Source organism: Streptomyces sp. NPDC046335, assembly GCF_055587985.1.
Genome location: NZ_JBVJFF010000004.1, coordinates 165,837 through 218,977, shown reverse-complemented (window position 1 = coordinate 218,977; position 53,141 = coordinate 165,837). Strand labels below are relative to the sequence as shown.

General features: G+C 73.0%; 61 protein-coding genes and 1 riboswitch (1 of these 62 only partly in view). Of the genes, 31 read left to right on the top strand and 30 right to left on the bottom strand.

Annotation, left to right across the window (positions count from 1 at the left end; translation table 11 throughout):
* The 8 genes from ACZ6JY_RS10500 to ACZ6JY_RS10465 all read right to left on the bottom strand — a co-directional run.
* Positions 1-373, bottom strand: the beginning of a protein-coding gene (locus ACZ6JY_RS10500; RefSeq protein WP_469194313.1) for a heavy metal translocating P-type ATPase. 1,874 nt of this gene lie to the left of the window's left edge; 373 of the gene's 2,247 nt are visible here — the first part of the coding sequence; its start codon is at positions 371-373; its stop codon lies off the left edge, out of view.
* Positions 370-633, bottom strand: a complete 264-nt coding sequence (locus ACZ6JY_RS10495) for a hypothetical protein (protein ID WP_469194311.1) — start codon at positions 631-633, stop codon at positions 370-372. Before ACZ6JY_RS10495 ends, ACZ6JY_RS10500 begins: the two co-directional genes overlap by 4 nt.
* Before the next feature lie 142 nt (positions 634-775).
* Positions 776-1,609 carry an energy-coupling factor ABC transporter ATP-binding protein gene (locus ACZ6JY_RS10490; RefSeq protein ID WP_469194309.1) on the bottom strand — a complete coding sequence of 278 codons (834 nt, stop codon included), beginning with the start codon at positions 1,607-1,609 and terminating at the stop codon, positions 776-778.
* Positions 1,606-2,355, bottom strand: a complete 750-nt coding sequence (cbiQ, locus tag ACZ6JY_RS10485; protein ID WP_469194307.1) for a cobalt ECF transporter T component CbiQ — start codon at positions 2,353-2,355, stop codon at positions 1,606-1,608. Before cbiQ ends, ACZ6JY_RS10490 begins: the two co-directional genes overlap by 4 nt.
* Positions 2,356-2,361: 6 nt before the next feature.
* Entirely contained in the window at positions 2,362-2,736 is a 375-nt protein-coding gene (locus tag ACZ6JY_RS10480) for an energy-coupling factor ABC transporter substrate-binding protein (protein ID WP_469194305.1), read from the bottom strand.
* Complete coding sequence (locus tag ACZ6JY_RS10475; protein ID WP_469194303.1) at positions 2,736-3,461, bottom strand: energy-coupling factor ABC transporter permease; 726 nt, start codon at positions 3,459-3,461, stop codon at positions 2,736-2,738. Before ACZ6JY_RS10475 ends, ACZ6JY_RS10480 begins: the two co-directional genes overlap by 1 nt.
* Positions 3,462-3,491: 30 nt before the next feature.
* A riboswitch (cobalamin riboswitch) is annotated at positions 3,492-3,675 on the bottom strand.
* Between the two features lie 57 nt (positions 3,676-3,732).
* Positions 3,733-4,659 carry an SDR family oxidoreductase gene (locus ACZ6JY_RS10470; protein ID WP_469194301.1) on the bottom strand — a complete coding sequence of 309 codons (927 nt, stop codon included), beginning with the start codon at positions 4,657-4,659 and terminating at the stop codon, positions 3,733-3,735.
* 147 nt (positions 4,660-4,806) lie between these two features.
* Complete coding sequence (locus ACZ6JY_RS10465) at positions 4,807-6,009, bottom strand: FUSC family protein (protein ID WP_469194299.1); 1,203 nt, start codon at positions 6,007-6,009, stop codon at positions 4,807-4,809.
* A 173-nt stretch (positions 6,010-6,182) separates the two neighbouring features.
* Here ACZ6JY_RS10465 and ACZ6JY_RS10460 point away from each other — a divergent pair, with 173 nt between their 5' ends.
* The 3 genes from ACZ6JY_RS10460 to ACZ6JY_RS10450 all read left to right on the top strand — a co-directional run bounded on the left by ACZ6JY_RS10460 (position 6,183) and on the right by ACZ6JY_RS10450 (position 8,238).
* Positions 6,183-6,356, top strand: coding sequence for a CsbD family protein (locus ACZ6JY_RS10460; RefSeq protein WP_469194297.1), 174 nt, complete (start codon positions 6,183-6,185; stop codon positions 6,354-6,356).
* 167 nt (positions 6,357-6,523) lie between these two features.
* On the top strand, positions 6,524-7,126 hold the full coding sequence (locus ACZ6JY_RS10455) for a GNAT family N-acetyltransferase (protein WP_469194295.1): 603 nt from the start codon (positions 6,524-6,526) through the stop codon (positions 7,124-7,126).
* Positions 7,127-7,257: 131 nt separating this feature from the next.
* Positions 7,258-8,238 carry a TIGR03557 family F420-dependent LLM class oxidoreductase gene (locus ACZ6JY_RS10450; protein ID WP_469194293.1) on the top strand — a complete coding sequence of 327 codons (981 nt, stop codon included), beginning with the start codon at positions 7,258-7,260 and terminating at the stop codon, positions 8,236-8,238.
* Between the two features lie 46 nt (positions 8,239-8,284).
* Here ACZ6JY_RS10450 and ACZ6JY_RS10445 read toward each other — a convergent pair whose 3' ends face one another.
* The 3 genes from ACZ6JY_RS10445 to ACZ6JY_RS10435 all read right to left on the bottom strand — a co-directional run bounded on the left by ACZ6JY_RS10445 (position 8,285) and on the right by ACZ6JY_RS10435 (position 11,015).
* Positions 8,285-8,698, bottom strand: a complete 414-nt coding sequence (locus ACZ6JY_RS10445) for an SRPBCC family protein (RefSeq protein WP_469194291.1) — start codon at positions 8,696-8,698, stop codon at positions 8,285-8,287.
* A 127-nt stretch (positions 8,699-8,825) separates the two neighbouring features.
* Positions 8,826-10,040, bottom strand: coding sequence for an MFS transporter (locus tag ACZ6JY_RS10440; protein ID WP_469194289.1), 1,215 nt, complete (start codon positions 10,038-10,040; stop codon positions 8,826-8,828).
* 237 nt (positions 10,041-10,277) lie between these two features.
* Positions 10,278-11,015, bottom strand: coding sequence for a S1 family peptidase (locus ACZ6JY_RS10435; protein WP_469194287.1), 738 nt, complete (start codon positions 11,013-11,015; stop codon positions 10,278-10,280).
* Positions 11,016-11,481: 466 nt separating this feature from the next.
* On the opposite strand from ACZ6JY_RS10435, the gene ACZ6JY_RS10430 reads away from it, so the two are divergent.
* From ACZ6JY_RS10430 to ACZ6JY_RS10410, 5 genes are all read left to right on the top strand, one after another.
* Complete coding sequence (locus tag ACZ6JY_RS10430) at positions 11,482-12,045, top strand: hypothetical protein (RefSeq protein ID WP_469194285.1); 564 nt, start codon at positions 11,482-11,484, stop codon at positions 12,043-12,045.
* Between the two features lie 125 nt (positions 12,046-12,170).
* Positions 12,171-13,421: a polyprenyl synthetase family protein gene (locus ACZ6JY_RS10425; protein ID WP_469194283.1), complete on the top strand. Its 1,251-nt coding sequence runs from the start codon at positions 12,171-12,173 to the stop codon at positions 13,419-13,421.
* Complete coding sequence (gene crtI, locus ACZ6JY_RS10420; protein WP_469194281.1) at positions 13,418-14,929, top strand: phytoene desaturase family protein; 1,512 nt, start codon at positions 13,418-13,420, stop codon at positions 14,927-14,929. The genes ACZ6JY_RS10425 and crtI overlap by 4 nt, the downstream gene beginning before the upstream one ends.
* Positions 14,926-15,912 carry a phytoene/squalene synthase family protein gene (locus ACZ6JY_RS10415; protein WP_469194279.1) on the top strand — a complete coding sequence of 329 codons (987 nt, stop codon included), beginning with the start codon at positions 14,926-14,928 and terminating at the stop codon, positions 15,910-15,912. The genes crtI and ACZ6JY_RS10415 overlap by 4 nt, the downstream gene beginning before the upstream one ends.
* Entirely contained in the window at positions 15,909-16,919 is a 1,011-nt protein-coding gene (locus tag ACZ6JY_RS10410; protein ID WP_469194277.1) for a DUF5914 domain-containing protein, read from the top strand. Before ACZ6JY_RS10415 ends, ACZ6JY_RS10410 begins: the two co-directional genes overlap by 4 nt.
* Before the next feature lie 203 nt (positions 16,920-17,122).
* Here ACZ6JY_RS10410 and ACZ6JY_RS10405 read toward each other — a convergent pair whose 3' ends face one another.
* The 5 genes from ACZ6JY_RS10405 to ACZ6JY_RS10385 all read right to left on the bottom strand — a co-directional run bounded on the left by ACZ6JY_RS10405 (position 17,123) and on the right by ACZ6JY_RS10385 (position 22,688).
* Complete coding sequence (locus ACZ6JY_RS10405) at positions 17,123-18,670, bottom strand: FAD-dependent oxidoreductase (protein WP_469194275.1); 1,548 nt, start codon at positions 18,668-18,670, stop codon at positions 17,123-17,125.
* The gene (locus tag ACZ6JY_RS10400; protein WP_469194273.1) at positions 18,667-19,413 is read right to left on the bottom strand and encodes a class I SAM-dependent methyltransferase; all 747 of its coding nucleotides are present in this window, start codon (positions 19,411-19,413) and stop codon (positions 18,667-18,669) included. Before ACZ6JY_RS10400 ends, ACZ6JY_RS10405 begins: the two co-directional genes overlap by 4 nt.
* On the bottom strand, positions 19,410-20,657 hold the full coding sequence (locus ACZ6JY_RS10395) for a lycopene cyclase family protein (RefSeq protein ID WP_469194271.1): 1,248 nt from the start codon (positions 20,655-20,657) through the stop codon (positions 19,410-19,412). The genes ACZ6JY_RS10400 and ACZ6JY_RS10395 overlap by 4 nt, the downstream gene beginning before the upstream one ends.
* A gap of 247 nt (positions 20,658-20,904) precedes the next feature.
* A complete protein-coding gene (locus ACZ6JY_RS10390) occupies positions 20,905-21,783 on the bottom strand; it encodes an AraC family transcriptional regulator (protein WP_469194269.1) in 879 nt (292 codons plus the stop codon).
* Between the two features lie 98 nt (positions 21,784-21,881).
* Entirely contained in the window at positions 21,882-22,688 is an 807-nt protein-coding gene (locus tag ACZ6JY_RS10385) for an alpha/beta fold hydrolase (protein ID WP_469194267.1), read from the bottom strand.
* Between the two features lie 329 nt (positions 22,689-23,017).
* On the opposite strand from ACZ6JY_RS10385, the gene ACZ6JY_RS10380 reads away from it, so the two are divergent.
* From ACZ6JY_RS10380 to ACZ6JY_RS10370, 3 genes are all read left to right on the top strand, one after another.
* Positions 23,018-23,677, top strand: coding sequence for a hypothetical protein (locus ACZ6JY_RS10380; RefSeq protein WP_469194266.1), 660 nt, complete (start codon positions 23,018-23,020; stop codon positions 23,675-23,677).
* A 172-nt stretch (positions 23,678-23,849) separates the two neighbouring features.
* Positions 23,850-24,344: a cytidine/deoxycytidylate deaminase family protein gene (locus ACZ6JY_RS10375; protein WP_469194264.1), complete on the top strand. Its 495-nt coding sequence runs from the start codon at positions 23,850-23,852 to the stop codon at positions 24,342-24,344.
* Between the two features lie 72 nt (positions 24,345-24,416).
* Positions 24,417-24,830, top strand: coding sequence for a RidA family protein (locus ACZ6JY_RS10370; protein ID WP_469194262.1), 414 nt, complete (start codon positions 24,417-24,419; stop codon positions 24,828-24,830).
* A 219-nt stretch (positions 24,831-25,049) separates the two neighbouring features.
* Here the strand turns inward: ACZ6JY_RS10370 and ACZ6JY_RS10365 are convergent, their stop codons facing one another.
* Complete coding sequence (locus ACZ6JY_RS10365) at positions 25,050-25,661, bottom strand: DinB family protein (protein WP_469194260.1); 612 nt, start codon at positions 25,659-25,661, stop codon at positions 25,050-25,052.
* Positions 25,662-25,828: 167 nt separating this feature from the next.
* Between ACZ6JY_RS10365 and ACZ6JY_RS10360 the strand changes: the two genes are divergently transcribed.
* From ACZ6JY_RS10360 to ACZ6JY_RS10345, 4 genes are read left to right on the top strand one after another with little or no spacing between them, the layout of a single operon-like run.
* Entirely contained in the window at positions 25,829-26,260 is a 432-nt protein-coding gene (locus ACZ6JY_RS10360; protein WP_469194258.1) for a hypothetical protein, read from the top strand.
* A gap of 29 nt (positions 26,261-26,289) precedes the next feature.
* A complete protein-coding gene (locus tag ACZ6JY_RS10355; RefSeq protein ID WP_469194256.1) occupies positions 26,290-26,757 on the top strand; it encodes a hypothetical protein in 468 nt (155 codons plus the stop codon).
* 8 nt (positions 26,758-26,765) lie between these two features.
* Entirely contained in the window at positions 26,766-27,272 is a 507-nt protein-coding gene (locus tag ACZ6JY_RS10350) for a hypothetical protein (protein ID WP_469194254.1), read from the top strand.
* Positions 27,273-27,313: 41 nt separating this feature from the next.
* Complete coding sequence (locus ACZ6JY_RS10345; RefSeq protein ID WP_469194252.1) at positions 27,314-27,934, top strand: L-threonylcarbamoyladenylate synthase; 621 nt, start codon at positions 27,314-27,316, stop codon at positions 27,932-27,934.
* A gap of 26 nt (positions 27,935-27,960) precedes the next feature.
* On the opposite strand, the gene ACZ6JY_RS10340 is transcribed toward ACZ6JY_RS10345, so the two are convergent.
* Positions 27,961-28,140 (bottom strand): hypothetical protein, encoded by a 180-nt coding sequence (locus ACZ6JY_RS10340; RefSeq protein ID WP_469194250.1) that lies wholly within the window; start codon positions 28,138-28,140, stop codon positions 27,961-27,963.
* A 274-nt stretch (positions 28,141-28,414) separates the two neighbouring features.
* Between ACZ6JY_RS10340 and ACZ6JY_RS10335 the strand changes: the two genes are divergently transcribed.
* The 5 genes from ACZ6JY_RS10335 to ACZ6JY_RS10315 all read left to right on the top strand — a co-directional run bounded on the left by ACZ6JY_RS10335 (position 28,415) and on the right by ACZ6JY_RS10315 (position 33,487).
* Entirely contained in the window at positions 28,415-30,028 is a 1,614-nt protein-coding gene (locus ACZ6JY_RS10335; RefSeq protein ID WP_469194248.1) for a molybdopterin-dependent oxidoreductase, read from the top strand.
* A 108-nt stretch (positions 30,029-30,136) separates the two neighbouring features.
* The gene (locus ACZ6JY_RS10330; RefSeq protein WP_469194246.1) at positions 30,137-30,799 is read left to right on the top strand and encodes a fasciclin domain-containing protein; all 663 of its coding nucleotides are present in this window, start codon (positions 30,137-30,139) and stop codon (positions 30,797-30,799) included.
* Between the two features lie 208 nt (positions 30,800-31,007).
* Entirely contained in the window at positions 31,008-31,880 is an 873-nt protein-coding gene (locus ACZ6JY_RS10325) for an ANTAR domain-containing protein (RefSeq protein ID WP_469194244.1), read from the top strand.
* Positions 31,881-32,303: 423 nt separating this feature from the next.
* Complete coding sequence (locus ACZ6JY_RS10320) at positions 32,304-32,558, top strand: hypothetical protein (protein WP_447035182.1); 255 nt, start codon at positions 32,304-32,306, stop codon at positions 32,556-32,558.
* Between the two features lie 50 nt (positions 32,559-32,608).
* Positions 32,609-33,487 carry a YihY/virulence factor BrkB family protein gene (locus ACZ6JY_RS10315; RefSeq protein ID WP_469194242.1) on the top strand — a complete coding sequence of 293 codons (879 nt, stop codon included), beginning with the start codon at positions 32,609-32,611 and terminating at the stop codon, positions 33,485-33,487.
* Positions 33,488-33,502: 15 nt separating this feature from the next.
* Here ACZ6JY_RS10315 and ACZ6JY_RS10310 read toward each other — a convergent pair whose 3' ends face one another.
* Both ACZ6JY_RS10310 and ACZ6JY_RS10305 read right to left on the bottom strand, forming a co-directional pair.
* Positions 33,503-33,943, bottom strand: coding sequence for a hypothetical protein (locus ACZ6JY_RS10310; RefSeq protein WP_469194240.1), 441 nt, complete (start codon positions 33,941-33,943; stop codon positions 33,503-33,505).
* A gap of 196 nt (positions 33,944-34,139) precedes the next feature.
* Positions 34,140-34,565, bottom strand: coding sequence for a DUF6003 family protein (locus tag ACZ6JY_RS10305; protein WP_469194238.1), 426 nt, complete (start codon positions 34,563-34,565; stop codon positions 34,140-34,142).
* A 198-nt stretch (positions 34,566-34,763) separates the two neighbouring features.
* On the opposite strand from ACZ6JY_RS10305, the gene ACZ6JY_RS10300 reads away from it, so the two are divergent.
* The 4 genes from ACZ6JY_RS10300 (at position 34,764) to ACZ6JY_RS10285 (ending at position 37,349) form a co-directional block, all read left to right on the top strand.
* Complete coding sequence (locus ACZ6JY_RS10300; protein ID WP_469194236.1) at positions 34,764-35,258, top strand: hemerythrin domain-containing protein; 495 nt, start codon at positions 34,764-34,766, stop codon at positions 35,256-35,258.
* An 82-nt stretch (positions 35,259-35,340) separates the two neighbouring features.
* Positions 35,341-35,922, top strand: a complete 582-nt coding sequence (locus ACZ6JY_RS10295) for a VanZ family protein (RefSeq protein WP_469194234.1) — start codon at positions 35,341-35,343, stop codon at positions 35,920-35,922.
* Between the two features lie 112 nt (positions 35,923-36,034).
* Positions 36,035-36,667 (top strand): hypothetical protein, encoded by a 633-nt coding sequence (locus ACZ6JY_RS10290; RefSeq protein ID WP_469194232.1) that lies wholly within the window; start codon positions 36,035-36,037, stop codon positions 36,665-36,667.
* Between the two features lie 202 nt (positions 36,668-36,869).
* The gene (locus tag ACZ6JY_RS10285) at positions 36,870-37,349 is read left to right on the top strand and encodes a hypothetical protein (protein WP_469194230.1); all 480 of its coding nucleotides are present in this window, start codon (positions 36,870-36,872) and stop codon (positions 37,347-37,349) included.
* Positions 37,350-37,398: 49 nt separating this feature from the next.
* Here ACZ6JY_RS10285 and ACZ6JY_RS10280 read toward each other — a convergent pair whose 3' ends face one another.
* Positions 37,399-37,965, bottom strand: coding sequence for a type 1 glutamine amidotransferase domain-containing protein (locus tag ACZ6JY_RS10280; RefSeq protein ID WP_469194228.1), 567 nt, complete (start codon positions 37,963-37,965; stop codon positions 37,399-37,401).
* A gap of 160 nt (positions 37,966-38,125) precedes the next feature.
* Positions 38,126-38,725: a hypothetical protein gene (locus tag ACZ6JY_RS10275; protein WP_469194226.1), complete on the bottom strand. Its 600-nt coding sequence runs from the start codon at positions 38,723-38,725 to the stop codon at positions 38,126-38,128.
* Positions 38,726-39,059: 334 nt separating this feature from the next.
* Between ACZ6JY_RS10275 and ACZ6JY_RS10270 the strand changes: the two genes are divergently transcribed.
* Together ACZ6JY_RS10270 and ACZ6JY_RS10265 are read left to right on the top strand one after the other, a co-directional pair.
* Positions 39,060-39,644 (top strand): sigma-70 family RNA polymerase sigma factor, encoded by a 585-nt coding sequence (locus ACZ6JY_RS10270; protein WP_469194224.1) that lies wholly within the window; start codon positions 39,060-39,062, stop codon positions 39,642-39,644.
* Positions 39,641-40,396 (top strand): anti-sigma factor, encoded by a 756-nt coding sequence (locus ACZ6JY_RS10265; RefSeq protein ID WP_469194222.1) that lies wholly within the window; start codon positions 39,641-39,643, stop codon positions 40,394-40,396. Before ACZ6JY_RS10270 ends, ACZ6JY_RS10265 begins: the two co-directional genes overlap by 4 nt.
* Positions 40,397-40,415: 19 nt before the next feature.
* On the opposite strand, the gene ACZ6JY_RS10260 is transcribed toward ACZ6JY_RS10265, so the two are convergent.
* From ACZ6JY_RS10260 to ACZ6JY_RS10250, 3 genes are read right to left on the bottom strand one after another with little or no spacing between them, the layout of a single operon-like run.
* A complete protein-coding gene (locus ACZ6JY_RS10260; RefSeq protein WP_469194220.1) occupies positions 40,416-40,772 on the bottom strand; it encodes an Asp23/Gls24 family envelope stress response protein in 357 nt (118 codons plus the stop codon).
* Positions 40,769-41,473, bottom strand: a complete 705-nt coding sequence (locus ACZ6JY_RS10255; protein WP_469194218.1) for a hypothetical protein — start codon at positions 41,471-41,473, stop codon at positions 40,769-40,771. Before ACZ6JY_RS10255 ends, ACZ6JY_RS10260 begins: the two co-directional genes overlap by 4 nt.
* On the bottom strand, positions 41,464-42,033 hold the full coding sequence (locus ACZ6JY_RS10250; protein ID WP_469195012.1) for an RNA polymerase sigma factor: 570 nt from the start codon (positions 42,031-42,033) through the stop codon (positions 41,464-41,466). The genes ACZ6JY_RS10255 and ACZ6JY_RS10250 overlap by 10 nt, the downstream gene beginning before the upstream one ends.
* 257 nt (positions 42,034-42,290) lie before the next feature.
* Here ACZ6JY_RS10250 and ACZ6JY_RS10245 point away from each other — a divergent pair, with 257 nt between their 5' ends.
* From ACZ6JY_RS10245 to ACZ6JY_RS10230, 4 genes are read left to right on the top strand one after another with little or no spacing between them, the layout of a single operon-like run.
* The gene (locus tag ACZ6JY_RS10245; RefSeq protein WP_469194216.1) at positions 42,291-42,824 is read left to right on the top strand and encodes an Asp23/Gls24 family envelope stress response protein; all 534 of its coding nucleotides are present in this window, start codon (positions 42,291-42,293) and stop codon (positions 42,822-42,824) included.
* Between the two features lie 57 nt (positions 42,825-42,881).
* The gene (locus ACZ6JY_RS10240) at positions 42,882-43,067 is read left to right on the top strand and encodes a hypothetical protein (RefSeq protein WP_447035197.1); all 186 of its coding nucleotides are present in this window, start codon (positions 42,882-42,884) and stop codon (positions 43,065-43,067) included.
* Entirely contained in the window at positions 43,064-44,041 is a 978-nt protein-coding gene (locus tag ACZ6JY_RS10235) for a DUF6286 domain-containing Asp23/Gls24 family envelope stress response protein (protein ID WP_469194214.1), read from the top strand. Before ACZ6JY_RS10240 ends, ACZ6JY_RS10235 begins: the two co-directional genes overlap by 4 nt.
* Complete coding sequence (locus ACZ6JY_RS10230) at positions 44,025-44,624, top strand: alkaline shock response membrane anchor protein AmaP (protein ID WP_469194212.1); 600 nt, start codon at positions 44,025-44,027, stop codon at positions 44,622-44,624. Before ACZ6JY_RS10235 ends, ACZ6JY_RS10230 begins: the two co-directional genes overlap by 17 nt.
* 70 nt (positions 44,625-44,694) lie before the next feature.
* On the opposite strand, the gene ACZ6JY_RS10225 is transcribed toward ACZ6JY_RS10230, so the two are convergent.
* The 5 genes from ACZ6JY_RS10225 to ACZ6JY_RS10205 form a co-directional block, all read right to left on the bottom strand.
* Complete coding sequence (locus tag ACZ6JY_RS10225; protein ID WP_469194210.1) at positions 44,695-47,871, bottom strand: amidohydrolase family protein; 3,177 nt, start codon at positions 47,869-47,871, stop codon at positions 44,695-44,697.
* An 88-nt stretch (positions 47,872-47,959) separates the two neighbouring features.
* Positions 47,960-48,508, bottom strand: a complete 549-nt coding sequence (locus tag ACZ6JY_RS10220; RefSeq protein WP_469194208.1) for an SRPBCC family protein — start codon at positions 48,506-48,508, stop codon at positions 47,960-47,962.
* A gap of 28 nt (positions 48,509-48,536) precedes the next feature.
* Positions 48,537-49,754: a DegT/DnrJ/EryC1/StrS family aminotransferase gene (locus tag ACZ6JY_RS10215; RefSeq protein ID WP_469194206.1), complete on the bottom strand. Its 1,218-nt coding sequence runs from the start codon at positions 49,752-49,754 to the stop codon at positions 48,537-48,539.
* Positions 49,755-49,870: 116 nt separating this feature from the next.
* The gene (locus ACZ6JY_RS10210) at positions 49,871-50,986 is read right to left on the bottom strand and encodes a GNAT family N-acetyltransferase (protein WP_469194204.1); all 1,116 of its coding nucleotides are present in this window, start codon (positions 50,984-50,986) and stop codon (positions 49,871-49,873) included.
* A gap of 264 nt (positions 50,987-51,250) precedes the next feature.
* On the bottom strand, positions 51,251-52,270 hold the full coding sequence (locus ACZ6JY_RS10205) for a MerR family transcriptional regulator (RefSeq protein ID WP_469194202.1): 1,020 nt from the start codon (positions 52,268-52,270) through the stop codon (positions 51,251-51,253).
* Between the two features lie 155 nt (positions 52,271-52,425).
* On the opposite strand from ACZ6JY_RS10205, the gene ACZ6JY_RS10200 reads away from it, so the two are divergent.
* Positions 52,426-53,004, top strand: coding sequence for a sigma-70 family RNA polymerase sigma factor (locus tag ACZ6JY_RS10200; protein ID WP_469194200.1), 579 nt, complete (start codon positions 52,426-52,428; stop codon positions 53,002-53,004).
* Positions 53,005-53,141: the final 137 nt, after the last annotated feature.

Genomic DNA, 53,141 nt, shown 5'->3' with positions numbered 1-53,141 from the left:
AGTTGCGGAACTGGAGTACGGGCGCCATGGACAGGACGAGCACCGGCAGCGAGAGCAGCGCCACGACGAGCAGCCGGTCCCGCTCCTCGTTCCTGGCCGGTTCCGGCTCGGGCTCCGCCCGCGGCGGCTCGGGGGGTCGCGCCGTGTATCCGGCGCTCTCGATGGCCGCGGCCAGGTCAGCGGGCGTGACGTGGGGCGGGTGACTGACCCGGGCGCGCCCGGTGGCCAGGTTGACCGTGGCACTCACGCCCTCCAGCCGGGCCAGCTTCTTCTCGACCCGCCGCACACAGGCCGCGCAGGTCATGCCGTCCACGGCCAGATCGGTGACGGCCGCCGCCTCGGGCGCGGTCAGCCGGGTGCCGGCGGCCGTCATCCGTGCATCCCGCCCATGCCGGGCATCTCCTCGGCGTCGTCGCCGGCCGGCCGCGTACCGCCGTCGCCGGTGCTCGTCCCGGGTCCGTGCATGCCGGGGGCGACGGGCCCCGCCCAGGAGCCGACGGCGTACGACACGGTGAACACCAGGGCGAGCAGCAGCAGGAAGGCGGGGAGGGTGAAGCGGCGGGGGTCGGACCGGAGCGGGTTGAATCGGCGGGTAACGAAAGGGCGGGGGGTGAAGCGGCGGGGGTGGTCCATCAGCGGTCTCCTGCGCGCGTCGTGCATCACGGGTGTGGCTCGCGCCTGCGGCGCCGGCCGGTCGCGGCCGTGCCGGTACAGGAGTCGGGGCGGCGGAGTACCGAGTTCCCGCACCCGGGAGTGATCCAGCCCACACGCCCCGCTACGCCGCCCCCGGGAGCACCTCGCACTCCTCCGGCGTGCGCGGCCCGCGGTCCGCCTCCGTCAGGAGGCCGTGCGCGCGCAGCAGTTCGGCGACGGCGACACCCCACGGCAGGTTCAGGCCCGCCCGGGCCAGGAGGTCCCGGTCGGCCAGGGTGGCCGCGGCCGGGCCCGTGCGGACCCCGGAGGGGGTGAGCAGCGCCGCGTCGTCGGCCCAGCGCAGGGCCAGGTCCACGTCGTGGGTCGCCATCACCACGGTCGTCCCCGTGTCCCGCAGGCCCCGCAGGGTGGCGAGGAGGCGCTCCTGCCCTTCGGGGTCCAGGCCCGCGGTCGGCTCGTCGAGGATCAGCACGCGCGGGCGCATCGCCACGGCGCCCGCGATGGCCGTGCGCTTGCGCTGACCGTAGGAGAGCAGGTGGGTGGGCCGGTCGGCCAGCGCCCCGATGTCGAGGGCGGCCAGCGACTCGGCCACCCGCGCCCGCACCTCGGCGTCGGGCAGCCCGAGGTTCAGCGGACCGAAGGACACGTCCTGCTCGACGGAGGCGGCGAACAACTGGTCGTCGGGGTCCTGCACGACGAGCTGGACGGTGGTACGCAGCCGGGTCAGCCCCTTGCGGTCGTACGTCACCGGGACTCCGCCGAGCGTCAACTCGCCCTCGCTGGGGCGGAGTCCGCCGCTGAGCAGCCGCATGAGGGTGGTCTTGCCGCTGCCGTTGCGCCCGAGCAGGGCGAGGGCGCGTCCCTCGGCGACGTCGAAGTCCAGGCCGCTGAGCACGGCGGGCCCCTCTTCGTACGCGTAGGACGCCGCGCGCAGCGCCACCAGGGGCTCGCTCATGGAAGGAACCTTTCCAGTACGAGGGTGAGGGCGATCAGGCCCAGGAGAAGGACCGCGACGGCGGCCACGAAGGGCCGGGAGACCTTCGCCTCGGGCACGAGCACCCGCAGCGTGCCGTCGTAGCCGCGCCCGGCGAGCCCTGCCTGAAGCCGCCCCGCCCGGTCGAAGGCGCGCACGAACGCGGTGGCGCCGAGCCCCGCGAGCGACCGCCAGGCGGCGGCTCTGGTGGTGTGGCCGAGCCGCGCCGCCTGCGCCTGGCGGACGCGCCCCATGGAGTCCATGAGCAGGAAGCTCATCCGGTACGTCACGAGGGCGACGTCCACCACGGGCGCCGGCACCCCCGCCCCGACCAGGCGGGGCAGCAGGTCCGACAGGGGCGTGGTGAAGGCGAACAGGAGCACCCCGAGCGAGGCCGCCGAGGTCCGGAGCAGCAGCCCCCCGGCGCGCGCGGGGCCGCCTTCGGCGAGCGTGACGAACCCGTCGGGGCCGCCGAGCTGGACGAGCAGGGTCAGGGCTCCGGTGACGCAGAAGCCGAGCGGCACGCGGTAGGCGCGCCACAGCTTGCGGGGCGGCACGCCCGCGGGGCCGAGCAGCACCACGAGCGCGGTGACGAGGACGAGGGCCGCGCCCGGCCAGGGCGGCAGCGAGATGGCGAGGACGGTGAGGCCGAGGCCGAGCACGGCCTTGTCCACGGGGTGACGGCGGCGCCAGCGGCTGCTGTGCGCCGCCGCGTCGATGGGCAGCACCGCGGATCAGGCCTGCCCGGCCCCGTTGCGGCTGTCCGCCGCGTCGCCGGGCGGCTCGGCGTGGCCGTCCCGCACCCGCTCGCGCTCCGCGCCCTGGCGGCGCCCCCTGCGCAGCCCGAAGTAGTACGCGAGGACGCCTGCGCCGAGCGCCGCCTGAAGGGCGAAGAGCGCCGACTCGACCTCGCCGGACGGCGGTTCGTACAGCGGGGAGAACCAGGGCTCGTAGTCGGGGTCGATCTCGGTGATCGCCGTCTCGGCCTGGGCGTCGGCGCCCGCGAACGGCTCCTTCTTGTGGTCGCCGAGTCCCAGCACGAGCGGCAGGACCGCGAGGGCGGCGACGATGACGATCAGCAGGGTGTTTATCTTCGCGTTCCGGCTCATCAGGCGCTGGCCCCCGTCTCGGTCCTGGTGTTGTCCGTGTCGGTGGCCTTGGCCGTCCGCTTGCGCTGGAGCAGTACGCCGAGCCGTGTGAGCTCTCCCTTGCTGGACTGCACGAGGAGCCGCATCACGAGGACGGTGAGCAGTCCCTCGCTGACCGCCAGCGGGATCTGGGTGACGGCGAAGATGCCGCCGAACTTGCCCAGGGCGCCGATGAATCCGCTGCCGGGGTCGGGGAAAGCGAGGGCGAGCTGGACGCTGGTGACGCAGTACGTGGACAGGTCGGCGACGAACGCGCCGAAGAACACCGCCACCATGAGCGGCACGTCGTACCGCTTCAGGAGCCGGTAGACGGCGTATCCGGCCCAGGGCCCGACGATCGCCATGGAGAAGACGTTGGCGCCGAGCGTGGTGAGCCCGCCGTGGGCGAGCAGCAGCGCCTGGAACAGCAGCGTGATCGTGCCGAGCACCGCCATGATCGGCGGGCGGAACAGGATCGCGCCGAGGCCGGTGCCCGTCGGGTGCGAGCAACTTCCGGTGACCGACGGGATCTTCAGTGCGGACAGGACGAAGGTGAAGGCTCCGGACGCACCCAGGAGCAGGGTGCTCTCGGGGTGCTCCTTGACCTCACGCGTAAGGGAGCGGACTCCGTGGACGACGAACGGCGCGGACGCTACGCCCCAGGCGATGGCGTGCGCCGGCGGGAGGAAACCCTCGGCAATGTGCATGGCTCAGCAGACCCTCTCCAGCACCTCGTGGATGGACGACGTGCCTTGGCCGGTCTCCTGGCTGACGGGTAGTACCGCCCGAACTCCGCCTTCCCGGGCGCGTGTGCGCCCAGTGGCTGCCGCGAGGGCTGGAGCCGGACATCCCGATCACAGTGGCGAGGGCCGCACCGGCATCACACCGGATTTCCCGAGCACCAAGGCGTGGTGACAGTAGTGCGAGAGCCGGAGGCATGACAACTCGCCCGCAGGTCATCGCGGTGTCGGGCCGCGGTCAGCGCGTGTCGGTCTCACCGCCCGTCACGGCGAGGACCTCGCCCACGGTGAAGCTGGAGTCCGCGTCGGAGGCCAGGTAGACGTAGGCGGGCGCCAGCTCCTCCGGCTGGGCGGGACGGCCGAGCGGGGTCTCGCTGCCGACCTGGGAGAGGCCGTCCTTGGGCATGTGCGGGTCGGCCGTGTTGAGGACCGTCCACACGGGTCCGGGGGCGACGACGTTGGCGCGGACGCCCCGCTTGGCGAGGTGGGGCGCGATCGACTTGGTGAAGGTGATCAGGGCCGCCTTCGAAGCCGCGTAGTCGATCATCGTGGTGCTGCCCTTCAGGGCTTCCTCCGTGGCCGTGGCGATGATCGCGTCGCCCGCGTCCAGGTGCGGCAGGCTCGCCATGACCAGGTGGAAGTAGGCGTACACGTTCGTCTTGAACGTGCGGTCCCAGTCCTCGGCGTTGAGCTGCTCGAGCTCCAGCTTGCTGTTCAGGTAGGCGGCGTTGTTCACCAGGATGTTCAGCGTGCCGAACTCCGCCACGGTGCGTGCCACGGCGTCGCGGCAGAAGTCGGCGTCGCTCACGTCGCCGGGCAGCAGCAGACAGGTGCGTCCGGCCTTCTCGACGAGCCGCCGGGTCTCTTCGGCGTCCTGCTGCTCCTCGGGCAGGTGGACGATGGCGACGTCGGCCCCTTCGCGCGCGTAGAGCCAGGAGACGGCCCGGCCGATCCCGGAGTCGCCGCCGGTGATCAGCGCGACCTTGCCGAGCAGCTTGTCGGCGGCCTTGTACCGCGGTGCCTCGTAGCGGGGCCGCGGGGACATGTCGGCCTCGACGCCGGGCGGCGGGCCGTGCTTGTCCCCCGGGAACGGAGGCGTCGGCTCGGACGTGACCTGCGGCGTGCCGTGGTCGCTCGTGCGGGCGTCGTGCTGGCCCTCTTGCATGGGGAGGCCTCCTGCGGAAGTCGGGCATGGGCGGCCGGTGCCGCGTGCCGCCCAAGATCGGTGACCCGGGTCGGGTGCCCGTGTCCCCCGGGGCACAAACGGTGCGAACGGCTCTCGGAGGGTCCTGGGGCCACCACGGGCCGGAGGTCAGCACGTGTCCTTGAGCACGTCGCAGGTGTGCTGGAACTCCTCCATGAGGCGGTTCGCCTCGACGACGAGGACTCCGTACGGGCGGGCCGGGTCGGCCAGCGGCAGGCCGGAGCGGGCCGCCTGCTCGGTCACCGCGCGGGCGCGGCCCTGGGCGTCGTCGGCCAGTTCGCCGAGGTGCCGGGCCTGCTCGGCCAGGGAGTTCTCGTCGAGTTCGGCGAGCACGTCGGTGATCTTCGAGATGCTTTCGAGGAAGTCGGCGTAGCTGCCGAAGAACGCGCCGTCGTCGAGCCTGCCCTCCTCCTGCTCGGTCCACTGGTCGAGGCTGCGGGTCAGCGACGAGACCTGGTAGAGCGCGCGCACCAGGGCTTCGAGGACCGCGCCGTAGCCCTCGAACGAGACATGGCCGCCCCGCTTCCTGCGCAACAGCAGCCGGGGGTTGTAGTAGAGGCTCTCCTCGGCCGTACGGAAACCGTCGCGCGCCTGTGTGATCATGCCGCCGGTCTGCTCCGCCCTGCTGTGCCAATGGGCACAGTGGTCGGCGTCGATCTCGTTCTCGCGCAGTACGGGATACATGTCGCTCACCAGGTCGCCGAGGGCGGCGGAGAGCGTGCGGAGGCCGGATTCCGCGCTGCTGTGCCGCATCGGCGGGGCGACCGTGAGGTTGACGATGACGCCGATGCCGCAGCCGATCAGGACGAGGAGGACGATCTGCCCCAGCTGGGTGATCTTCTCGCTGCCGGTGGAGGCGAGGGCGTAGACGGAGAAGGCGAAGAACGCTCCGGTGGCGACCTGGGAGCCCTGGGAGCCGAGCGCGGGCCAGCGCCCGATGGTCAGGCCGACGACCGCCACGAGCACGAACGTCAGGAGGTCCGATCCGATCATGAATCCCAGGGCCGCCACCATGGCCACGCCGACCGCCACGGCCGCCAGGTAGCGCAGCGATTGCAGCAGCGACTGATAGACCGTCACCTGCATGATCAGCACCGCGGAGAACGGCGCGAAGGCGGGTGACGTCGTGTGCAGCACGTCGTAGGAGATGAACCAGGCCAGGGTCGCGGCCAGCGTGCTCTTGAAGATGAGCAGCAGGGTGTGACGCTCGTAGCCGGGTGTCGCCAGGGCCCGCTGCCACCAGTCCCGCGCCCGGCCGGACCAGCGCCGGACAGCACCCGGCGTCCGCTGCCCCTCGTCCTCGCCGGCCATGCCCCGCTCCGATCCGTTCCGCACTGTTCCCGCATGCGGGGTTCCCAGCCGGACCGGTGTGACACGCGGAAATCCCGGCCGCCGAATTCTCTCGGTGAGGCACGTTTACATCGTCCATGGGCGGCCACGCGTATACGCAGCACACAATCCCGAACCATCGGAGGGTGAGCGACATGGCCGCCAACGAGAAGAACCAGGCGAAGACCGAGCAGATCAGCGGCAAGGTCAAGGAGGCCGCAGGACGCGCCGTGGGCAATGAACGCCTCACCGCCAAGGGCCGTGCCGAACAGGCCAAGGGTGACGCCCGTCAGGCCAAGGAAAAGATCAAGGACACCGGCAAGCACTGACCGGCGGCACATCATGGCGGGCGCCCCCTTTATGCGAGGGGGCGCCCGTCTTTAATGTGAGGGGGGCGCCGCGCCCCGTCGCGTGCCGCGCGGGAAGCCCGCCGCGCGCGTGCGCTCCCGGCCACCCCCGCCCCGAGCCAAGATCATCAGCGGTGCAGAATGCCCGTATGCCGATATCGAACAGCCCACAGCAGGCCACGATCGACGACGCCCCGCTCATCAGCCGCGTCCTCGCCGACGCCTTCGACGACGACCCGATGATGCGCTGGTTCTTCCCCGACGCCGCCTCGCGCAACGCGGGCCTCGGGCGGTACTTCGCCACGCTCTTCACCAGGCAGTACGTCCACCACGGCGTCTGCGAGCGCACCGGCGCCGCAGCCGCCTTCTGGGTGCCGCCGGAGGGCCGGGCCAAGGCCGTGCCCGACGCGGAGACGGTCCAGGAGCTCCAGGTCATCCTGGGCGAGCGCGCCGAACTGTTCCGTGACGCCGCCATGGCCGCCGCCGAGCACACGCCGGAGGAAGAACACTGGTACCTGGCCGTCGTCGGCGCCGATCCGGCCGCCCGCGGTCAGGGGCACGGGGCGAACCTGCTGCGGTCAGGACTCGCCCAGGCCGACGCGGCGGGTCTGCCCGTCCGCCTGGAGTCCTCCAAGCCGTCCAATCTGCCTTTCTACGAGCACTTCGGCTTTTCCGTGCAGGAAGAGACGCGGCTGCCCGGAGGCGGTCCGGTCCTGTGGGCCATGCGGCGTGAACCCCGTATCGCGGCGTAAATCTCGGGATGCGGCGCACCTGACCGGATGAAAAGAATGGGGAGAACAGGCGCGCGTTAAGCGTCGAAATCGCCGGGTACCTCGGTGCGGACGAAAACGGTGCCGTCGCACGAGGAAACGAGGAGCAAGCAATGCAGATCGGTTACAAGCTGGCCGCCGAGGCATTCGGCCCCAAGGAACTGGTTCGGCAGGCGGTTCTCGCCGAGGAAGCCGGCTTCGATTTCGTCGAGATCAGCGATCACTACCACCCGTGGCTCGACAACCAGGGCCACTCGCCGTTCGCCTGGACCGTGCTCGGCACCATCGCCGCCAAGACCTCGCGCATCCAGCTGGCGACGGGAGTGACCTGCCCGACCGTGCGCTACCACCCGGCGATCATCGCGCAGGCCGCCGCCACCCTCGCCCTCGTCTCGGACGGCCGCTTCGTGCTGGGCGTCGGCTCGGGCGAGCGGCTGAACGAGCATGTGGTCGGCCGCGGCTTCCCCGACACCGTCCGCACCCGGCACGAGATGTTCAGGGAGGCCCTGGAGATCATCCGGCTGCTTTGGAGCGGGGGCTACCGGTCGTACGAGGGCAAGCACCTGCGCCTTGAGGACGCCCGCGTCTTCGACCTCCCCGAGGAGCTGCCCCTGATCGCGGTGGCGGCCAGCGGCAAGGCGTCGACGCGCATCGCCGCTGAGCTCGGCGACGGCCTGTTCGCGACGGAGGAGAAGCCGGAGATCGTCCGGCAGTACAAGGAGGCCGGGGGCAGCGGCCCGGCCTACGCGGAGGTGCCGATGGCCTGGGCGCCCGACGAGCACACCGGGGCGAAGGCCGCCCTGGAGACCTCACGGTGGGCGCTGACCGGCTGGAAGGTCATGAGCGAGCTGCCCAACCCGGTCAACTTCGACGCCGCCACGTCGACCGTGCGCGAGGAGGACATCCTGGGTAAGTTCGCCTGCGGCACGGACCCCGCCCGGTACGTCGAGGTGGCGCAGAAGTTCGTCGACGCGGGCTTCGACCGCCTGGTCATGCAGAACGCGGGCCCCGACCCCGACGGTTTCGTCGACTTCTACCAACGCGAGCTCGACGGGCGTATGCGCGCCCTGCGGCCGAGCGGAGCACAGGCCTGATCTCGCGGCCCCGGCCCCGGCCCAGGTGACCGAACAGGGCGGCGGGTCAGCCCGCCGCGTTGTCGACGCGCAGCCGCACCTGCTCCTCCAGGCGTTCCAGGCTGCTGTCGAGGGCGCTGTGCACGGCCTGCTCGCCCGGGTCGTGGCTGTCCTCGAAGAACGACAGATGCACCGTCACCTCGCTGGTCCCCGTGCTCATGCCCGCGACCTGGAGCCAGCCGGTGTAGCTGCCCTGCTCGCGCGTGCCCCACTCCAGGCGCATCTGGTCCTTCTGGGCGCGCAGCAGAGCGGAGACGTCCTGGTCGGTGCGGTCCTCGTGCACGGTGACCGCGGGCAGCTCCCCGGCGTCGACGTGCAGGTCGCGGGGGAGCCATGTGTCCATCTGGCCGACGTCCGCGGCCTGGTCGAAGACGTGCTCCGGCAGTGCGGGCATCGTGCGCGAACGCTCGTACTCGGTCATCGCGGTACCGCTCCTCGGCTCGGTGGCATACGGGACACGACACAACGCATGCCCGGCCATCCGGCACTGAAGCCGCGGCGGCGCAAAACCACCCGATCGCCGCCCCATCGCCCCATCGGCTCCGCGGTCACCCGTGCCGTGCGTGGTGCACCCGGGTCACGATGACCATGAGGACGGCGGTGGCGCCGCCGAGGACCATGAGCGTGGCCGGTGAGGTGTGGTCGACGGTGACCCCGCCCGCCAGGGCCCCGATGGAGATCGTCGCCTGGAAGGAGGCGGTGAACAGCACCGAGGCGGCCTCGGGCGCATGGGGCGCCGCCTTGAGGAACCAGGCCTGCGACGCGACGGGCACCGCCCCGTACGCGATGCCCCAGAGGACGAGCAGCGGCGCGGCGCCCCATGGCCAGCGTCCGAGGAGCGGCAGCAGGAGGGTGGCCGCCCCGATCATGGCGGCGGCCAGGCCGAAGGTGAGGTGGGGCCTGCGGGTTACCAGCGCTCCGCCGAGGAAGTTGCCGGCGATGCCCGCGGCGCCGTAGACCAGCAGGAGGACGGTGATCAGGGCCGGGCTCGCGTGGGTGACCTGTTCCAGGAACGGCGTGACGTAGGTGTAGGTCCCGAAGTGGGCGAGGACGACGAGGAAGGTCAGCAGCAGGGCGAGGCGTGCGGTTTTGCCGCGGAGCACTCCGCGCAGCACGGCCGGGCGTGTGGCTCGTACCGGCGGGAGCGGTGGCATGACCAGGAGCAGCATGGCGAGCACGGCGGCGGAGAGGACGCCCATGACGACGAAGGCCGTCCGCCACCCCGCGATGTCGCCGATGAGGGTGCCGACCGGCACACCGAGGACGGAGCCCAGCGGGACCGCGGAGAAGACGACCGCGGTGGCCCGGCCCACCGAGGCCGCGGGCACCAGGCGTTGCGCGAGTCCGGCGCCGATCGACCAGAAGCCGCCGATCGTGACCCCCACCATGACGCGGGAGACCAGGACGAGCCAGTAGTTCGAGGCCCCGGCGGCCAGGAGGTTCGCCGCGGCGAGGACGGACATGAAGACGCAGAGCATCAGCCGCCGGTCGGCGCGCGCGGTCGCCACGGTCACCAGTGGCGCGGAGACCGCCGCGAGGAGACCGGGCATGGTCATCATCAGGCCCGCGCTGCCGTCGGAGACGGCGAAGTCGGAGCCGATCGAGGTGAGCAGACCGATCGGCAGGATCTCGGTGGTGACGATGGAGAAGAGGCCGAGCGTCACCGCGACGACGCCGGGCCAGCCGGCCAGTGGGGAGCGGGTCGGTGGGCCGGAGACGCCGGGGGTTCCGGCGCGCGAGTCGGCGGTGCTTGTCGAGGTCATGGGTCCGTTTCCGGTGCGAGGCCAGTGTGGTGACCTCAGTGCAGCGGCTCCGCCCGGCGAGAGCTGGCAGGTACGCGACGTCACCCTTGCGGCCTCGGGCCGTCCCGCGGGGTACGGCCCCGCCTTCGTACGCGGAACGCGCGCGTACTCGCCGGTGACAGAACCCGGCGAGTACGCGCGCCCCCTCCCGGATCAGTGGCTCTTCACCCGAGCCGTCACCGATCCGTCCTCGGTCCCTCAGACGCCCGCGATGCTCTGGATCCAGGAGCGGTACGCCGTCACGTTCGTGTACGCGGTGGTGGTCTGGCGGTCACTGGTGGAGGCGACGCCGACCTGCACGCCGTTGGCCATCATGGGGCCGCCGGAGTCGCCGCCCGCGGTGATGCCGTTTCCGCGCCGGGCGCAGATGGCCTGGCCCTGGTAGGCGTCGCGGCAGCCGCCGGTCACGACGACGTTGGCGACCTTCAGGAGCCGGGACTGGCAGTTGATCTCCGAGCCGCACTGGGAGGTGGCTCCCCAGCCGTACACCTGCACGGTCTGGTTCACCGACACCGAACCCGGGCTGCCGAGGCGGGCGTAGCTGCCGGAGACGGAGCGGTCGAGCTTGACCAGGGAGAGGTCCGATGAGGCGTGGTTGCGAATGCTGATGCCGTTGGCCGTGGTGCCGCCCGAGGTCTGGTCGAGGCTGCCGATGCGGAACGAGAGGTTGCCGCCGCTGACGCAGTGCTTGGCGGTGAGGATCCAGGTCGGGGCGATGATCGTGGCGCTACAGGTCTGCTGGCCGTTGGAGAAGAGCCGGGCCGCCCAGGGCGCGTTGGAGGCGTAGCCGCCGCCGATGATCGGCTTGGGCGAGTCGACGGCCGTCACGCTGGGCGGCGCGGTGCTCGCCCCGGTCTGCGCCGCTGCCGTGGGGGCCAGTCCGAGGACGGCCATCGCGGTGGCTGCGAGCGCGGGGACGAGTCTGGATATGCGCATGTTCGACTCCATTGTGTGGGGGTGGAACGTCCCGGATAGGGACTGAAAAACTGCATAGGTATGCAGCGACAGCGCGCACGCCACGGGCGGGTCGACCATGGCGCGTGCATGCCATTTCGGCTGGGGTGAATGTGGCAGAGGAGGCGCCGTGGCCGCAAGGGGTCGACGGCCGTCAATTCCGTTGGACCACTGGACCATTGGACTCCCACGAGCCCATTTCGCAGTCCGCCGTCACCACTTGACCTTCGATCACTTCTGGGCGACACACCCGAGGTGAACGCACTTGGCGGCCCTCCGGGACGGCCCATGTCTACGTGCGTAGCATTACGGCTTGACGCATGATCAAACAGCAGGCGCCGGCCCGAACCATTCATGGGACGGTGGGTCGGCCCCGCCGGGGTACTCGGGGACGACCGCGGCATCAGCCGCCCGACGGCATTCGTGCGATTTCGAGGAGGTACGTGTCATGCGCGCCCTCAAGCGCAGGGTCGACCGCAGTCTGAGCGCGCAGTCAGCCCTGATCTTCGTGCTGACGGCGGGAGTCACCGCCCTGCTCCGCCCTGACGAGCATCCCGCCTGGTGGGCGGTGAAGGCTGTCCTCTACACCGGCATCGCGATGGCGTTCATCGTCGCGCAGCGCCGCAAGGCCGGCCGCGCCGCGGGGACCGACCCGAGGAAGGTCGCCGATCTCCACCACGGCATCCGGCACCGCGAGGTGCCGCGGGACCCCGAGGAGCGGGCGTCCATGCGACGGCTCGTCGCCGCCCAGCTCGGCCAGTTGGAGCGGGGCAGCAGGTGGCTCCCGTACTGGCTCGGTTTCATGGGGCTCATCGCCGTCGGCACGCTGTTCCTCGGCACGGCCAACGGCTCGATGACCGTCCCGCTGATCTTCGCGGTCGGCGTGCTCGCGTTCTGCTGCTGGGTCCTGTGGACGCGTCACGTCTCCATGGAGCGCTTCCGCTACATGCACTCCGCCCTGCGGACCCGGCGCGTGGCTCCTGAGCGGCGGGTCCGACGCGTGATGGACTGAACGTCAGCGGCCCCGACCGGCCCCCGCCGCACCGGGGCGTGGCCCGCGACCGCATCCGGATGACGTGCTCGGACGGTATGGACCCGCAACCTCCCACCGGCCGAACGCGACGAGAGGCAACCCCCATGTCCCGCACCCGGACGCAGGCCGCTCCCGCAGGCGGCGACGGCGACCCGGACCTCCGGCACGGGCGGGCCCGCACCCCGGACCTCGTCGACGACGACGTCCCTGCGGCGGTGGGGCACACCCTCGACGGGATCCTGCGCGAGCGGCTCGACGCGGCACGGGACATCGACGTCACGTTCGCCGACGACATCGCTCGGCGCGTCGCCCGCTTCACGCTGGACGGCGGCAAACGCATGCGCTCGCAGTTCCTGTGGTGGTCCCTGCGGGCCTGCGGCGGCCCGGCGGACGCCGCCCGCACCGAGGCGGCGCTGCGGCTCGCCGCCGGGCTCGAACTCATCCAGACGTGCGCGCTCGTGCACGACGACGTCATGGACGGCTCCCCGCTGCGCCGGGGCGGCGCGTCCGTGCACCGGGACCTGTCGGCCCAGTACGCGCGGCCCGACGGCGCCGAGCGGGCGTTCGGCGGCTCCGCCGCGATCCTCGTCGGTGACCTGGCGCTGGCCTGGGCCGACGACGTGGTGGCCGCGACCGCGCTGAGCCCCCCGGCCGAGGACCGCGTCCGCGAGCTATGGCAGGCGATGCGGACGGAGATGGTGGCCGGCCAGTACCTGGACCTGCACGGCCAGGCCACCGGCGCGCGGTCGATGTCACGGGCCATCCGCACGGCCGCCCTCAAGAGCGCCCTGTACTCGGTGGAGCGCCCCCTCGCGCTGGGCGCTGCCGTGGCGGAGGCCGACGAGGCGGTCACCGAGGCGCTCTGCTCCGCGGGCCGCTGCGCAGGTCTCGCCTTCCAGCTCCGCGACGACCTGCTCGGCGCCTTCGGCGACCCCCGCCACACCGGCAAGCCGTCGGGCGAGGACCTGCGCGAGGGCAAGCTGACATACCTGGTCGAGGTGGCGCGGGCCCGCGCCACGGCCGCCGCGGACCACGAGTCGCTCGCCCTCCTGGACAGCGCCGTGGGCAACCGGCAGGCGAGCGAGGGCGAACTGGACCGGGTCCGTCACGTGCTCGTGGCGACCGGTGCCCGCACGGCCGTCCAGGACAAGATCCAGCGGCTCGCGGAGCGGAGCCTGCGCGGCCTCGACGGCGCCGCGCTCACCCCCCACGCCGCCCTGCGGCTGCGCGGACTCCTCGGTGCCGCCGCCGGTGTACCGCCCTCCGAGGCCGACGAGCCGCCGGATGCCGTGCACACCTCCGCCGGTACCGACCCCGATCCCGTGCGCCCCTCCTCCAGGACGAGCCGCCGATGAGGACCGTGGAAGGACCCACCGCCCGGGTGGTGGTCGTCGGAGCCGGCCTCTCCGGGCTCTCCGCCGCGCTGCACCTGCTCGGCGCCGGCCGCGAGGTGACCGTCATCGAACGGGCCGCGCACCCCGGCGGCCGGGCCGGACTCCTGGAGCGGGGCGGCTACCGCTTCGACACCGGACCGACCGTGCTGACCATGCCCGGCCTCGTGGCGGAGGCCTTCGCCGCCGTCGGCCAGGAGCTCGGCGACCACCTGGACCTGGTTCCCCTGCACCCCGCCTACCGGGCGCGGTTCGCCGACGGCAGCCGCCTCGACGTCCACACCGGGGCCGAGGAGATGGAAGCCGAGGTCGCACGCTTCGCGGGGGCCCGTGAGGCGCTCGGCTACCGGCGGCTCCGCGCCTGGCTCACCCGCCTGCACGCCGTGCAGATGCGCCGCTTCATCGACGCCAACTTCGACTCCCCGCTCGCCCTCATGACCCCGGATCTGGTTCGCCTCGCCGCACTCGGCGGCTTCGGCAGGCTCGACGCCCGCATCGGCCGGTTCCTCTCCGACGAACGGCTGCGCCGCGTCTTCTCCTTCCAGGCGCTGTACGCGGGCGTCCCCCCGGCCCGCGCCCTGGCCGCGTACGCCGTCATCGCGTACATGGACACCGTGGCCGGTGTCTTCTTCCCCCGCGGCGGGATGCACGCCCTGCCGCGCGCCATGGCCGCCGCCGCGGCGGACGCCGGTGCCGACATCCGCTACGGCCACGACGTGACCCGGCTCGAACGCTCCGGGGACCGCGTCACGGCCGTCATCACCGACCACGGGCGCATCCCCTGCGACGCCGTGGTCCTCACCCCCGACCTGCCCGTCGCCTACCGCCTGCTCGGGCACCGGCCCCGTCGGCCGCTTGCGCTGCGGCACTCGCCCTCGGCGGTGGTCCTGCACGCGGGCACCGACCGCACCTGGCCAGGTCTCGGCCACCACACGATCTCGTTCGGCGCCGCCTGGAAGGAGACCTTCCGGGAGCTGACAGGCACCGGCCGCCTGATGTCGGACCCCTCGCTGCTCATCACCCGCCCCACGGCGACCGATCCGGGCCTCGCCCCGCCGGGGCGCCATCTGCACTACGTCCTCGCGCCCTGCCCCAACACCGACATCGGTCCCGCCGCCGCGGACTGGCACGGCCTCGCGCCGCGCTACCGCGACCGCCTCCTGCTCGAACTCGAAGGGCGCGGACTCGACGGGCTCGCCGCCGCGATCGAGGAGGAGTGCCTGGTGACGCCGGTCCACTGGGCGGCGCAGGGGCACGCGGCCGGCACGCCGTTCTCCGCCGCCCACACCTTCGCCCAGACCGGGCCCTTCCGGCCGCGCAACCTCGTGCGCGGCACGGTCAACGCCGTCCTCGCAGGATGCGGCACCACGCCGGGCGTCGGCGTGCCCACCGTTCTCATCTCCGGCAAGCTGGCCGCCGCCCGCGTCACGGGCGGCCGGCCGACCCGTACCGCGAGGAGGCCACGCCCATGACCACCAGGGAACTCGACGCGGCGGGCATCACCGATCCCGCGCTGCGCGCCGCCTACCGCCACTGCCGACGCCTCAACGCGCGCCACGGCACCAGCTACTTCCTGGCCACCAGGCTCCTGCCGGTCGACCGAAGACCGGCCGTCCACGCCCTGTACGGCTTCGCCCGCCGGGCGGACGACATCGTCGACGACCTGAACTCCCGGGCCACACCGGCACAACGGGCCATCTCCCTGGACCGCCTCACGGCCGAACTCGGGGCCGGTCCGCGCGCGGGCGGCGGCGCGGAGCCCGTCGTCACGGCCCTCTGGGACACCGCCGACCGCTACGCCATCCCGGCCGAGCACTTCACCGACTTCATGGCGTCCATGCGGCAGGACCTGGAGGTCGCCGAGTACGCCGACTACGGGGCGCTGTACCGCTACATGCACGGTTCGGCCGCCGTCATCGGCCTCCAGATGCTGCCCGTACTGGGCACCGTCGTGCCCCGCGAGGAGGCCGCCCCGCACGCCGCCGCCCTCGGCGTGGCCTTCCAGCTGACCAACTTCCTGCGGGACGTCGGCGAGGATCTCGACCGGGGCCGGATCTACCTTCCCGGCGACCTGCTCGCCGCGCACGGCGTCGACCGCGGCCTCCTGCGGTGGAGCAGGGACACCGGCCACCGCGACCGGCGCATCACCAGGGCGCTCAAGGCCGCCGCCGCGCTCACCCGCGGCGTCTACCGCGAGGCGGCCCCCGGCCTCGCCATGCTCGACCCCCTCTCCCGCCCCTGCGTCCGCACCGCCTTCATGCTCTACGGGGGCATCCTCGACGCCATCGCCGACGGCGGGTACGCCGTGCTGCACCGCCGCTCCTTCGTCCCCGGCCACCGCCGGGCGGCGGTCGCCGCCGACGGTCTGCTGCGCCTCGCCGCGGCCCGCCTTCGCCACCGCGCCCCCGGCGGTACGAAGCCACCGGTCACCGGCCTCCGGAAGGAAACCGCATGAGGGGCCGCCGCTCCCCCGTGACCGGACGCCTGCCGCTCAGCCTGCGCCGCGGGCCCGTGCCGTGGGAGCGTCAGCGGCCCACCTGGCGCGAGGCCAGGCCCGGCGTCATCGCCGAGGCCCTGAAGCGGGCGCAGGGCCGCCCTTCGGGCAACTGGTACGTCATCGGCGGCAGCCGGGAGATCCGGCCTGACCGGCCCCTTGGCCGTACCGTCGCGGGCATCGAGGTCGTCGCCTGGCGTGACGCCGAGGGCGTCCTGCGTGCCGGTCCCGGCGTCTGCCCGCACCTCGGCGCTCCCCTGAAGGACGGCCCCGTCCACTGCGGCACGCTGCTCTGCCGCTGGCACGGCCTCGCGCTCGACGGGCGGGCCAGGGCGGGCTGGGTCCCCTATCCCGCGTACGACGACGGGGTGCTCCTCTGGGTCAGGATCGACGAGGCCGGCGGTGAGGAACCCTCGGCTCGGCCGGTCGTACCCGCCCGTCCGCGCCCGGCCGACGCCCTCTCCGCGGTCTGTACGGTCATCGGGCGCTGCGAGCCGGAGGACGTGATCGCCAACCGCCTCGACCCGTGGCACGGGGCGTGGTTCCACCCGTACTCCTTCGTCGACCTCACCGTGGTCGGTGACCCCGGAGGGGACGCCCACGACGACGCGTTCACCGTGGACGTCTCCTTCAAGGTGGTCGGGCGCGCGGTGGTGCCGGTCCGCGCGGTGTTCACCGCGCCCGAGCCGCGCACCGTCGTCATGCGCGTCACGCGCGGCGAGGGCGAGGGGTCCGTCGTCGAGACCCACGCCACGCCGCTCGGCCACGACGGCGCGGGCCGACCGCGTACCGCCGTCGTGGAGGCCGTCGTCGCCGCGTCCGACCGCCGCGGCTTCGCGCTCGCCAGGGCAGCGGCGCCACTGGTCCGTCCCCTGATGCGGGCCGCCGCGGGCAGACTGTGGCGCGACGACATCGCCTACGCACAGCGACGCTGGGAGCTGCGAAGCAGCGGGCGATTCCCCGGCTGAGGCGTGGTTGCCCGGCTGAGGCGTGGTGGCCCGGCTGAGATTTTGCGACGCTCAGGTGCCCGCCAGGGCGCGGGAAACAGGCCGCTCCACGGCCCCTTGAGGCGGTCACGGCCCGTAAGCCGTGACGCCACGGCGCCCCTACGCCGACCGGCACCGGCGACCACGCGGCCGTGAGCGGTTGCCCGGTTGAGGCGTCGCGGAGGTCAGGTGCCCGCGGCGTGGTTCAACAGCCGTAGTGGGAGCGTCCTGCCCTTGGCGGGGACTGTCCACAGCGTCTGGCCGCGGACGCCCCACCTCGCGAGCAGGGCGTTCGCCGCGAGGAAGCCGGTGGTCGCCGCCCGCTCCATCAGCGCCACCGGCAGGTCGGTGCGGACCAGGTCGCCCGCGACCGTGACCGCCGGATCGCTGGTGCGCACGCCGGGGCGGTCCCGGTGGCCGCCCACCGCGAACAGGGGGCAGTCGGCCCGCCATTCGTGCCGCTCGTCGACGATCGCCGCGTCACGTGTCTCGGGGTAGACCTCCCGCAGCCGGCCGAGCAGCCGCTCCTGTTCGGCGGTCCTGTCGGCGCCCGCGTCCACCGCGTAGGCGTGCAGTTCGAGGACCGAGCCGCCGGTCCGCCGCGACCAGCGGGCCGCCTCGCCCTCCCAGCGCTCCAGGACGCTGACGTTGTCCAGGGGGCCGTAGCCACTGGTGCCGAGGAAGCCCGGCCGGCCGGGCGCCACCGGACGGTCCAGCCAGAGGCGGGAGACCAGGAAGGGCGGGGCGGTGCGCAGTCGCGTCACGCGGTCCCGCCACCGCTCGTCGCAGAGGTCGGGCGAGCGGGCGACGACGTGCCGCAGGCCCCCGGTGTCCAGGGCAAGCACGACGGCGTCGTGCCGCCGTCCTCCGTCGGAGGTGCTGACGCGGAGGCCGCCGCGCGGGTCGGGCCGCACGCTCTGAACCCCCTGGCCGGTACGGATGTCGGCCCCGTGCCCCGCGAGGTAGTGGGCGAGCGGCTCCCACAGGGCGGCGGGGAACGGCTCGTCGGGCACGTCGAAGAGGAGGCCCTCGCTGGAGCCGAGGAAGTAGATGTGGAACATGAGGGCGAGTTCGGCCGCGGAGAGCTCCTTCGGGTCGGCGAAGAAACTGCGGGAGAAGACCTCGAAGGCCAGATGGTGGGCGGCTTCGGGGAAGCGGATGCGTCGCAGCAGCTCCCACGCGCTGATGCCGTCGAGCCGCTCGTACACCTCGGGGACGCGCACGTCCAGGAGCGGCAGCGCGGCCCTGGGGTTCATCCGGACCAGGTCGCGCACGCCGAAGGTGGGGCTGAGGGCCGCGAAGCCGAGCGCGCTCCAGGGCGGTGTGCGCGGCACGCGGGCGAAGCTGTCCTGGAGGCCGCCGCTGTGCCGCAGGGGATAGTCGGGCAGCCCGGTGAGCCGGCCGAGGCCGGGATCGGCCCTGCGCAACAGCCCCCGCAGGTTGTAGTACTGCCGGAAGAACGCGTGGAAGCCGCGGCTCATCGTCACCGTCGAGCCGTCCGCCAGCCGCACCGGCCAGCCGGCCAGGCGCCCGCCGAGCTGCCGCTCGCGCTCGTAGAGCGTGACGTGGACGCCCCGTTCGGCGAGCGCGGTCGCCGCGGCGAGCCCGGCGATCCCGCCGCCGACCACCGCCACGTCGGGCGCCTCGCCCGTGACGCGGGGGGCTCCTTGGGGCCCGGGGACGACCTCGGCGCGCCGGTCGCGGCCCCTGCGGGGTGCGCCGCCCCGCCTCATCGCCCAGCCCGTGCCGGGGCGGGAGCGGCGGCCGTCCGGGGCGCCTCGGCCACGAGGGTGTGCACGATGCCCGTCTGCCAGCCCGGCATCGGCAGGACGCGCACCCGCTCGAAGCCCGCCCTGCGCACCCGTGCCCCGAGTTCGGCCGCCGTGTCGAAGGCGATGACGCTGCGGTACAGATGCCGGTAGAGGCGTCCGTCGCCCGCGAGGCTGCCCACCGGGAGGACGACGCCGGCGCAGACCGCGGTCCACACCGCGCGGTCGAGGGCGTTGCCGCCGAGTGTGTACTCGTGCACGGCGAGGCGGCCGCGCGGGGCCAGGAGGGCGCGGGTCGCGTCGAGCACCGCGTCGGGGTCCTTGAGGTTGCGGAACAGGTACGCGGCGAAGACGGCGTCGAAGGGGCCGCTCACCCCCTCCTCGGTGAGCCGCTCGGCGGGCGCGCGCACGAAGGAGACACCGGACGGCCAGCGCTTGCGGGCCGCCTTCGCCAGCATCCCCGCGGAGGCGTCCACCGCGACGATCTCGGCGCGCGGCGCGGCGCGCAGCAGGGCCGCGGTGGAGGCGCCGGTCCCGCACCCCAGGTCCAGGAGCCGCAGCCCGGCGCCGCCGTTCGGCAGGCCGAGGCGGCGGGCGGATCTGCGCAGGTGAGCGTGGTAGCCGGGGTTGACGGACACGAAGCGGTCGTAGCTGCGGGCGGCATGGTCGAAGGCGGCGGACAGGGTGTCGTCACGCAGCACGGTCATCTCGGCGTCTCTCTGTTCGGTCCTTCGGGTTCTGGCCGCCCCGCCGTCCCACCGCGCCCGTCGGGGTGGGCGTGCCGCGGCAGCCAGGGCAGTTCGAGCGCGGTGCGGAGCATGGGGCGTACGGGGGTGCGCAGCCCGATCGTGAAGTCCTCGGACCAGCGGGTGCCGCCGTCGAGGAAGCGCAGGAGCCGTGCCATCGGCACCCCTTGGAACAGGCCGGTGAAGAACTGGGCGCCCGTCACCCGCCCGGTGTCCAGGGCGCGCAGCAGCACGGCGTCCATGGCCAGGGAGCGCGCCGAGTGGGCCGGGGGCGGCTGCGGGAACCGTCCCTGGCGGCAGGCGGCGGCCACCGCCCGGGTCTGGCGCTGCACGGCGGCGAAGGTGTAGCCGGTGGAGGGCCGGGTGGCGCCGCCCGCGGTGCCGATGCGGAAGACGGACCGCCCCGCCCGGCGCGGGAAGCGGGCGTCCGTCATGGGGATCACGCCCTGCTCGGCGCGGGTCACCTCGAAGCGCTCGATGCCGATCCTCCGCCGGACGTAGTCGTGCAGGGCCCGCTCGTACTCCCGCTCGTCGAGGGGCGCGGCGGAGAACTCCGTGTACTCCACGAGCGCCTGACGGGCCGTGGTCGGCAGGACGTAGGCGAAGGAGAGACCGCGGGCGGGCTGGGGTGTGCGGAAGTCCATCAGGTCCGCCACGCGGGCGTCGAAGACCGGCTGCCGCGTGGTGAGGTACCAGCCGCGGAAGTGCTGGAGGAGCCTGGTCCTCGCGGGCGGAAGCTTCCGCAGCGGGCGGGAGTCGAACACCCACCTGGCCCGGAGCGACACCGGCCGCCCGTCCGGGGTGGTCCCCCGGACCTCGGCCCCCTCCCCGGCGTCGCGCACCTCGTCCACGTGGGCCGTCAGGCGGCGCAGCCCCGGTTCCGCGTCGAGGCGGGCCGCGACCAGGGCTTCGAAGGCGCTCGACCGGAGCATCTTGTACCGCAGCGGTGCGGGCGAGCCGACCACCTGGGTGCCGTCAGGAGCACGTACGCGGAGGGTGTCCCACACGGCGGTCAGCGCGTCGTCGAACTCTCCCCCGGCCTCCTCCCAGTAGCACCACGTCCGCTCCGGTGGCCTGGCCGGGCCCGGCGGGGCGTCGACGAGCGTCACAGAGGGGACGGGCCCCGGCTCGGGCGCGCACAGGCGGTGGGCGAGGGAGAGCCCGGCGGCGCCCGCGCCCACCACGGCGATCTCGCAGTCGTACACGCGTCACCTCGCCTTCGCCGCACGTCGCGTCGGCGTCGCACGTCGGTCGCCGTCCCGGTCGGCCGGTGTCCCGGTCGGCCAGGATTCCGCACGGGGCCGCCGCATGGATGCAGGCATGCGGGAATTCCCGTCTTTCACCGGGATTGATCGCCCCGATGCGCGCGCCAGGGGCCTCGGCCCCCGACAGCGACCACGCGGACCGGCCGCCCCGGCGCTCTCGTCCGGGGCGGCCCTGGTCCTGGGCCCCTCAGCCCTGTTCGCGCTCCACCGGCAGCCAGAGCTCGGCGTCCGCTTCCGTGCCGTTCGCCGACAGGCGGGTGCGCAGGATCTCGGGCCCGGGACGGCTGCGGTACGGGTTGGAGGGGAACCACTCCGTGAACACGTCCCGCCACAGCTCCTGGATGGCCCGCGGCGCGGGTCCGGAGGTGGTGAAGACCGCCCAGGTGCCCGCGGGGACCGGCAGGACGGCCGCGTCCTCGGGCACCGCTTCCGGGGCGGGCGCCGAGGTGATGACCCCGTGGTAGTAGTCCAGCTCGGTTCCCTCGGCGCGGCCGGGGTCGAGGTCGTCGCAGACCGCGACGGTGCCCCGCGGCTCCTGGTCGGACAGGTTCTCCAGGCTCTCCGTGGTCTCCGGCCGGACGGACCGGACGAAGTCGATGATCGCCTGGTTCGGCCCCGAATGCACCAGCGGCACCCGGGCCTTGGGCCCGACGACACTGAACTCCGGCTTGTCGATCACGCGGTAGCGCATGCTGCTGTTCCCTTCGACGGTGAGGCGGAAGGTCAGCCGGGGCTGGGAGACGAGCGCGGTGCCGGTCCGCCGGGCCTCGCCGGGGCCGACTCCGTGCATGGCACGGAACGCCCGGGCGAACGCCTCGCCCGAGCCGTACCCGTACCGCACCGCGATGTCGAGCAGCGACTCGCGCCGCGCGAGCACCTCGGCGCCGGCGACGGTGAGCCGCCTGCGCCGGACGTACTCCGACAGCGGCATGCCCGCCAGCGCGGAGAACATCCGGCGCAGGTGGTACTCCGACGTCGCCGCCGTGCGCGCCAGATCGGCCACCTCGATGCGCTGATCGAGACGGGACTCGATCTGTTCCATCGTCTGGTTGAGCCGCTCGAGCACCCCGGGTTCCCTTCCTTGATCGTGCTCACCACGCTAGGCAGCGGGCCCCCCGCCGGACCCGACCTTCTGTGCCCGATGAGGTCGGGTCCCCGCGGTGCTCAGCGTGCGGCGACCCGCTCCAGCCAGGAGCGCAGCGCCGCGTTGAACTCGGCGGGGCGTTCCAGGTTCGGCATGTGGGCCGCCGATTCGATGACGCACAGCGTCGAGTCGGGGAGCGCGGCGTGCATGGCCTCGGCGTCGGCGACCGGGGTGAAGGCGTCGTCGCGGCCCACGACGACGAGGGACGGCACGGCCGCGCGGGTCAACATGTCACGGTAGTCCGGACGTTCGGCCCTGCCGCGCAGCGCGGCGGCGGCTCCCTCGGGCGGGGCGGCCAGCATCATGCCGTGGACGTAGGCGGAGGCGTCCGTGTTGTATGGGGCGACCATCTTGTCCCGCACCTCGTCCGCGTACCCCTTCATGCCCTCGGCGAGGAGCCGGTCGGCGGTGGCGTTGCGGGTGACCTTGCCCTCCGGGGTCTCGGCCGTGGGGAAGGTGTCGGCGAGGAGCAGACCGGTGACGCGCTCCGGGAAGAGGCGGTAGCACTCCATGACGAGCTGACCACCCATGGACAGGCCACCGAGCGCGAACTTGTCCACGCCGAGGTGGTCCAGGAGCGCGACGACGTCCTCGGCGAACGTGGCGAACTCCGTGGTGCCGGGCACGACGGTGGACTCGCCGTAGCCCCGCAGATCGGGCGTGATCACGCGGTGGTCGCTCGCGAGGGCCGCGCGCTGCGGGCCCCACATGGAGCGGTCGAAGGGGTGGCCGTGGAGGAGTACGAGGGTGGGGCGCCCCGCGTCCGGGCCCTCACCGCCTTCGTCGTCGTAGCCGATGGTGACGCCGTTGACCTGTGCTGTTGCCATGCGGGGAGGCTAATTTGGGCGGGCCGCGCGCGGCAAGGGCTTAACGTTCGGGCAAGCCCTGCCCGGTCGCCGTGCCGTCCGGCGCGTGTCGTAGCGTATTCGCCATGTCCACGCCGCCCCAGCCCGGTGGTTTCGGTCCTGTCCCGTCTCCTTATGAGCAGCAGCATCCGCAACCGCCCCACGCCCAGCCCCACTTCCCCCAGCAGGGTGCTCCGTACCCGCAGCAGGGCGCTCCGTACGCGCAGGGGGTGCCGTACCCGCAGCAGGGTGTGCCGTACGCGCACCAGCCCCCTCCCGGGCCCGGACCCGGGCCCTGGGGTCATCCGCCCATGGCACCGCCGCCCCGGCACAGCACCGGCAAGGTGGTCGGCATCCTTGCCGCGGTCGTCGTCGTGCTGGTGGGGGCCGCCGTCGCGGGTTCCCGGGTCTTCTCCGAGGCCTCCGGCGGGTTCCCCGAGGCGAAGTACCGCATGTCGGTGCCGCCCGAACTGCTCGACGGCACGTACAAGCTGACGCAGGACCTCTCCGACACCTCGGGCAAGGCCGTCATCGACGAGAACCGGAGCCGGGCCAACGTCCGGGATCCGAAGGCGGTCGTCGGGCAGTACGCGGGCCAGGGCGAGCAGGCGGGCGGTGCGCTGGTCGTCTCCGGCATGTACGGGCGGTTCAAGAACACCGCCTCGGCGCGCGAGGACATGATGCGGGGCGCGGCCGAGGCGCAGGGCGCCACGGTCGCCGTGCCCGCGCGCGACATCACCCCCGCGGGTTCCGGTCTCACGGTGCGCTGCCAGGTCCTCACCACGGATCAGGGCACGGGCGGCGCACGGAGCAACGTGCCGCTGTGTGCCTGGGGCGACGACAACACCGGGGCGGCCGTGGGTGTCGTCACGGCGGAGGACATGTCGAAGGACCCCGAGGACATCGACCTCGACGCGGTCGCGCGGACGACGCTGAAGGTGCGCGAGGAGATGCGGGAGCCCATCGGCTGACCCCGGGCGTAGGCCCACGCCGGGACGGGTCGGTCCGGTGTGGCCTTGTGGCCTTGTGGCTGGCCTCCGGTAGCGCTCCACACGACGCGCCCGAGCCGAGGCGCCCGGGATGGGTAAACGGGTACGCGTACGAGAAAGCCCGAGAGCCGATCCAGCGCCCCCGAGGAGCATCATGACCCAGCCGTCCGCCGCCGCCTGCGGAGCCCCCGGGCCCGACGAGCACCCGACCATGGCCGACCGCGGCTGGCTGGCCGTCGCCTGCCAACTCGCCGCCGCCCACGCGCCGTCGGATACCAGGCTCTCCGCGGGCGCGGTCGTCGTCGCCGCGGACGGCACGGAACTGGCCCGCGGGCACTCCGGCGAGGGCTCGCGGGCGCATGCCGAGGAAGCCGCGCTCGGCATGCTCGGCGCCACGGAGAGCCGATTGAACGGGGCGACGGTGTACAGCTCGCTCGCCCCCTGCGCCCAGCGCCCCGATGGCATGCGCCCGTGCGCCGAGCTGATCCGCGACTCCGGGGTGCGGCGCGTGGTGACCGCCGCGCGCGACCCCGAAGGGGCCGTGTCCGCCGGCGACGGCGCGGGGCTCCTGGAATCCGCAGGCATCACCGTCATCGAACTGCCCGAGTACGCGCAAGCCGCCATGAAGCCCAACCGGCGTGCGCCCTGAACAGCGGTGCCCGCACTGTCCAGCAGCCGGACGGTTCAGCCGTACGGGCGTGGCCGCGGGCACCATGCCGGGATGGACAACACACGTCGGATCGTCAGCTCCGGGTCACCGCTGGAACCGCGGATCGGGTTCTCCCGTGCCGTGCGGACAGGACCGTACGTCGCCGTCGCGGGGACGGCTCCCATCGGGGACGACGGGTCCACCGTGGGGCCGGGTGACGTCTACGCCCAGACGGTGCGGTGCCTGGACATCGCCGAGCGGGCGTTGCGCGAGGCAGGGGCGTCGGTCGGGGACGTGGTCCGCGCCCGCCTCCTGCTGACCGACGTGACGCGGTGGGAGGAGGCCGCCCGGGCGCACGGCGAGCGATTCGCCGCGGTACGGCCCGCCTGCACGGTCGTCGAAGTCTCCCGCTTCATCGACCCGGCCTGGCTGATCGAGGTGGAGGTCGACGCGGTGCTTGGCCGGGTTCAGGAGAACGGTCAGTAGGTACGGGCCGCCGGCCCCGCGGAGTCCGGCTCCCGCGGTCCGGCGGCGCCGCCACCACGGGAATCCGGCTACCGCAGGCCAACCGCGCCAACACCACAGAAATCCGGCTCCCCGGGGCCGGCCCCGCCGCCACCACAGAAACCCAGCTACCGCAGACCGACCCCGCCGCCACCACGGGGCCCGGCTCCCCGGGAGTCGGCCGCGCCGCCGATGCTCACCTCACGCCGACGCGGCGTCACGAGCGGTTCGCCCGGCTTCCTCGGCCGCGCGCTGGAGCCGGTCGCGGTGGTCCGCCCACCACGCGGGGTCGCCGGGCGCCATGTTCCGCCCGTCCTCGCGCTGGCCGACGGCCCCGTCGACGAGTTCCCTCGCGACATCGGCGTGGCCGGCGTGCCGCTGCGTCTCGGCGATCACATGGACGAGGACCCGATGGAGCGTCAACTCCTTCCCCGGGCCGCCGGGTACGCGGCCGAGCGCATCGAGGGAGCGTGACTCGATCGTCTCGTCCGAGTGGGCCCACACCCGGCGGTACAGCCCGACCACCCGCTCCCGCGACTCCTCCGGGGTCGCCCACATGTCCGCGTTGGGCTCGGCCTCGCCCGTGCACCACAGCTTCGGCGCGCCGGCGAAACTCCGGCCGAACGTCTCCCCCAGGTAGAGCACCTCGGCCCCGGTGACGTGCTTCACCAGGCCCAGCAGATTGGTGCCCGTAGGGGTCATCGGGCGGCGGATGTCGTACTCGGAGAGCCCGTCGAGCTTCCACAGCAGACAGTCGCGCGCGTCCTGCAAGTACACCTTGAGGTCGGTCTTGAAGTTCTGTGATCCGGTCATCGGGGCAGTCTGCCCGCCGGGTGATCCGCGTGTCTCCCGTAATTCCCGTGCAGTCAGAGCGGTGTCAGCGGGCCGCGGGAGACTCCCGCCGACGGACACCGCAGACGAACACCGCAGACGAACACAGCAGACCGATGCACAGCAGACCGGTACACCAGGGGGAGACCATGAACCGGAGGACCAGCGGCGCGCTGCTCGCCGCGGCCGGCGTCGCGACGTGCCTGACGGGTACGGCGGCCGGGACCTCGCACGCGGCCGGCTCGGCCACGGCGTGCGTCATGCGTGAGAACAGTCCGCACACGGACTGGACCGGGATGACGTGGGACGCGGACATCCTGTGCGACAACGCGCCCGGCGACGTCCATCTTCAGTCGTTCACCGACAGCCCCGTGGTCGGCCGCATGGTGACCACCAGGAGCTGGTTCGTCTGCTGGAAGGTCGGTGACCCCCACTCCGGGGGCAACAACATCTGGTACTACACCCAGGGCGACGAGGTCGTCTCGCGTCCGACCGCGCAGGCCTGGGGCTACATGCCCGCCGTGAAGCTGGAGACGGAGCAGGACCCGGTGCCGGGCCTGCCCAAATGTTCTTGGGGATGAGGGGATACGGGGATGAGGGGGATGCAGGGATGAAGAGACAGCCATGGGTCACGGCGAGGCGGTGGCGTGCGCTCGGAGCACTGTCGGCAGCCGCGGCGGCTTCGATGTGCCTGCCCGCGGCCGGTGCGGCCGCCGCGACCGCCGCCCGGACGGATTCCGCGGCTCCGGTGTGCCACATCCGCGAGGGCGTACGGCACACCGACATCAAGGGCCACACGTACACCAAGGACCTCTACTGCGAGAACGCCGTGGCCGACGTCTTCGCGACGCCGGAGGTGTACGGGACGGTCATCGCCAAGCTGAAGACCTCGCCGAGCTGGTTCGTGTGCTGGCAGAGCGGTGACCTGCACCAGGGCGGCAACCGCATCTGGTACTACACGCAGGGCGACGACATCCTCAACTGGCCGCTGTGGGAGGGCTGGGGATACGTGCCGGCCTTCCGCATCGAGACCGAGCCGGACCCCTTCCCCGGCCTCCCGGCCTGCCTGCCCAGCTGACTGCCCAGTTGACTGACCGCCTGCCTGACCACTGCCTGACCACCGACATCTGGAGTGAAATCGTGGCGTTCTTCGAGAAGACGCGCGGCGGGCGTACCGCCGCCTCGGCACTCGTCCTCGCGGCCGCCGCCCTGTGGCCCCTGACCCCGGCCTCGGCGGCGACACCCACCCCCACGGCCGACGTGAGCTGTACCCTGCGGCCGAACGTGACCCACACGGACACCCTCGGCAACAAGTTCACCGGCGACCTGTACTGCACCAACGCCCCGGGAGACCTGTACGGACGCCCGGCCTTCGACGCCCCCGTGACCGGGCGGCTGAAGACGACCCAGAGCTGGTTCGTCTGCTATTCGATCGGCGAGGCACACAAGGGCGGCAACAACGTCTGGTACTACACGCAGGGCGACGAGACGGTGAACCTGCCCAGCATCGACGCCTGGGGCAACATGCCCGCGAGCAGCGTCATGACCAGCACCGACCCCTTCCCCGGCCTCCCCCGCTGCCCCTGGCACTGAGCCCCGCCGCCGGGTGGCGGCTGATCGCCTAGAATCGGCCAATGGCCAAGTACTTCGACGTGCACCCCGACAATCCCCAGCGGCGCAGCATCACCACCGTGGTCGACAGCATCCGCTCCGGCGCGCTCATCGCGTATCCGACGGACTCCTGTTACGCGCTGGGCTGCCAGCTCGGCAGCCGCGAGGGCCTCGGCCGGATCCGGACGATCCGTCAACTCGACGAGCGCCACCACTTCACCCTGGTGTGCCAGAACTTCGCGCAGCTCGGCCAGTTCGTGCACCTCGACAACGACGTGTTCCGCGCCATCAAGGCCGCCACGCCCGGCCGCTACACCTTCATCCTGCCCGCGAGCAGGGAAGTCCCGCGGCAGCTCCTGCACCCGAAGAAGAAGACCGTCGGGGTTCGCATCCCCGACCACACCGTCACCCAGGCCCTGCTCGCCGAACTCGGCGAACCGCTGCTCTCCAGCACCCTTCTCCTGCCCGACGAGGAGGAGCCGCTCACCCAGGGCTGGGACATCAAGGAGCGGCTCGACCACGTCGTGGACGCCGTCATCGACTCCGGGGACTGCGGCACCGAACCCACCACGGTGATCGACTTCTCGGAGGGCGAGACCAAGGTCGTCCGTCACGGGGCCGGGGACGCCTCCCGCTTCGAGTAGGCCGTCACGCGGGCGCGGCTTCCGGGTCAGCGGCGGCGCCTGCGCTGCGGGGTCCAGCCGGCGCCGACACCGGTGAGGTGCAGCGCCACCAGGGTCAGACCCAGCAGCATCAGGCTGGTGGTGCCGAAGAAGATGTTGGCCGAGGTCTCGGTGAGGTGGAGGATCCACGCCAGGCCGAACACGACGGCAGCGCCGACAGCGAGCACGGTGACTCCTTCGGGAGGGGCGCGGTCCGACGCCGCGCGGCGATGCGGGGAGTGGCTCACTGGCCGGTTTCCCCGCGAGGGCCCGTCCATGCGCACGGCCATTGCGCCGGGTGCGGCCCAGGCCCCGCCCGCCTTCTCGCCCTGCCTCTCCCCCTCCCCCTCTCTCCCGCCTCTTCCGCCTCTTCCGCCCCCTCTCCCACTCCCGTAGACGGATCTCTTTCGCTTTTCCGAGGGACAGACCAATCCGCGGGGCCGTCGGTCCCGGATTCCCCGTGTGAGAAGAGAGCGAAGCACTCCGCGACACCGCGTCGACCTGTGGCGGGCCGCGGCCGGGGTCCTCGGCGGGCTGCTGGCCGGGACCGCCGCGCTGGCCGTCGCCGAACTGGTCTCGGCCGCGGTGCGCCCCGAGGCGGGGCCCGTGGTGGCCGTCGGCGGCGCCGCGATCGACCGGACGCCCGCGGCGGTCAAGGACTGGGCCATCCGGCACTTCGGCACGGACGACAAGCTCGTCCTTCAGTCAGGCATCCTCGCGGTGCTGGCGCTGTTCGCCGCCGTACTCGGTCTGATCGCCCTGCGCCGACGTCTCGTGGGCGCGGCCGGGGTCCTGCTGTTCGGTGTGGTCGGCGCGCTGGCCGCCACGAGCCGCCCCGACTCGACCGGCGTCCGTGACGCGCTGCCCTCGGTGACGGGGGCGGTGGTCGCCGCCGGGCTGCTGTACTGGCTCGGCGGCCGTCTGGTCAGGCGCCCGCGAGGCGAGGCCCCGCCTTCCGTCGTGGCGGGTGGGGCGGCGGCGCCCGACTGGGACCGGCGGGGCTTCGTCATCGCGGCGGGCGCGGCCGCGGTGGCGTCGGCAGGAGCGGGCGTTCTCGGCAGGTCGCTCAACGCCGCGGGCGGCAAGGACGCCATCGCCTCCCGTGCCCGGATCCGGCTGCCCGCCCCCGCGTCGAGCGCGGCCCCGGTGCCCAAGGGAGCCCAGCTCCGCGTTCCCGGCGTCAGCTCCTTCGTGACACCCGCGGCGGACTTCTACCGCGTGGACACCGCGCTCGTGGTGCCGAAGGTCGACGCGCGGACCTGGCGGCTCAAGATTCACGGCCGGGGCGTCCGGCGGCCGATGACCCTCTCCTTCGACGACCTGCTGCGCCGGGAGCTGATCGAGCGGGACATCACCCTGACCTGCGTATCCAACGAGGTCGGCGGCCCCTACGTCGGCAACGCCCGCTGGATCGGCGTCAGGCTGGCCGATCTCCTCGACGAGTGCGGGGTGGAACCGCCCTCACGAGGCGGCCCCGCCGACCAGTTGGTGGCACGCTCGGTCGACGGCATGACCATCGGCAGCCCCGTCGAGGACCTGCTGGACGGGCGCGACGCGATGCTCGCCCTGGGCATGAACGGCCGGCCCCTGCCGTTCGAACACGGCTTCCCCGTGCGCATGGTGGTGCCAGGTCTGTACGGCTACGTGTCCGCCTGCAAATGGATCAGGGACATCGAGCTCACCACGTTCGACGCCTACGACGTCTACTGGGTGAAGCGGGACTGGGCGCGCGAGGCGCCCGTCAAGACGCAGTCCCGCATCGACACACCGAAGCCGTTCGCCAGGCCGAAGGCCGGCACGGTCATGGTCGCCGGAGTGGCGTGGGCGCAGCACCGCGGTATCGACAAGGTCGAGGTCCGCGTCGACGACGGGCCGTGGCAGACGGCGGACCTCGCCGCCGAGGACACCCGGGACACCTGGCGCCAGTGGTCCTTTCCCTGGCAGGCGACCAAGGGCGGCCACACCCTGACCGTGCGGGCGACGGACCGTACCGGCGTGGTGCAGACCGCGAAGCGGACCCGCACGGTGCCCGACGGGGCGAGCGGCCGGCATTCGGTGGTGGTCACCGTGGACTGACCCGCCCCGCTCACTGGCCAAGCCCTCCCCGTTTCCCCCTCACTCTCCAGCCCCCCCGATTCCACCCCGTGGCCCCGTCACCCGTGGCCGCCGTTCCCAGGAGAAACAATGAACACCAACCGGACCCGCCGCCTTCGCCGCACCACTCTCGCCATCGCCTCGGTCGCACTGCTGCCGCTGGCTCTGACGGCCTGTTCCGACGACGGCAAGGACAGTGAATCCGCCGGTTCGCCGAAGTCGTCGGCGGCCAAGGACAAGGCCGCCGAGAGCCCGGCCGACGACACGGGCACCATGACCGAGCCCTTCGGTCCCGCCTGCTCGTCGGTGCCGAAGGACGGCAAGGGCAGCTTCGCGGGCATGGCGAAGGACCCGGTGGCCACCGCCGCCTCGAACAACCCGGAGCTCTCCACGCTGGTGACCGCGGTCAAGAAGGCCGGGCTCGTGGACACGCTCAACAACGCGAAGGACATCACCGTCTTCGCTCCGACGAACGACGCGTTCGCGAAGATCCCCAAGGCCGACCTCGACAAGGTCCTCAACGACAAGGCACAGCTCACCAAGATCCTCACCTACCACGTGGTGGGCGAGCGGATCGCCCCCGAGGACCTGAAGAACGGGTCGTTCGAGACGCTGGAGAAGTCGAAGCTGACGACCTCGGGATCGGGTGAGTCGTACAAGGTCAACGACTCGGCGAACGTGGTCTGCGGCAACGTCGGCACCGCGAACGCCGACGTCCACATCATCGACACGGTGCTGATGCCCAAGAGCTGACGCGCACGACATGAACCCATGGGCCGGGCCGGCGTGGTCGCACGCCGGCCCGGCCCATTTCCCGTGCTCGTGCGTGCCGGGCATGTGATCTTCATCGCTGCGTCATCGCGCCTCAGGCGGCCCATGGAACACTGTTCGAGGAGTTGCCGTCGCCACTGCCTCCGCCGAACAATCAGGGGCCATGGCCGACTCGACAGCTGGAGATTCATTGACCGACAATCAGCCGGTGCCCCACCCCGAGGGCGAGCGGACCTCTCCCCTGGGGCCCACGACGCAGCGGCTCGCGGCCCAGGCGGCGGAGCTGCGGCGCCAGGTGTCCGAGCTGGAGGTGCAGGTCCGCTCCCGCCCCAAGATCGCGCTGGCCGAGGGTGTGCTGGTGGAGCGGTACGGCCTGCCGGACGCCGAGGCGGCGTTCTCGCTGATGCGCCAGGCGTCGCAGCGGGCCAACATCAAGCTGCACCAGGTGGCCGTCGCCATCGCCCGTACCTCGGGCCCGGAGCGCGGTGCGGACACCTGGTTCGAGCCGCGGCCACCGGAGCCTGCCCCGCCCCTCGACGCGCTCGACGCCGGCACGCTCGACGCGCGGAACCAGGGAGAGGTCCTCGGCAGCGCCCTGAACCGCGTGCTCGACATCACCAGCACCGACATGGGCAATGTCCAGCTGGTCGAGGACACCACGCTGCGCATGGAGAAACACACCGGTCTGAACCAGGAGTTCACCGATTTCTTCGCGTTCGTGGACGGGGGGACCTCGTGCTCACGGGCCGCCGTCGCCCACCACCAGGTCACCGTCAAGGACGTGGAATCGTCCCCCGGTTTCGACGACCTCTCGCGCCGCGTGATCCTCTCCGCCGGCAGCCGCGCCTGCCACAGCATTCCGCTGATCGACGCGACGGACACCGTGCACGGCGTCATCTCCTCGCACCACGCACGCCCTCTGATCGGTTTCACCCACGCACAGCTCAGGGCCCTCGCGGACACCAGCCGTGTGACAGGGGCGTGGATCGACTGGCATCGGCGCACCGTCCTGCCGGAGGCGCTGGAGGATCTGCACCGGCTCGCCCTCGCCCGTCAGGGCTGAGCGTGCGCGACCGCTGCCCCTCCTCCCCGGCGGTTCCTCGCGGAATCTTCACGTCGGGCGCTGTTCCCCTCCGTCTGCGCGGGCACCCGCAAGGGGTCCTCAACGGAAAGGGGAGCGGCATGACAGCGGTCGCCGTCCTACTCCTGCCGGGGCTGGCAGTTCTGCTCCTCCTGATGGTGCAGCTGGAGGACCGGCTGCTGGCCCCCAAATCCCGGGAAAGCACCGCCCGGCACGCCCGTCGGCACCACCTTCACCTGATCCGCGGCGGGGGTGAGGCGGCGCCGGGGCCGGAAAGGCAGCAGACGCGTTCGGCCCGGCCACAGAAGAGAAATGCCGCTTGAGCTGCCGGAACTTTCGGCAATGCGGCGTCCATGACGGGTTTGGCAAGAGGGTGAGGTGACGTGAAAGTCTACGGTCATGACGATGAATGACTACGACCGCGTGCGCGCGGGGATCGAAGCCATGACGGCTTACATTTCCGGCGAACCCGCAATGGACGAATACATCGCGGAGATACGCGCGAAGGACGGCGACCTCGATCAAGTCGCCGACAGTGCCACCGCCTTGTGTGCCGCGCTGCTCTTCCAGATCGCCGAAATGACCGGAAAGACACAGCACGAAGTGCTCCAGGAACTGGCCCATGGACTGAACCGGAGCGAGGCGGAGCAGCGGGGGTAGCCGCGGCATCCCGCACATCGCCACGTTCACCACGCTCAAGGAGCAGTTCCATGGACAGTCCACCGGCAGCCGCGCCCATGGCGGGCGCGGCATGGGACCTGCGGCGCACCGCCCTGCGCCGTACCCCCGTATCGATGTGGAACGACGACGTCTCGGACTGGGCCGCGGCCCTGACGTACTACGCGATCCTGGCCCTGCTCCCCGCCTTCCTGGTCACCGTCAGCCTCATCAGCCTGGTCAGCCCGGACACCACCGAGGCGCTGATAGCCGAGGTGACAAACTGGGCGCCCGCCCAGTCGGGGCGCGCCCTGCAAGCGGCGCTCAGCGACATGGCGGACGCGCGTTCGGCGGCGCTCACCGTGGTGATCGCCGGGGCGGTCAGCGCGGTGTGGTCCGCGTCCAGCTACTCGGCCGTCTTCCGGCGGGCGCTGCACGCGATGCACGGGCAGGCGGACTGCCGGCCCGTCTGGCGCAAGGCGCACCGGGTGCTGATGACCGCGGTCACGCTCCTGGCGCTGCTCGTCGCGAGCGCGCTCCTGCTGGTGCTCAGCGGTCCGCTCGCCGAGGGGGTGGGCCGGCGTATCGGTGTCGGGGACGCCGGCCAGACCGCGTGGAGCCTCCTGAAGTGGCCCGCCCTGGTCTGCCTGGTGGCGCTGCTCGTCCTCGTCCTGTTCCGCAACGCGCCGCCGTCCGCCCGTGGCTGGCGCCGCAGCCTGCCTGGGGGTCTGCTCGCGGCGCTGCTCTGGCTGGTGTCGTCGGCCCTGTTCACCTGGTACGCGTCCGGGTTCGGCAGCTACGGCAAGCTCTACGGTTCGCTCGCGGGCGTCGTGGTCTTCCTGGTCTGGCTGTGGGTGTCCAACCTGGCGCTGCTGGCCGGGGCGCAGTACACCGTGGAGCTGGCCCGGGTGCGGGCCGCCGCCGCGCGGTGACCGAGGGGGCGCGGGTCAGGCCGCTCCGTCGTACGGGGTGACGCGGCGGTAGGCGGCCCGCGCGGCGAACAGCCGGCCCGCGGCCGTGCCGATGAGGGCCGCCGCGAGCAGGCAGGCCATCCAGCCGGGGTCCCGGTGCCCCGCCCAGGAGATCTCGCCGGTGGGGTGGGTGGCGAAGACGTTCAGCAGGGCCCAGCAGAGCAGCGCGGTCCCCGGTGCGGCGGTGAACCGGCCGAGCACCCCGAGGACTCCGGCGAGCAGGGAGAGCGCGGCCAGCGCGAAGCCGGTGCGGTCGAGGGCGCCGAGCAGGTCGAGCACGCCGATCAGCGCGAAGGAGCCCCAGGAAGCGGCCGTCCAGACGAAGGGCGTGGCCATGGGTTCAGGAACCGGCCTGGCGCCCCTGGCGATGTGCCGCCACTCCACCGCGTCCCTGGCGTGGTACCGCCACTGCGTCATCGTCGACTCCTCCCCACCGCCGGGCCCCGGGGGCGACACCGCCCCAGGGCCCTCCACAGCTTCTCGCTCGTGCGGTGCGACCACCGCACCGGACCGGAGCCACGGTCCGCGATCCGGTCAGCAGATTGTCGCACCACGCCCGAAGGGCACCTTCCGGAAGGCGCTGTCCGCCGTCCGGCCGGGCCCGGCCGCGCCGTCAGCCCTGGGTCAGGCGGCCGACCTCCTGCGGGTCGAGACCGGTGAGCTGGGCGATGCGGGGCGCGGGGATGCCGGCGGTCAGGGCACGGTGGACGAGCGACTCCCGTTCCCGTGCGGTATCCCGGAAGTCGAGCAGTTCGGACTCGATGTCCGTCACCGACCGCGGGGAGCACGCCTGTTGCACCCGGATGGTCTCCTCGGGGCTCAGCGGCACGGGCAGCCGCTCGGCCTCCTCCGGAATGATCGCCTCCGTCTCCGCGGGGAGAATCCGGACGAGCTCCGACGAGGCCGACACCCCGTGGGCGTGCAGCCATCCCTGGACAGCGGGGGTCTCGCGGCACTCCAGGTCGCCGACGGCGGCGAGGGGCGCCCCGATCAGAGGGTGGCGTGCGGGCAGCAGAAACAGGCAGGCGTCGTCGGCCATGGCAGCGGAACCGTTCCTTCATCGTAGGTCAGCGGCGTCTGATGCTAGCGCCGCGAGAACCCTCCGGCGCCCCTCTCCCCGACCTCACCGGGCACCTCCTCGAAGTGGGCGGTGTTGCGCCGATCGGCTGATGCGGCGCATCAGGTGGCCGGGGCCGGGTATCGGAGCGGGGAAGCGGACCAGAGAGGCAGGCACTTGATGTTCCCTTCGCAGGACGTAGTCAAGCTGATCCTCAAGGACCACCGGATCGCGGAGGACCTGCTGCGGCAGTTGAGCCACGGCGGCCCGTCCGAACACCGCCACGCCCTGCGGGACTTCGCGCAGCTCTACATCGCCCACGTACGGGCCGAGGAGACGGAGGTCTACCCCGCGCTCCTGCGGTACGGAGGCATCGACAACGGCCAGATCCGGCGCGGCGTGGCCCGCCACGGTGAGGGCACCGAGGCCCTGCTCGACCTGCTGGAGGCCGACGAGCGGAGCCCCTGCGCCTGGGACGCCCGGCTGGCGGAACTCGTCACCTCGGTGACCGACTACGCGGACGAGACGGAACGGACGCTCCTGGTGGACGCCGGTGAGCGGGTCACCCGGGCCGGACGCGTCCGCCTCGGCGCCGCGTTCGCGAGGGAGCGCGCCGAGCAACTGCGTACGTGCCGCGGGGACGTGGACGACGTACGACGCATGGTGCACGGCTGATCATCGGCTCGGCCCGGCGGAGCCACGCGGTCCGACAGGCACCGCCACGGTTCGGAGGCCGGCCCTTCCTGGAGGTGGAGGCATGATGGCACGCACACGCCGCACGGCACGCTCACATCGCCACGAGGACGCGGCAAAGACCGCCGGCGAGCCCGAACCGGGCAGGGCGCCGCTGCCGCCGCTGGTGCGGGCGACCACGATGCTCGTCGCCTTCGTCGGCATGGTCGCCTTCGCCGTGGTGCTTGCCCGTCTCACGCTGGAGCCGTCGGCGGCCTCAGTGACGCTGACCCACAGCAACCTCACGCCCGGGGACTCCATACGGGACTACCTGGCGCAGCCGGGTTTCCGTGACACGGTCAAGCAGATCGGCGGCAACATCCTGCTCGGGGTGCCGTTCGGCATGCTGCTGCCCGTGCTCCTGCCCCGCACCCGCGGCCTGCTCAGGGTGGCGCTGGCCACGGCGGTGACCATGGTCCTGGTCGAGCTGGCGCAGGGCGTCCTCGTGACCGGCCGGACCTTCGACATCGACGACGTCATCCTCAACACCACGGGCGCGCTGGTCGGCTATCTCGTCCTGGGGCGCAGGCTCGGCCGGGCCGTCCACCCCCGGCGGCACCACTGGTGGCACCGCTTCACCAAGCGCGATGCCCGCCAGGGATGGTGAATCACCCACGCAGCGGAAGTGAAATGTCACTCAACGCGTTTATTTACCGTACGTTTGGTTACACGCTGTAGCTGAAGCCTCGCTTGAGGGAGTCTCTGCGGAAGGCAGGCACATGTCCGTAAGCATGCTGGCCATCCTGGGCGTGGCCGTGGCGATCATCACTGCGCTGCTGCTCGCCCGCCCGCTGAACCAGACGAGTACCGACGACCTCCGGCGCCGCTTCGGTCCCGAGTTCGACCGCGCGGTGGCGGAGCACAAGGGGGACACGGCAGCCGCCGAGCGCGAGCTCAGTGAACGCCTGCGGCGCTTCGGCAACCTCCGCGTCAAGGGGCTGAGCACACCGACCCGTGAGCGGTACAGCTCCGCGTGGGCCGAGTTGCAGGAGCGGTTCGCCGACGCTCCGGGACAGACGGTGGCGCTGGCCAACGCCCTGCTCAACCGGCTCGCCGTGGAGCGCGGCTTCCCCGCGGAGTCGCGTGAGCGCCAGGCCGACGCCCTCTCCCTGCACTGTCCGCGGCACGCCCACGGCAGCCGCGAACTGCACGAGGCGGCGCGGCGCGCGGCCGCGGGCGAGACCGACCCCGAGGCCATGCGGCACGCCATGCTCGCCGGGCACGAGCTCTTCCACGAGCTGCTGATGCCCCGCCCGCAGGACCGCAGGGCCGACGCGTCCGCCGGTCACGCGCGACCACACCGCCCCTTCGGCCTGCCGACCCAGCGGTCGGCGCACCCGACCCGCCACTGAGAACCCGCCACTGAGAACCCGGCACTGAGAACCCGCAGGCGGGACACCCGCATCCGGGCCCGCGCGCGGAGGGCCGCGCCCGGCTACCCCGCGTGGCCGCGTCCGACGCGCCGAACACGCCGACTGCGCCTTGCATGAGGATCAGCGCGGAGCACTCAGGGACGGCAAGCTCCCGGCCGCGCAGGAATCGAGGTCCCCTCCCATGCGCGTCCGTCCCGCTCTCACCACCGCCGCACTCACCGCGGCGGCGTTCACCGTGGTGGCGCCCCAGGCCCTGGCCGACCCCCAGCCGTCGCTGTCGATCACCCCGAGCCCCGGCAGGCCCGGCCAGTCGGTGATCGTCTCCGTCGACGGCGGATGCACCGCGGACTCGGCCACCGCCACCTCCGACGCCTTCACGCGGAGCGTCCCGCTGTCCACCGGATCGGCGCGCGTCTACACCGGCAACGGCACCATCCGCTCCGACGCCAGGCCGGGCACCCACGAGGTGAGCGTCGCCTGCCCGGGCGGCGCCACATCCTCGTACACCATCACCGTGGGAGCGGCCGGGTCCGGCCGCGGCGTGCGCGCCGGGACCGGCGGATCACAGGACAACGACGGCATCTACGTGGCCGGGGGCGTCGCGCTGGTCCTCGCGGCCTGCGGCTTCGGCGCGTACCGGCTCCGGCGCAGATCGTCCTGACACACGCCGGTGGCCGGGAGGAGTTCCTCCCGGCCACCGATGCGACGCGTCAGCCCGCCGCCCCGAGCGTGGAGTCGATCTCGCGGCAGAAGTCCTTGAGGTCGTCCGGCTTGCGCGAGGTGATGAGATCCCAGTCCTCGGCGCCGCAGTGCATGACGGACTTGTCGACCCACGTGCCCTTGGCGTTACGGATGTCGGTGGCGACCGAGGCGTACGAGGTGAGGGTCTTGCCCGCCAGGACGTCGGCCTCGACGAGCAGCCACGGGCCATGGCAGATCGCGGCCACCTTCTTGCCCGCACGGGCGAACGTGCGGACCGCGTTCACGGCGTCCTCGTCGAGCCGCAGGTTGTCGGCGTTGATCGTGCCGCCGGGCACCACGAGCAGGTCGTACGAGGACACGTCCGCGTCCGAGATCTTCAGGTCCGGCCGGACCGTCTTGCCGGGGTCCTTGTCGCCGACGAGGGTCTGGATCTCCTCCGCCGAGACCGCGGCCACGTCGACGTGCGCGCCCCGGTCGCGCAGGTGCTCCACCGGCACCACCAGTTCGTCCTGTTCGATCCCGTAGTTGGAGACGATCGTCAGAACGCGGTGGCCGTCCAGGGTGTTCTCAGCCATGACGCTGCCTTTCCTTCCTGCTGTGGTCGCTCGGTGTCGTGCGGGGATCGGGTGCCCCGCGTCACGAGGGGCATGCGGGACCGACGTCTCCTGCCGGGCGGGCAGAAAGTCCTGGAACGACGTCGGCCCCGGACCGGCGGCCGTGTGCGTACGCCGTTGATCAGTAGAGCTTGTTCACCGCCGTGACGGTCGTCTTCTTGAAGTCGGCGACCTGGGCGTCGGCGAAGCCACCCATCTGGCCCCACTGCACGAGCGTCACGGTGTTGCCGTCACGGCCCACCGAGAACATGTTGATGTCGGAGGCGCCCCAGATGGCCTCCGTGTGGACGCCGTAGACGTACGCGCCCTCCTCGACGTTCAGCTTGCCGTAGTACTTCTGCTCCGCGGTGATGTCGGGGTTCTCCTCCATCACCTTCTTCGCGCAACCGTCGAGCTTGGTGCGCAGCAGGGCCGCGTAGTCCTTGGCCCGCCGCTCACTGCTCTCGACGACCGTCACCTGCAGGGCGCCGGTGTCCAGGTCGGTGCGGTAGGCGCGGTGCACGGACGTGGACGGGAGCGCCTCGCCGACGCACATCGGCAGCGGGTCGGGCTGCCCCGCCGTGACCGGTCCCGCGGTCCAGGCGGACGTCGGATGCGGCGGAAGCTGGGAAGGTGCCAGGAAGCGGGGCGTACCGGCCGCGGAAGCCGGTACCGTCCCGGCGGCGACACCGGCCGTCGCCGCCACCGCTGCCGCGGCGACCAGGCCCTTGTTCACACGCATGCTCGTCTTCATCGATTCCCCCAGGTCGTCAGGTCTTGTCTCAGGTCGTCGGGTCTCGGATCGTCGGGTCTCAGGTCGTCAGGCCCTTTTCGGGCGAACATATCCGCCCTTTTGATCTGACATCCCTTACGACCCGCCGGACCCCGGACACGTTGCCCTCCCGCACGTCACAGCTCTGTCCCGCATGTCACCGAACGGCAACAGCGCCGGCGGTGGCGGGGCGGGCGCCGGGGGCCGACACTGGGTCGGAATCGTCCGGACGCCGGACCAATCCGCGGCGCCGACGGCTACGGATCACAGACGTACCGCGATCCGTGTCCCGGAGGAGCACCGCGTGAAAGAAGTCGTGCACATCGGCACCCGAACACCACCGGGGCCCGATCTACGAGAGCTGGTCGCCCTGGTCGCGCGCGGCGACCAGGAGGCCTTCTCCGGTGTCTACGACGCCGTGGCAGGACCCGTCCTTGGCGTCGTACGCGGCGTCCTGCGCGACCACGCCCAGTCGGAGGAGGTCGCCCAGGAGGTCCTCGTGGAGGTGTGGCGCACCGCGCCCCGCTACCGTTCCGACCTCGGAACGGTGATGAACTGGGTCCTCACGCTCGCCCACCGGCGCGCGGTGGACCGGGTCAGGTCGGCGGAGGCCTCGGCCGCCCGCGACCACAGGGCCGCGCTCCTCGACCACTCCCCCGAGTTCGACGAGGTCAGCGAGCAGGTGGAGACACGGCTCGAACGCGAGCAGGTGCGCCGCTGCCTGCGCACCCTGACGGAGGTGCAGCGGCAGTCGGTGACCCTCGCCTACTACCGCGGCCTGACGTACCGCCAGGTGGCCGAACTCCTCGCCCTGCCGCTCGGCACGGTCAAGACCCGCCTGCGGGACGGACTCATCCGCCTCCGCGACTGCCTGGGGGTGAACGCATGACCATCTCCGACGACCCGCACACCCTGACGGGCGCCTACGTCACGCACGCGCTGGACGACGCCGAACGCGCGGCGGTCGAGCGGCACCTGGCCGTCTGCCCCGCCTGCGCCCAGGAGGTGCGGGAACTGGGCGAGACCGCGGCCCGGCTCGGTCTCGCCCTGGCCGCCGCGCCCCGGCGCGCCATGAAGGACGACGTGCTCGCGCGCATCGCCACGGTCCGCCAGGAGGTCCCGCGCCCCGAAGCCCCGTCGGGGCCGGGCACCGCGCCGCGGCGGGTGCGCGGCGCCACCCGGTGGGCGCTGGCCGCCTGCGTCGCCGCCGCGACGGTGTTCGGCGGCACCGCCGTCTGGCAGCATCAGCGCGCCGAGGACGCCCGCGAGGCGGTCCAGCGGACACAGGCGCGGGCCCAGGAGCTGGCGGCGGTCCTCGCCGCACCGGACGCGAAGGCCCGTACGGGCAGGCTCGCCGACGGAGCCAGCGGCACCGTCGTGGTCTCCGCCGCCCGCGACCGGGCCGCGTTCGTGGCGACGAACCTGCCGAAGCCGCCGCGGGGCAAGGTCTACCAGCTGTGGTTCAACGACGACGGGTCCATGCGCCCGGCCGGTCTGATGGACCCCGGAAAGGACACCGAGGCCATGCTGATGGACGGTTCGGTCGGCCGGGCGGTCGGCATGGGGATCACGCTGGAACCGGAGGGCGGCTCACCGAAGCCGACCTCGGACCCGGTGGCGTTGATGGAGTTCCCCGCCTGACGCGCGAGCCGCGGGGGTGTCAGACGAGCCCCGTCACGGTCACCGTGACCCGTGGGTCGTCCGTCGCCCCCGTCGCCTGCCGCACGGCGCCGACGACCGCGGCGCGCACCTCCCGGGTCACGTCCACGGCCCGGTGGCCGCGGCGCAGCACGACGTGCACATCGGCCTGCCAGCTCCCCCTGTCCCGCGTCACCCGCACACCTGAGGCGTACGAGGGGCTGTCCGACGCGCCGCTGCCGGGGCGCACCCGGGCCAGGGCCTTCGAGGCGCGGATGAGCTGGGCGAGGCCCGGCCGCAGGAACGCGACCCCGGGGGTGGCGAGCACCGCCCTTCCCACGGCCTCGGTCAGCTCACCGGAGGCCAGTCGCTCGGTCACGGCCGCTCCTCGTTGTCGTCGATGATGTCGCTGTCGTCGATGGGGTCACTGTCGTCGATGATGTCCGCGATCGTCACGTCGACGGAGACGACCCGCATGCCGAGCTCGGCGTCGGCGGCTTCGAGGACCCGGTGGCGCACCTTGTCCGCGACCTCCTGGAGACCCCAGGTGAGCGCCACCTCCACCGCCAGGCGGATGACGACGGGGCCACGCCTCAAGCGCCGCGCCGGAGCCGCGTCGGGCATCGGGTCGGGCACGGCCTCGATGCGGCAACTGCCCGCCCGTACCCCCGGCAGCGTCTCGGCCGCCGCACGGATCACCCGGGCCGCGGCGGCCTCCACGATCCAGGCGTCCTCGTCGTCCTCGCCGAGCGGCAGCGTGCGGCCCGGCCGCAGTTCGAGGCGGACCACGTCCATGACGCGGCCCACCAGCGCCGAGGCGTCCGGCTCGGCCGCCGCGGGGTCCGTGTCCCGCGCGGTGGCCACGACGTCCTCCAGGCGCCGCAGGGAGTTCAGCGCCTCGGTGCAGTGCGGGCAACCGGCGGCGTGGGGATCGGGCTCGCCGGTCTCGTGGCGTTCCCAGACGCTCCACAGTTCCCTGCCGCAGGGCAGCAGCTCCCGTTCCGCCCGGTCATGCTCCGGGCCGCTCCCGCCGGCAGCGCCGTGCCCGCCGCCCGGTCCTGTCCCCTCGTTCACCGCCATGCGGCCATCGCCTCCGTGAGATAGCGCCGTGCCCTGAAGACGCGGCCGCGCACCGCCTCCGGACTGATGCCGACGGACTCGGCGATGGTTTCGTAGGCGAGGCCGTTGAGTTCGCGCAGCACCCAGCAGACGCGCTGTTCCGGTGAGAGCCCCGCCATCGCCCTGGACAGATCGGCCGCGGCGGCGTGGGATTCGGCCACTCTGGCCGGGGACGCCACGTGTTCGGGCGCCTGGGGTTCGGGCACGCCCTCCAGGTCGACGGAGGGCCTGCGCGAGCGCAGCACGTTCAGGCACCGGTTGGTGACGATGCGGTGTATCCACGTGCTGAACCGCGCGTCCCTGCGGAACTCCGGCAGCTTGCGCCAAGCGCTCACGAACGACTCCTGTACGGCGTCCTCGGCCTCCGTCCGGCTTCCGAGCAGCCGCGTCGCGAGCCGCAGCAGAGCGGGGGCATGGCGGCGCATCAGCTCCTCGAAGGCCTCTTCGTCGCCTTCCCCGGCGCGCACCGCCAGCAATCCGTCGTGGCGCCGTGCGGACGCGTCCGCTTCGTCCTCCGGCACTCTGCCCCGGTCCCCGGGCACACGCGGCTCCTCTCGTCCAGGTCGTGCTCCTACGACACATGGAAGGCGGTCCGCGTTACGCGGCGAGGGCACGTTACCCGCCGCGGCGAAAAAACTCTCCGAGGCGCGTAACGACGTTCCCGCATCCGTGTCGGACAGAAGAGAGTGGGCGCGGGCAGACGCATCCGTGACACGAGCGGGCACCGAACCCACCGAACGACGCAGCCGAACAACTCCGACGACGAGGAGCAGCCGTCATGGCGACTCAGGACATTCACTCGAACGCGACCACGAGCACGACCTCGGCCTCGGCCTCCGGCGACATCGGTCGCACCGACACGTCGCAGAAGAGCGCGGGCAGCACCACCGTGACCGGCGGCACCGGCCCGTCCGAGCCGGCCGCGACGCGCGGCAAGACCTCCATCGCCGACGTGGTGGTTGTGAAGATCGCCGGAATGGCGGCGCGCGAGATCCCCGGCGTGTACGACATGGGCGGCGGGCTCTCCCGCACGCTCGGCGCGGTCCGCGACCGTGTGCCCGGCGGCCGGCCCAACGTCGGGCGCGGCGTGAAGGTCGAGGTCGGCGAGCGGCAGACCGCCATCGACCTGGACATCGTCGTCGAGTACGGCGTGCCGATCACCGACGTCGCCCACGACGTCCGCGAGAACGTCATCGCCGCCGTGGAGCGGATCACGGGCCTTGAGGTCGTCGAGGTGAACGTCGCGGTCAACGACGTGCGGCTGCCCGGCGACGAGACCGCGGACTCGACGGGCGACGCACGGGTGGAGTAGCCCCCGCCCGGCCCTTCCTGTTCCGATGTCGCGGGGTTCCGCGGTGAGAGGTGAGTGGTGAACACAGCTCTGGTAGGCATGATCGCCGGGATGGCTCTGGGGTTCGCCGGCTGGTTCGGCGGCTTCGGTGCCTTCCTCCTGGTGGCCGCGCTCGGCGCGGTCGGTTTCGTCGTGGGACGTCTCGTGGACGACGGCACGGACATACGGGAGTTCCTCGGCGGCCGTGGCCGGGGTGGCCGATGAGCGCCCCGGCGGCGGAGCGCGGCTCGACGACCGTGGCCGACCGCGCGGTGCGCCGCATCGCCGAGCGGGCTGCCACCGAGGCCCTCGGCCCTGGAGAGGTCCAGGTCGGCCGGGGCTCCGCCGCCGTGCGGGGCCGCCGGGCCCGGGTCGGTGTCACGGTGAGCCTGCCCTACCCCGCCGTGCTCGACGAGGCGGGCGAACGCGTACGGTCGCACGTCGCCGACCGCACGGCGCTGCTCACCGGGCTCGCCGTGCCGTCGGCCCGCGTACGGGTGCGGGAGCTGCGGGTACGGGAACGGGCGGAGCAGCGGTCGCGGGAGACGTCCGTCGAGGCGGGTCGGGCGGGTGAGTTCCGCTCGCGCAGGCCGTGGTCCGAGCGGCGGACGCCCGTCGCCGTGCCGGCCTTCCTCTTCGCCGCGGTCTGCGGGCTGCTCCTCTACGACGTCGTCTCCGTGCACGCGGCCGGGCGGGCGCCCGCGCGGTGGCGGACGCGGTCCGTGGAGTGGCTGTCCGCCCACGGTCCCGACAGCGCGGCGTGGCCCGGCCTGGTGGTCGCCGTCGGGCTCATCGTGCTCGGCGTGTGGCTGCTGGTCCTCGCCGTCACGCCCGGTCTGCGCGGGCGGCTTCCCCTGGCGGCGCCGGTGGGCGTGCGGGCGTCCCTCGACCGGCGTGCCGTCGCCCTGCTGGTGCGGGACGCCGTGTCGGACGTGCCGGGCGTCGGCCCGGTACGGGTCGACGTCGGCCGGCGGCGCGCCCGGGTGCGTGCGGGCCTGCGGTTCGGCGCGCGGGAGACCGTTCGCGTGGCCGTGGTCGAGGCGGCGGAGGAGGCGGTGGCCGCGTGCGGCCTGGCGCGGCCTCTGCGAGTCCGCGTCCGGGTGCGCACCGAACCGGCCTGGAGCGCGCCGCCGGAGCCGCAGGCCGCCGTACCGGCTTCGACTGCGGGAGGGGGTACCGCCGATGAGCGGACTGCGTAACGGCACCAACCGGGGGGCGCTGTTCGTGCTGGCGGCCGCCCTGGTGGTCGCGGGTGCGGCGCTGGCCTCCGTGACGGATCTCGTACGGGACCGGCTGCCCGCCGGCTGGCCCCGGCTTCCGGCCGACCGGGTGTGGCTCGGCGAGGAAGCCCTCGGGCGGTGGCGCGACCGGGGGTGGTGGACGCCTGTGGTGATCGCCGCGCTCTGCCTCGGGGTGCTGCTGTTCCTGTGGTGGGCCGTGGGTCAATTGCGGACGGGGCGCCTGCGTGAGCTGGCGCTCGGGCAGGGGGGTGTCACGCTGTCGGGCTCCGCGTTGGCCGCCGCGGTGGCGGAGCGGGCCCGTGCGGTGCCTGGCGTGGCCGACGCGCGAGTCGTGCTGCGTGGCCGCCCCCGGCGGCTGCGGGTGCGGGTCACGCTGACGCTCACGTCCGGTGCGTGTCCGGGGGCGGTGCTGCGGGAACTGGCGGAGGGGGCTGTGACGGAGCTGCGGGCTGTGGCGGCGCCGCGGGGGGTGGAGGCGGAGGTGCGGTTGGCTGCGGCGTTGCCTTGGCGGTTTGGGCGGGGGCGGCGGCGGCTTCGTTAGGGGCGGGTGGGTGCTCGCCCTGGCCTCGCTTGCCGTTTGCGTAGTTCCCCGCGCCCCCGAACAACCGGTCTCAAAGGGGGTCGCAGCAGCCGTCTCTTCGCATTTCTCGGGATGTTTCCAGCCAGCCCTCCGGTGGGGGCGGCTGGCGTTTGTGGGGGGTGAAGGCCGTCAGGAGGTCTTTGGTGCTGTGGTGGGCTCCGGCTCGTACGACGTCCGTCGTGCGTACCAGCGTGGCGAAGTCGGTGAACGGGTCGCCGTCCACCACCGTGAGGTCGGCGAGCTTGCCGGGCTCCACCGTGCCCAGCTCCGCGTCCAGGCCGAAGACCCTGGCCGGCAGCACCGTCGCCATGCGCAGGGCGGCTGCCGGGGACAGGCCGCCGCGGTGCAGGGCCCGTAGGCCCAGGTGGAGTGCGAGGCCCACCGGGACCAGGGGCTGGTCCGTGCCGAGGGCCACCAGGCCGCCCGCGGCCAGGACGCGGCGGTAGATGTCGGTCTCCGTGCGCAGCGTGGCCAGTTGCGCGGCGGTCGGCGGGACGCCCGCCGCGGCCTTGATCTGCGCGGCGTCCCACGGTGGCATCACCACCGTGACCCGCGGATCCTCCGCGAGGCCGGGGTCCGCGCCGAGCAGCGGCGCCGAGGTGAAGGGCGTGGCGATCAGGGCGAAGCCCGTGCCGTAGACGGCCAGGACGTCGTCCCACGCCTTGCCCGAAGCGGTCACCGCGTGGCCGGACTCCGCCCGCTGCGTCGCCTGGAGATGTGTCGTCAGGTCCTGGCCGAGCTGGACGCCCGGCGACAGCAGATGCCCGCCGCACCGCACCCCCAGGCGCTCGTGGGCGAAACGCGCGGCCTCCCGCATCACCCACCCCGGCGCCCGTACGTAGGTCTTGACGAAGTCCCAGTCCAGCGCGGCGCCCCGTTCGAGCGACCGGCGCAGGCCCGCCCTGCTCGTGTGGGCCCGGCCCATGCTGTACGCGACGCGGGCGCCGTCCAGCAGTTCCCCCGAGGTGAGCAGGCGCGGTCCCGCGAGCTCGCCCGAGGCCACGGCTTCCCTGACGCGCGCCTGTTCGAAGGCGAACCCGCCGAGCGACACCGCCGTGGTGATGCCGTAGGTCAACTGGCCGACCGTCTGCCGGCCCCCGTACGTGCTCTGCCAGGGGTGGGTGTGGCTGTCCCAGAGGCCGGGCACGACCGTGCGCCGCGAGGCGTCGATACGGCGTTCGGACCGCGTGCCCCTGCGCGCCCGGTGCGGCTCGACCGCCCGGATACGGCCGTCCCGGACGATGATGTCGATGTCATCGCGGGTTCCCTCCCCCGTCCCGTCCCACAGTTTCCCGGCGTGCACCACCATGTCGTCGGGGGCGGGCCTGCGGCTGTTCAGGGTCACGGGGACCGTCCGCGGACGGCCGCCGTCCGCTTCGATCGTGCGCAGCCGGGTGCCCGACAGGTAGAGGAGCGTGCGTGAGTCGCCCGACCAGGACGGGTGGTCGGCCGGTTCGTCGGTGAGGGTGCGCGGTCCGCCGCGCGGGGTGCCGTCGGCTGTGACGGGCAGGACGCACAGCGCGGAGTCCACGATCACCGCCATGTGGCGGCCGTCCGGCGACCAGACGGGCCCGGAGTCGTACCGGTCGGCGAGCGAGGTGTGCGGGGCGACGGCGTGCAGCCGGTCCTCGCCCGTGGTGGTGTCGACGACGCGGATGAGGTTGTAGCCCTCGCGGAAGCGGAAGTTGAGGCGGTTGCGGTCGCAGAGGGCGAGGTACCGGCCGTCGGGCGACCAGCTCGGTCTGCCGGGCAGTCCTCCCCCGCCGAGCGGGGTGGCGAGTGTGCGTTCGGTGCCGTCGGCCAGGTCGCGGACGATCAGTTTTCCGGTCAGGTCGAGGCAGGCGAGCCGCTTTCCGTCGGGCGAGAGCACGGGGTGGACCCGGCCGCCGGTGGCGAGCGGTGTCTCGGTGCCGGTGGCCAGGTCGTGCCGGTACACGCCGAGCAGCCCGTCGCGGTCGTCGGCGTAGACGAGTGACGTGCCGTCCCTGGCCCAGGTGGGGCCGAGCAGGTAGGCGGTGGGGGCCGATCTGCGCAGTCGCCGGGGCCCTCTGCCGCCCTCGGTGTCCGCGAGCCAGAGGGAGTTGAGCGCGGCGAAGGCGATCCGCCGTCCGTCCGGCGAGAGCGCGGGCAGGTGGATGCCGCGCACCGGACCGCCGCGGCCGAGGCCCAGGTCGTACTCCTTCACCCGGTACCGGGGGCGGTCCACCGGCACGGTGGCGTCGAACGGGATCGTCTCGGCCGTGCCGGGGTCGTCCGGTCGTACGAGGGTGAAGCGGCCGTCCACGGTGAGCAGCAGCCTGCCGTCCGGGGTCCAGCGCGGCGGTACGGGGGCGACGTCGCCGTCGAGGGCGACAGGGGTGCCGTCGACGACGAGGGTGCAGGAGGCGTGGGGCGCGGCGGTGACGCGCAGATAGGCCAGGCGGCCGCCGCCGGCGGCGACGGCCGGGGTCATCACCTGGGCGGCGGCGGTCTCGGTGCGGACGGTGGTGACGGGGCCCGCTCCCCCGGCGGCGACCGCCGCGACGGTACGGGCTTCGAGGGCGGTGCCCTGGGGCACGGCGACGGTCCTCCCGCGGACGAACAGGATGCGCTTGCCGTCCGGTGACCAGGTGGGGTCGAAGTCCTCCCACCGGTCGTCCTGGAGCGGGCCCTCCTGGCCCGGCAGGCCGGTCACGCGGGTGATGTCGCCACTGGCGAGATCGAGGACGTGGATACGGTACGGGCCGCCCTTCACGGGGTCGCCGCCCCGCTCCGACGCGAAGGCGATGCGCGTGCCGTCGGGCGACCAGGCGGGGCCCCGGTCGTCCCAGGGCCCCCCGGTGCGGCGGCGCAGCCCGGTGCCGTCCGGGCGCACCGTCCAGATGTGGAAGCCGCCGTCCCGGTACGCCCCGAACGCGATCAGGCCGCCGTCCGGTGAGTGCGTGGGCCGGTTGGGATCGAGCTCCGGGGAGGTCAGCGGCACGGCTTCGCCGCCCGTGCGGGGCACTGACCAGAGCATGGCCTGCGCCTCGGCGACGAGCCTGCCGCCGCCGGAGGGGAGGGTGGCCGCCCCGTTGGTGACGCGGGTGAAGGAGAGGGGGACGCCGGTCCGCGGGCGGGCGGGGGCAGGGACGGCGCCCAGCGCCACGAGCGCCCCGCCGGCCCCGGTGGCGACCATCAGCTGACGACGAGACAGAGGCAACGCGGCGGCGCTGCGGTCACAGTCCATGGCAGAGCACACTCGCGCACCGCGAGGGCGGGGGCAACACCCCACGGCGTGGCGCGGACCCTTTCGGTCACGTGCCCCGCTCACCGGCTCAGGGGCCGGCCGCGCCGTCCAGCTCCCGCTTGAGGTTGCGCAGGGTCCGGTCGATGTTGCGGACCTGGAAGGCGGCGAACGTGTGTCCGCCGGTGGCGATCCGGTCGAAGGTGTTGGCCACGAAGGCGGGCCACGAGCGCCGGTCGTCCGTCCAGGTCTCGGTGACCCGTGTCGCCGGGCCCGGCGCCCCCTGCCCGCTCTCGGTCCCGCTCTCGCTCTCGGTCTCCTCGAAGCGGTACTCCCAGGTGGCGATGGGGCCACGCAGGCGCGGGCGCTTGAAACCGATCGCGTGGACGCGGAAGGCGAAGCGCTTGCCCGGGTCCGCCTCGGTCACCGTGCACCGGGTGGTCCAGCGGGCGGCTCCGCGCTTGTTGTGCCCCACGAAGACCTGGCCCACCCGGGCGGGCCCGGCCTCGTCGGCGACGGTCGCGCCCAGGTTCTCCGGACTCCACCGCCCCATCTGCGCGGGGCGGCTGACCTGCTCGTACACCAGCGAAGGCGGCGCTTCGACCACGATGCTGCGGGACACGGTGAACGTGCGGGCCATGGAGTACTCCGTTCCTCGGCCCATGACATTACCCGCCAGTAAGGACGGAGGGAAGCGGGATCTGCGGGTGCGTGGGCCGGGCGCGCTCCTTCGTCAGCGCGTTGATGACCTGGCGGGCCAGGAGCGGATCGGCCGGCAGCGCGTGCGCGGCGAACCAGCGGGCCGCCGTGGGATCGGGCGAGGGCTCGACGAACTCGGCGCCCGCGTAGTCGTCGAGCGGCGGGTCGTACACGTAGCCGCAGACGAGCCCGTGGTCCACCAGGCGGCAGAGAAGGGCGTCGCGGTCGTGGACCAGGAGGGGGACGCGGAAGAGCGGCAGCGGGCCGCCCCGCGCCGAGCGGTCGCGCAGCGCCTGGCCGGCCCAGGCGGTGGCGCCGAGCAGCGAGACGCCGATGCGCCGGCGGGCGAGGTCGCCCTCCAGCCGGTCCAGGCGCAGCTTCACCTGGCCGCGGACCAGCGTGCCGTGCCGCGCGCGGAAGCCGTGCAGGTCGACGCGGACCCATGACTCGTACGCGGCCAGGCTCGGCGCCCGGTGCGCCGACCGCGCGAGCTGTCCCGGGCGCAGGTCCATGCGGATGGCGTCGCGTTCGAGGAGGCCCAGGCGCTGCATCGTCCGCCACACCGGGCGCACGAGCCCCGCGGAGCGCACGGCCGAGCGGGCCAGCGGGCGCAGCGTGGCGGCCAGGTCGTGGCGCAGGCGGCGCGGCGTCAGGAGCTCGTCGCGCAGGAGCTCCATCTCCCGCCGGGTGCGCGCGTCCTCGACGGCGAGGAAGCCGCCGGCCATCGCCGCCACGTGCTTGGACAGGCTGAACGCGCCCGCCCTGCCGAACGTCCCGATCGGCCGGCCGTCGACGCGCGTGCCGATGGCGTGCGCCGCGTCCTCGAACAGGGGGATGCCCAACTGGTCGCAGCGCTCGCGCAGTTCGACCACGCGGTCGGGCACCCCGTACAGGTTCGTGGTCAGGACCGCGTCGACGTCGCGCCACGTCGACTCGGGGACGGCGGCCGGGTCGATGTTGCCGTCCCAGGCGGAGACCGGGGCCTGTACGGGGCGCAGGCCCGCCGCGAGGACCACGAAGAGGATCACGTCGTCGTTGACGGGTGACATCAGCACCCGCGCGCCCGGCCGGCACCAGCGCCGCAGTGCCAGGTAGAGCGCGAGGCGGGCCGACGGCGTGTAGACGCACTCGCGCCCGAGGCGCCGCGCCATCTCCTCGGCCAGCCGTGATCCGTACGGCACGGGCATCCCGCCTCTTCCGCTGCATCGCCGTGGATGGGGTCGCCCGGGAGAGGTCCGGCCTCTCGGGGGCGTCGAGCGTGGCCGGCCGTGCTCGGGACGGCCGGCCCGTGGAGAAGACGTGCTCAGCGTGTGCGGAGCGGCCGGTCCGCGGGGCCCGGCCGGCTCGATGTGCGCAGGGTGCCGACCGCCTTCAGGAGCCGGTCGGCCGGTTCCCGCAGCTCGGGGTGGGCGAGGACCGTGTTCCGCAGGCCACGCACCGGTCTGCGCCACATGCGGTGCGCCGCCGCCACCGGGTGGGGCCGCGTCGCGAAGCCCTCGCCGACGCGCAGCTCGCGGGTCTTGAGCCAGTCCTTGTACTGCTTGTCGCCGCGGCCCATGTCCATGAGGCGCACCCCGCGCGCGGCCGCGGCCTCGGCCATCCGCAGGTGCATCATCAGGCCGGGCGAGTAGTAGCTCAGTTCGGGGTCGTACGCGGTGAACCAGGCCGCGAAGACGGTGCGCGACGTCGGCCCGAAGTGTGCGGCCACCGGGCGGTCACCGGCGTACAGCACGGAGAGCACACCGGCGAAGTGCTCCTCGCGGACCTGGAAGAGGTGGTCCACCAGGTCGACGATCCAGGGCCGCGCGAAGCGGTCCATGCGCCCCGTCCTGCGGTACTGGGCGGACTTCCAGCGCATCAGCGTGCGCAGTACCCGCGGGTCGCGCTCGTCGTGGACGAACCGCGTCTCGCCGATGTCGCGCCCCAGGCGGCGCTCCTTCTTCAGCGTCGTCTTGGCGAGCTTCGGATACGCTCCGCGCAGCCACCGCGCGTAGTCCCCGTCGCCGGGCCTCAGGTCGAGGACGGGTGAGGCGAACGTCCCCGTGACGTATCCGCAGAAGGGCTTCTGCTCCTCCACGAGGTGATCGAACTCGAAGACGGAGAGGCCGCAGGCCCGCAGCAGTTCCTCCGTGTCCCAGATGACCCCGGGGCGGTGCACGAGGGCCTGGCAGTCGGAGAGACCGAGGCCGATGGCCCGGCCGACACCGAAGGAGTTGCGCTCGTACGGGAGGAAGCCGACCGGCCGGTCGTTCTCCCGCAGGACCGCCACCAGTGAGCGGCCGCGGTGGCGGCCGACGGCCTCCGCGAACTCGGGCGCCAGGAAGGGATTCGCGTACTCGGGCGACTCGTCCATCGCCTGGTGCCAGGCGGAGCGGACCGAGGGGCTCAGGCCGTCGGGCCTGTGGAGGGTGATGCGCACCTCAGATCAGCCGCCCTTCCCCACGCTCCACGAAGGGCGAGCCGTGCGCGCCGCCGGTCACTACGGCGTATGGACCGTTGCTGTGGGATCGCATGGGCGACCGCTCCCCCCGTCGACGCTGCCGCGTCCTGCCGGACCTCCGGATTCCATGCCGCTACGCGCGTACGCCCGTGCCAGGGTCGGCGACCGATGCGAACTGCGCGGCGGCGCTCAAAGGTCGCGAAACCGTACGCACGTGTCAAGGGTGCTGACCGGCCTCGCGCCTCACGTGCCTTCGTGGCCAGCGGTGTTGTGCGGTTCCGCGCGCGCTTTCGCGATCTGGGCCAACGCCTCGCGCAGACTGTTCGGCCGCAGTGTTCCGCGCACGGCGGGCCCCGCCCAACCGGGTCCGCCCAGCATGACGACGGGCCCGCCCCTCGCGCCCCGCACGCCCCAGCGGAGGTCGGCCAGGTGCCGGGCCAGCGGCACGCTCGCGGTGGACCGGGCCTGCGACCAGAGGAAGACGACCGGCGGGCCCGTCCTGCGGACCGCGGCGGAGACCGCCTCGACGGGCACGGCCGCGCCGAACATGCGCTGGGGTACGCCGAGTTCGCCCAGGGCGGCGCTGAGCGCCTCCAGCGGGAGCGAGTGCTGCTCGCCGGGGACGCAGGCCAGGAGCAGCGGGGCCGCGGCGGACGGGGCGACGGGGGCCGCGGCGCAGCGGTGCAGGGTGCGGGAGACCTGCCAGGACAGCAGGTGCTCGACCTCCACGTACCGGTCGCCGGACTCCTCCCACTTGCGGCCCACCGCGTGCAGCGTCGGCATGATCACCTCGTGCCAGGCGTCGACGAGGCCGTGCCGCTCCACCGCGCCGGTCAGCAACTCCTGCACCGTGGGCGCGTCGAGGCGTACGGCGGCGCGGGAGAGGCCCTTGCGCTGCCGTATGAACATCTCCGGTGACGAGGGCCGGGTACGGCGTGCCCGCCGGGGTCCCGGCACCGGCACGGACAGCGCCTCGCCGGCCAGTTTCAGCGCCGCGTGCGCGGCCTCGGCGGGCGGCACCCCGGCGGCGGTGAGCCGGCCCATCTCCTCGACCATGGCCACGTCCCGCTCGGTCCAGCGGCGGTGGTGGCCGGGCTCCCGCCGGGCGGGGCCGAGGCCGTACCTGCGGTCCCAGGTCCGCAGCGTCGTCGGTGACACCCCGAGCCGCCTCGCCAGCGCGCCGGTGGTGACCCCGGTGCCCTCGGGACCACCGTCCCCCGGACGTCGCCGGGCGTGGTCCTCGCGCCCCCCTGACTCATCCATCCGCCCACGATACGACGCACGACCGACGCAAGTTGCCGCGTGATCACGGCTGTTCCGAAGATGTCCCCGCCGCGGCCGGGTCCGCGGTGCGCCTGCCCGGTCATGACCGTAATGGCGGCTTTTGCCGACCGGTCCGAGGAGCTGACGGAGCGTCGATGAGTACAGCGGTGTCACCGCGGCCCGCCGAGGTGCCGGACACGGAGGCGGAACTGGCCTCGGGCCTTGCCCGCGGTGACGAGTCGTGCCTCGTCACGCTGTACCGCCGGGGAGGGCCGCGCGTGTACGCCCTGGCCCGGCGGGCTCTCGGCGACAGCCGTGAGGCGGAGGACGTCACGCAGCAGGTCTTCCTCGCCGCGTGGCGCGGCCGGCGGGGGTACCGCCCCGAACTCGGCAGCCCCATGGCCTGGCTGACGGGCATCACACGGCGGAAGATCGCGGACACCCTGGCCGCGCGTGCCCGCAGGGCGGCACTCGTCGAGTACGCGGGAGCGCGGTACCTCGCGCACCACGCCGGGGACGAGGGCATGGATACCGTGGTCGACCGGGTGCTGCTGACGCGGGAGCTGGCGAGGCTGTCGGTGCCGCAGCGGACGGTGCTGTGCCTGGCGTTCTACGAGGACCTCACCCAGCCGCAGATCGCCGAGCGGACGGGGTGGCCGCTGGGCACGGTCAAGAGCCACGCGCGGCGCGGCATGCACCGCCTCCGCCTGCTTCTTGAGGCGCCTGCTTCTTGAGGCGCCTGTTTCTTGAGACTGCCGCTTCTTGAGGCCCGCCCTGCTGCTTGAGAGAACCGGCCGGGAATCCGATGAGATTCCTGTCCGTCCGCCGCATCCATGGAGCCCGTTCCTGCGGAAGTACGTGACAGCCCGCC

Excerpts from the sequence above, each read along its gene's own strand:
- ACZ6JY_RS10245 (WP_469194216.1), top strand. The coding sequence starts at position 42,291 with ATGGCGACTCAGGACATTCACTCGAACGCGACCACGAGCACGACCTCG.
- ACZ6JY_RS10400 (WP_469194273.1), bottom strand. The coding sequence starts at position 19,413 with ATGACCGTGCTGCGTGACGACACCCTGTCCGCCGCCTTCGACCATGCC.
- ACZ6JY_RS10440 (WP_469194289.1), bottom strand. The coding sequence starts at position 10,040 with ATGACCTCGACAAGCACCGCCGACTCGCGCGCCGGAACCCCCGGCGTC.
- ACZ6JY_RS10475 (WP_469194303.1), bottom strand. The coding sequence starts at position 3,461 with ATGCACATTGCCGAGGGTTTCCTCCCGCCGGCGCACGCCATCGCCTGG.
- ACZ6JY_RS10470 (WP_469194301.1), bottom strand. The coding sequence starts at position 4,659 with ATGCAAGAGGGCCAGCACGACGCCCGCACGAGCGACCACGGCACGCCG.
- ACZ6JY_RS10365 (WP_469194260.1), bottom strand. The coding sequence starts at position 25,661 with ATGACCGGATCACAGAACTTCAAGACCGACCTCAAGGTGTACTTGCAG.
- ACZ6JY_RS10360 (WP_469194258.1), top strand. The coding sequence starts at position 25,829 with ATGAACCGGAGGACCAGCGGCGCGCTGCTCGCCGCGGCCGGCGTCGCG.
- ACZ6JY_RS10355 (WP_469194256.1), top strand. The coding sequence starts at position 26,290 with ATGAAGAGACAGCCATGGGTCACGGCGAGGCGGTGGCGTGCGCTCGGA.
- ACZ6JY_RS10300 (WP_469194236.1), top strand. The coding sequence starts at position 34,764 with ATGTTCCCTTCGCAGGACGTAGTCAAGCTGATCCTCAAGGACCACCGG.
- ACZ6JY_RS10225 (WP_469194210.1), bottom strand. The coding sequence starts at position 47,871 with ATGGACTGTGACCGCAGCGCCGCCGCGTTGCCTCTGTCTCGTCGTCAG.
- ACZ6JY_RS10450 (WP_469194293.1), top strand. The coding sequence starts at position 7,258 with ATGCAGATCGGTTACAAGCTGGCCGCCGAGGCATTCGGCCCCAAGGAA.
- ACZ6JY_RS10430 (WP_469194285.1), top strand. The coding sequence starts at position 11,482 with ATGCGCGCCCTCAAGCGCAGGGTCGACCGCAGTCTGAGCGCGCAGTCA.
- ACZ6JY_RS10460 (WP_469194297.1), top strand. The coding sequence starts at position 6,183 with ATGGCCGCCAACGAGAAGAACCAGGCGAAGACCGAGCAGATCAGCGGC.
- ACZ6JY_RS10320 (WP_447035182.1), top strand. The coding sequence starts at position 32,304 with ATGAATGACTACGACCGCGTGCGCGCGGGGATCGAAGCCATGACGGCT.
- ACZ6JY_RS10295 (WP_469194234.1), top strand. The coding sequence starts at position 35,341 with ATGATGGCACGCACACGCCGCACGGCACGCTCACATCGCCACGAGGAC.
- ACZ6JY_RS10265 (WP_469194222.1), top strand. The coding sequence starts at position 39,641 with ATGACCATCTCCGACGACCCGCACACCCTGACGGGCGCCTACGTCACG.
- ACZ6JY_RS10275 (WP_469194226.1), bottom strand. The coding sequence starts at position 38,725 with ATGCGTGTGAACAAGGGCCTGGTCGCCGCGGCAGCGGTGGCGGCGACG.
- ACZ6JY_RS10305 (WP_469194238.1), bottom strand. The coding sequence starts at position 34,565 with ATGGCCGACGACGCCTGCCTGTTTCTGCTGCCCGCACGCCACCCTCTG.
- ACZ6JY_RS10425 (WP_469194283.1), top strand. The coding sequence starts at position 12,171 with ATGTCCCGCACCCGGACGCAGGCCGCTCCCGCAGGCGGCGACGGCGAC.
- ACZ6JY_RS10465 (WP_469194299.1), bottom strand. The coding sequence starts at position 6,009 with ATGGCCGGCGAGGACGAGGGGCAGCGGACGCCGGGTGCTGTCCGGCGC.
- ACZ6JY_RS10490 (WP_469194309.1), bottom strand. The coding sequence starts at position 1,609 with ATGAGCGAGCCCCTGGTGGCGCTGCGCGCGGCGTCCTACGCGTACGAA.
- ACZ6JY_RS10290 (WP_469194232.1), top strand. The coding sequence starts at position 36,035 with ATGTCCGTAAGCATGCTGGCCATCCTGGGCGTGGCCGTGGCGATCATC.
- ACZ6JY_RS10380 (WP_469194266.1), top strand. The coding sequence starts at position 23,018 with ATGGCACCGCCGCCCCGGCACAGCACCGGCAAGGTGGTCGGCATCCTT.
- ACZ6JY_RS10385 (WP_469194267.1), bottom strand. The coding sequence starts at position 22,688 with ATGGCAACAGCACAGGTCAACGGCGTCACCATCGGCTACGACGACGAA.
- ACZ6JY_RS10415 (WP_469194279.1), top strand. The coding sequence starts at position 14,926 with ATGACCACCAGGGAACTCGACGCGGCGGGCATCACCGATCCCGCGCTG.
- ACZ6JY_RS10445 (WP_469194291.1), bottom strand. The coding sequence starts at position 8,698 with ATGACCGAGTACGAGCGTTCGCGCACGATGCCCGCACTGCCGGAGCAC.
- ACZ6JY_RS10215 (WP_469194206.1), bottom strand. The coding sequence starts at position 49,754 with ATGCCCGTGCCGTACGGATCACGGCTGGCCGAGGAGATGGCGCGGCGC.
- ACZ6JY_RS10280 (WP_469194228.1), bottom strand. The coding sequence starts at position 37,965 with ATGGCTGAGAACACCCTGGACGGCCACCGCGTTCTGACGATCGTCTCC.
- ACZ6JY_RS10495 (WP_469194311.1), bottom strand. The coding sequence starts at position 633 with ATGGACCACCCCCGCCGCTTCACCCCCCGCCCTTTCGTTACCCGCCGA.
- ACZ6JY_RS10405 (WP_469194275.1), bottom strand. The coding sequence starts at position 18,670 with ATGAGGCGGGGCGGCGCACCCCGCAGGGGCCGCGACCGGCGCGCCGAG.
- ACZ6JY_RS10375 (WP_469194264.1), top strand. The coding sequence starts at position 23,850 with ATGACCCAGCCGTCCGCCGCCGCCTGCGGAGCCCCCGGGCCCGACGAG.
- ACZ6JY_RS10310 (WP_469194240.1), bottom strand. The coding sequence starts at position 33,943 with ATGACGCAGTGGCGGTACCACGCCAGGGACGCGGTGGAGTGGCGGCAC.
- ACZ6JY_RS10410 (WP_469194277.1), top strand. The coding sequence starts at position 15,909 with ATGAGGGGCCGCCGCTCCCCCGTGACCGGACGCCTGCCGCTCAGCCTG.
- ACZ6JY_RS10285 (WP_469194230.1), top strand. The coding sequence starts at position 36,870 with ATGCGCGTCCGTCCCGCTCTCACCACCGCCGCACTCACCGCGGCGGCG.
- ACZ6JY_RS10230 (WP_469194212.1), top strand. The coding sequence starts at position 44,025 with ATGAGCGGACTGCGTAACGGCACCAACCGGGGGGCGCTGTTCGTGCTG.
- ACZ6JY_RS10370 (WP_469194262.1), top strand. The coding sequence starts at position 24,417 with ATGGACAACACACGTCGGATCGTCAGCTCCGGGTCACCGCTGGAACCG.
- ACZ6JY_RS10235 (WP_469194214.1), top strand. The coding sequence starts at position 43,064 with ATGAGCGCCCCGGCGGCGGAGCGCGGCTCGACGACCGTGGCCGACCGC.
- ACZ6JY_RS10200 (WP_469194200.1), top strand. The coding sequence starts at position 52,426 with ATGAGTACAGCGGTGTCACCGCGGCCCGCCGAGGTGCCGGACACGGAG.
- ACZ6JY_RS10345 (WP_469194252.1), top strand. The coding sequence starts at position 27,314 with ATGGCCAAGTACTTCGACGTGCACCCCGACAATCCCCAGCGGCGCAGC.
- ACZ6JY_RS10315 (WP_469194242.1), top strand. The coding sequence starts at position 32,609 with ATGGACAGTCCACCGGCAGCCGCGCCCATGGCGGGCGCGGCATGGGAC.
- ACZ6JY_RS10480 (WP_469194305.1), bottom strand. The coding sequence starts at position 2,736 with ATGAGCCGGAACGCGAAGATAAACACCCTGCTGATCGTCATCGTCGCC.
- ACZ6JY_RS10435 (WP_469194287.1), bottom strand. The coding sequence starts at position 11,015 with ATGCGCATATCCAGACTCGTCCCCGCGCTCGCAGCCACCGCGATGGCC.
- ACZ6JY_RS10220 (WP_469194208.1), bottom strand. The coding sequence starts at position 48,508 with ATGGCCCGCACGTTCACCGTGTCCCGCAGCATCGTGGTCGAAGCGCCG.
- ACZ6JY_RS10205 (WP_469194202.1), bottom strand. The coding sequence starts at position 52,270 with ATGGATGAGTCAGGGGGGCGCGAGGACCACGCCCGGCGACGTCCGGGG.
- ACZ6JY_RS10255 (WP_469194218.1), bottom strand. The coding sequence starts at position 41,473 with ATGGCGGTGAACGAGGGGACAGGACCGGGCGGCGGGCACGGCGCTGCC.
- ACZ6JY_RS10455 (WP_469194295.1), top strand. The coding sequence starts at position 6,524 with ATGCCGATATCGAACAGCCCACAGCAGGCCACGATCGACGACGCCCCG.
- crtI (WP_469194281.1), top strand. The coding sequence starts at position 13,418 with ATGAGGACCGTGGAAGGACCCACCGCCCGGGTGGTGGTCGTCGGAGCC.
- ACZ6JY_RS10330 (WP_469194246.1), top strand. The coding sequence starts at position 30,137 with ATGAACACCAACCGGACCCGCCGCCTTCGCCGCACCACTCTCGCCATC.